The sequence below is a fragment of the Cohnella baijiui genome, assembly GCF_020731285.1.
Classification (GTDB): domain Bacteria; phylum Bacillota; class Bacilli; order Paenibacillales; family Paenibacillaceae; genus Cohnella.
Window position 1 is genome coordinate 1 of record NZ_JAJFOW010000019.1, and the last position, 55708, is coordinate 55708.

57 protein-coding genes, 1 riboswitch and 1 other annotated feature (1 of these 59 cut by a window edge) are annotated in these 55708 nt (G+C 64.4%); of the genes, 9 read left to right on the top strand and 48 right to left on the bottom strand.

All coding sequences use genetic code 11. The annotated features are described in order from the left end of the window. Positions 1 to 338 precede the first annotated feature (338 nt). From LKX83_RS17495 to LKX83_RS17550, 12 genes are all read right to left on the bottom strand, one after another. Positions 339 to 1325: an RluA family pseudouridine synthase gene (locus LKX83_RS17495; protein ID WP_227883582.1), complete on the bottom strand. Its 987-nt coding sequence runs from the start codon at positions 1323 to 1325 to the stop codon at positions 339 to 341. A 15-nt stretch (positions 1326 to 1340) separates the two neighbouring features. Beyond that, on the bottom strand, positions 1341 to 1946 hold the full coding sequence (locus LKX83_RS17500) for a cob(I)yrinic acid a,c-diamide adenosyltransferase (RefSeq protein ID WP_227883583.1): 606 nt from the start codon (positions 1944 to 1946) through the stop codon (positions 1341 to 1343). Continuing rightward, positions 1943 to 2611, bottom strand: coding sequence for a bifunctional adenosylcobinamide kinase/adenosylcobinamide-phosphate guanylyltransferase (locus LKX83_RS17505; RefSeq protein WP_227883584.1), 669 nt, complete (start codon positions 2609 to 2611; stop codon positions 1943 to 1945). The genes LKX83_RS17500 and LKX83_RS17505 overlap by 4 nt, the downstream gene beginning before the upstream one ends. 79 nt (positions 2612 to 2690) lie before the next feature. Beyond that, the gene (locus tag LKX83_RS17510) at positions 2691 to 2954 is read right to left on the bottom strand and encodes an aspartyl-phosphate phosphatase Spo0E family protein (RefSeq protein WP_227883585.1); all 264 of its coding nucleotides are present in this window, start codon (positions 2952 to 2954) and stop codon (positions 2691 to 2693) included. A gap of 125 nt (positions 2955 to 3079) precedes the next feature. Beyond that, complete coding sequence (locus LKX83_RS17515) at positions 3080 to 4294, bottom strand: aminotransferase class I/II-fold pyridoxal phosphate-dependent enzyme (RefSeq protein ID WP_304518335.1); 1215 nt, start codon at positions 4292 to 4294, stop codon at positions 3080 to 3082. 42 nt (positions 4295 to 4336) lie between these two features. Continuing rightward, on the bottom strand, positions 4337 to 4828 hold the full coding sequence (locus LKX83_RS17520; RefSeq protein ID WP_227883586.1) for an Lrp/AsnC family transcriptional regulator: 492 nt from the start codon (positions 4826 to 4828) through the stop codon (positions 4337 to 4339). Positions 4829 to 4958: 130 nt separating this feature from the next. Then, positions 4959 to 5318 (bottom strand): spore coat protein, encoded by a 360-nt coding sequence (locus tag LKX83_RS17525; RefSeq protein WP_227883587.1) that lies wholly within the window; start codon positions 5316 to 5318, stop codon positions 4959 to 4961. 14 nt (positions 5319 to 5332) lie between these two features. Further along, a complete protein-coding gene (locus LKX83_RS17530) occupies positions 5333 to 5563 on the bottom strand; it encodes a spore coat protein (RefSeq protein ID WP_227883588.1) in 231 nt (76 codons plus the stop codon). A 160-nt stretch (positions 5564 to 5723) separates the two neighbouring features. Beyond that, positions 5724 to 6644, bottom strand: a complete 921-nt coding sequence (cysK, locus tag LKX83_RS17535; RefSeq protein ID WP_227883589.1) for a cysteine synthase A — start codon at positions 6642 to 6644, stop codon at positions 5724 to 5726. A gap of 15 nt (positions 6645 to 6659) precedes the next feature. Further along, positions 6660 to 7202, bottom strand: a complete 543-nt coding sequence (locus tag LKX83_RS17540; protein ID WP_227883590.1) for a hypothetical protein — start codon at positions 7200 to 7202, stop codon at positions 6660 to 6662. Positions 7203 to 7313: 111 nt separating this feature from the next. Then, a complete protein-coding gene (locus LKX83_RS17545; RefSeq protein WP_227883591.1) occupies positions 7314 to 7745 on the bottom strand; it encodes a DUF350 domain-containing protein in 432 nt (143 codons plus the stop codon). A gap of 15 nt (positions 7746 to 7760) precedes the next feature. Beyond that, entirely contained in the window at positions 7761 to 10124 is a 2364-nt protein-coding gene (locus LKX83_RS17550; RefSeq protein WP_227883592.1) for an endonuclease MutS2, read from the bottom strand. A gap of 150 nt (positions 10125 to 10274) precedes the next feature. Between LKX83_RS17550 and LKX83_RS17555 the strand changes: the two genes are divergently transcribed. Both LKX83_RS17555 and LKX83_RS17560 read left to right on the top strand, forming a co-directional pair. Further along, on the top strand, positions 10275 to 10637 hold the full coding sequence (locus LKX83_RS17555; RefSeq protein ID WP_227883593.1) for a phage holin family protein: 363 nt from the start codon (positions 10275 to 10277) through the stop codon (positions 10635 to 10637). Positions 10638 to 10786: 149 nt separating this feature from the next. Further along, positions 10787 to 11161 carry a cupredoxin domain-containing protein gene (locus tag LKX83_RS17560; protein ID WP_227883594.1) on the top strand — a complete coding sequence of 125 codons (375 nt, stop codon included), beginning with the start codon at positions 10787 to 10789 and terminating at the stop codon, positions 11159 to 11161. 248 nt (positions 11162 to 11409) lie between these two features. Here LKX83_RS17560 and zapA read toward each other — a convergent pair whose 3' ends face one another. The 19 genes from zapA to pxpB all read right to left on the bottom strand — a co-directional run bounded on the left by zapA (position 11410) and on the right by pxpB (position 34596). After that, a complete protein-coding gene (zapA, locus tag LKX83_RS17565; RefSeq protein WP_227883595.1) occupies positions 11410 to 14220 on the bottom strand; it encodes a cell division protein ZapA in 2811 nt (936 codons plus the stop codon). A gap of 105 nt (positions 14221 to 14325) precedes the next feature. Beyond that, complete coding sequence (pheT, locus tag LKX83_RS17570; protein ID WP_227883596.1) at positions 14326 to 16779, bottom strand: phenylalanine--tRNA ligase subunit beta; 2454 nt, start codon at positions 16777 to 16779, stop codon at positions 14326 to 14328. Positions 16780 to 16803: 24 nt separating this feature from the next. After that, entirely contained in the window at positions 16804 to 17838 is a 1035-nt protein-coding gene (gene pheS / locus LKX83_RS17575; protein ID WP_227883597.1) for a phenylalanine--tRNA ligase subunit alpha, read from the bottom strand. A 115-nt stretch (positions 17839 to 17953) separates the two neighbouring features. Next, positions 17954 to 18207: a binding site (T-box leader), on the bottom strand. Positions 18208 to 18249: 42 nt separating this feature from the next. Continuing rightward, positions 18250 to 19122: a bifunctional hydroxymethylpyrimidine kinase/phosphomethylpyrimidine kinase gene (gene thiD, locus LKX83_RS17580; RefSeq protein ID WP_255654651.1), complete on the bottom strand. Its 873-nt coding sequence runs from the start codon at positions 19120 to 19122 to the stop codon at positions 18250 to 18252. 59 nt (positions 19123 to 19181) lie between these two features. Further along, on the bottom strand, positions 19182 to 20336 hold the full coding sequence (thiO, locus tag LKX83_RS17585; protein WP_227883598.1) for a glycine oxidase ThiO: 1155 nt from the start codon (positions 20334 to 20336) through the stop codon (positions 19182 to 19184). Then, the gene (locus LKX83_RS17590; RefSeq protein ID WP_227883599.1) at positions 20333 to 21175 is read right to left on the bottom strand and encodes a thiazole synthase; all 843 of its coding nucleotides are present in this window, start codon (positions 21173 to 21175) and stop codon (positions 20333 to 20335) included. The genes thiO and LKX83_RS17590 overlap by 4 nt, the downstream gene beginning before the upstream one ends. Before the next feature lie 5 nt (positions 21176 to 21180). Further along, the gene (gene thiE, locus LKX83_RS17595; RefSeq protein ID WP_227883600.1) at positions 21181 to 22044 is read right to left on the bottom strand and encodes a thiamine phosphate synthase; all 864 of its coding nucleotides are present in this window, start codon (positions 22042 to 22044) and stop codon (positions 21181 to 21183) included. Next, positions 22037 to 23194: a ThiF family adenylyltransferase gene (locus tag LKX83_RS17600; RefSeq protein WP_227883601.1), complete on the bottom strand. Its 1158-nt coding sequence runs from the start codon at positions 23192 to 23194 to the stop codon at positions 22037 to 22039. Before LKX83_RS17600 ends, thiE begins: the two co-directional genes overlap by 8 nt. After that, complete coding sequence (gene thiC / locus LKX83_RS17605) at positions 23187 to 24950, bottom strand: phosphomethylpyrimidine synthase ThiC (RefSeq protein ID WP_227883602.1); 1764 nt, start codon at positions 24948 to 24950, stop codon at positions 23187 to 23189. The genes LKX83_RS17600 and thiC overlap by 8 nt, the downstream gene beginning before the upstream one ends. 105 nt (positions 24951 to 25055) lie before the next feature. Beyond that, positions 25056 to 25259 carry a hypothetical protein gene (locus LKX83_RS17610; protein ID WP_227883603.1) on the bottom strand — a complete coding sequence of 68 codons (204 nt, stop codon included), beginning with the start codon at positions 25257 to 25259 and terminating at the stop codon, positions 25056 to 25058. Between the two features lie 153 nt (positions 25260 to 25412). Further along, positions 25413 to 25518: riboswitch (TPP riboswitch) on the bottom strand. Between the two features lie 45 nt (positions 25519 to 25563). Next, on the bottom strand, positions 25564 to 26178 hold the full coding sequence (locus tag LKX83_RS17615) for a YcnI family copper-binding membrane protein (RefSeq protein ID WP_227883604.1): 615 nt from the start codon (positions 26176 to 26178) through the stop codon (positions 25564 to 25566). A 121-nt stretch (positions 26179 to 26299) separates the two neighbouring features. Beyond that, positions 26300 to 26764, bottom strand: coding sequence for a DUF2269 family protein (locus tag LKX83_RS17620; RefSeq protein ID WP_227883605.1), 465 nt, complete (start codon positions 26762 to 26764; stop codon positions 26300 to 26302). A gap of 2 nt (positions 26765 to 26766) precedes the next feature. Continuing rightward, a complete protein-coding gene (locus LKX83_RS17625) occupies positions 26767 to 27315 on the bottom strand; it encodes a PadR family transcriptional regulator (protein WP_227883606.1) in 549 nt (182 codons plus the stop codon). A gap of 768 nt (positions 27316 to 28083) precedes the next feature. Continuing rightward, positions 28084 to 28761: a response regulator gene (locus LKX83_RS17630; RefSeq protein WP_227883607.1), complete on the bottom strand. Its 678-nt coding sequence runs from the start codon at positions 28759 to 28761 to the stop codon at positions 28084 to 28086. Further along, entirely contained in the window at positions 28758 to 29603 is an 846-nt protein-coding gene (locus LKX83_RS17635; RefSeq protein ID WP_227883608.1) for a sensor histidine kinase, read from the bottom strand. Before LKX83_RS17635 ends, LKX83_RS17630 begins: the two co-directional genes overlap by 4 nt. A 64-nt stretch (positions 29604 to 29667) precedes the next feature. After that, positions 29668 to 31341, bottom strand: a complete 1674-nt coding sequence (locus LKX83_RS17640; RefSeq protein ID WP_227883609.1) for a copper resistance CopC/CopD family protein — start codon at positions 31339 to 31341, stop codon at positions 29668 to 29670. A 159-nt stretch (positions 31342 to 31500) separates the two neighbouring features. After that, the gene (locus tag LKX83_RS17645) at positions 31501 to 31932 is read right to left on the bottom strand and encodes a gamma-glutamylcyclotransferase family protein (RefSeq protein ID WP_227883610.1); all 432 of its coding nucleotides are present in this window, start codon (positions 31930 to 31932) and stop codon (positions 31501 to 31503) included. Next, the gene (locus LKX83_RS17650) at positions 31929 to 32687 is read right to left on the bottom strand and encodes a 5-oxoprolinase subunit PxpA (protein WP_227883611.1); all 759 of its coding nucleotides are present in this window, start codon (positions 32685 to 32687) and stop codon (positions 31929 to 31931) included. The genes LKX83_RS17645 and LKX83_RS17650 overlap by 4 nt, the downstream gene beginning before the upstream one ends. Before the next feature lie 49 nt (positions 32688 to 32736). Then, a complete protein-coding gene (gene pxpB / locus LKX83_RS17655; RefSeq protein ID WP_227883612.1) occupies positions 32737 to 34596 on the bottom strand; it encodes a 5-oxoprolinase subunit PxpB in 1860 nt (619 codons plus the stop codon). A gap of 126 nt (positions 34597 to 34722) precedes the next feature. On the opposite strand from pxpB, the gene LKX83_RS17660 reads away from it, so the two are divergent. Next, positions 34723 to 35046: a hypothetical protein gene (locus LKX83_RS17660; RefSeq protein WP_227883613.1), complete on the top strand. Its 324-nt coding sequence runs from the start codon at positions 34723 to 34725 to the stop codon at positions 35044 to 35046. Between the two features lie 70 nt (positions 35047 to 35116). On the opposite strand, the gene LKX83_RS17665 is transcribed toward LKX83_RS17660, so the two are convergent. The 6 genes from LKX83_RS17665 to ssuE form a co-directional block, all read right to left on the bottom strand. Beyond that, positions 35117 to 36085 (bottom strand): aldolase catalytic domain-containing protein, encoded by a 969-nt coding sequence (locus tag LKX83_RS17665; protein WP_227883614.1) that lies wholly within the window; start codon positions 36083 to 36085, stop codon positions 35117 to 35119. A gap of 169 nt (positions 36086 to 36254) precedes the next feature. Continuing rightward, entirely contained in the window at positions 36255 to 36617 is a 363-nt protein-coding gene (locus LKX83_RS17670) for a LytTR family transcriptional regulator DNA-binding domain-containing protein (RefSeq protein WP_227883615.1), read from the bottom strand. A 21-nt stretch (positions 36618 to 36638) separates the two neighbouring features. Beyond that, positions 36639 to 36779, bottom strand: coding sequence for a cyclic lactone autoinducer peptide (locus tag LKX83_RS17675; protein ID WP_227883616.1), 141 nt, complete (start codon positions 36777 to 36779; stop codon positions 36639 to 36641). 5 nt (positions 36780 to 36784) lie between these two features. Further along, positions 36785 to 37300, bottom strand: coding sequence for an accessory gene regulator ArgB-like protein (locus LKX83_RS17680; RefSeq protein WP_227883617.1), 516 nt, complete (start codon positions 37298 to 37300; stop codon positions 36785 to 36787). After that, positions 37297 to 37926 carry a hypothetical protein gene (locus tag LKX83_RS17685; RefSeq protein ID WP_227883618.1) on the bottom strand — a complete coding sequence of 210 codons (630 nt, stop codon included), beginning with the start codon at positions 37924 to 37926 and terminating at the stop codon, positions 37297 to 37299. The genes LKX83_RS17680 and LKX83_RS17685 overlap by 4 nt, the downstream gene beginning before the upstream one ends. Positions 37927 to 38319: 393 nt before the next feature. Next, complete coding sequence (gene ssuE / locus LKX83_RS17690) at positions 38320 to 38877, bottom strand: NADPH-dependent FMN reductase (RefSeq protein ID WP_227883619.1); 558 nt, start codon at positions 38875 to 38877, stop codon at positions 38320 to 38322. A 280-nt stretch (positions 38878 to 39157) separates the two neighbouring features. Here ssuE and LKX83_RS17695 point away from each other — a divergent pair, with 280 nt between their 5' ends. Further along, positions 39158 to 39898, top strand: a complete 741-nt coding sequence (locus LKX83_RS17695) for a FadR/GntR family transcriptional regulator (protein WP_227883620.1) — start codon at positions 39158 to 39160, stop codon at positions 39896 to 39898. A 74-nt stretch (positions 39899 to 39972) separates the two neighbouring features. Here the strand turns inward: LKX83_RS17695 and pruA are convergent, their stop codons facing one another. Next, complete coding sequence (gene pruA / locus LKX83_RS17700) at positions 39973 to 41520, bottom strand: L-glutamate gamma-semialdehyde dehydrogenase (RefSeq protein ID WP_227883621.1); 1548 nt, start codon at positions 41518 to 41520, stop codon at positions 39973 to 39975. A gap of 97 nt (positions 41521 to 41617) precedes the next feature. Here pruA and LKX83_RS17705 point away from each other — a divergent pair, with 97 nt between their 5' ends. The 3 genes from LKX83_RS17705 to rocD are packed head-to-tail and all read left to right on the top strand — an operon-like array spanning position 41618 to position 44791. Further along, a complete protein-coding gene (locus LKX83_RS17705; RefSeq protein WP_227883622.1) occupies positions 41618 to 42547 on the top strand; it encodes a proline dehydrogenase family protein in 930 nt (309 codons plus the stop codon). Between the two features lie 55 nt (positions 42548 to 42602). Next, the gene (rocF, locus tag LKX83_RS17710) at positions 42603 to 43544 is read left to right on the top strand and encodes an arginase (RefSeq protein WP_227883623.1); all 942 of its coding nucleotides are present in this window, start codon (positions 42603 to 42605) and stop codon (positions 43542 to 43544) included. A 23-nt stretch (positions 43545 to 43567) separates the two neighbouring features. After that, positions 43568 to 44791, top strand: coding sequence for an ornithine--oxo-acid transaminase (gene rocD, locus LKX83_RS17715; protein ID WP_227883624.1), 1224 nt, complete (start codon positions 43568 to 43570; stop codon positions 44789 to 44791). A 106-nt stretch (positions 44792 to 44897) separates the two neighbouring features. Here rocD and LKX83_RS17720 read toward each other — a convergent pair whose 3' ends face one another. Continuing rightward, a complete protein-coding gene (locus LKX83_RS17720) occupies positions 44898 to 45251 on the bottom strand; it encodes a winged helix-turn-helix transcriptional regulator (protein ID WP_227883625.1) in 354 nt (117 codons plus the stop codon). Positions 45252 to 45406: 155 nt separating this feature from the next. Between LKX83_RS17720 and hxlA the strand changes: the two genes are divergently transcribed. Next, a complete protein-coding gene (gene hxlA / locus LKX83_RS17725; RefSeq protein ID WP_227883684.1) occupies positions 45407 to 46039 on the top strand; it encodes a 3-hexulose-6-phosphate synthase in 633 nt (210 codons plus the stop codon). Positions 46040 to 46046: 7 nt separating this feature from the next. Continuing rightward, entirely contained in the window at positions 46047 to 46607 is a 561-nt protein-coding gene (gene hxlB, locus LKX83_RS17730) for a 6-phospho-3-hexuloisomerase (RefSeq protein ID WP_227883626.1), read from the top strand. Positions 46608 to 46730: 123 nt separating this feature from the next. Here hxlB and LKX83_RS17735 read toward each other — a convergent pair whose 3' ends face one another. The 9 genes from LKX83_RS17735 to LKX83_RS17775 all read right to left on the bottom strand — a co-directional run. Further along, positions 46731 to 47315 carry a hypothetical protein gene (locus tag LKX83_RS17735; protein ID WP_227883627.1) on the bottom strand — a complete coding sequence of 195 codons (585 nt, stop codon included), beginning with the start codon at positions 47313 to 47315 and terminating at the stop codon, positions 46731 to 46733. Then, entirely contained in the window at positions 47312 to 48502 is a 1191-nt protein-coding gene (locus LKX83_RS17740) for an MFS transporter (protein ID WP_227883628.1), read from the bottom strand. Before LKX83_RS17740 ends, LKX83_RS17735 begins: the two co-directional genes overlap by 4 nt. 94 nt (positions 48503 to 48596) lie before the next feature. Then, positions 48597 to 49340, bottom strand: coding sequence for an oxygen-insensitive NADPH nitroreductase (nfsA, locus tag LKX83_RS17745; protein ID WP_227883629.1), 744 nt, complete (start codon positions 49338 to 49340; stop codon positions 48597 to 48599). Positions 49341 to 49632: 292 nt separating this feature from the next. Next, entirely contained in the window at positions 49633 to 50196 is a 564-nt protein-coding gene (locus LKX83_RS17750; RefSeq protein ID WP_227883630.1) for a peroxiredoxin, read from the bottom strand. Between the two features lie 97 nt (positions 50197 to 50293). Then, positions 50294 to 51238 carry a thioredoxin-disulfide reductase gene (gene trxB, locus LKX83_RS17755; RefSeq protein WP_227883631.1) on the bottom strand — a complete coding sequence of 315 codons (945 nt, stop codon included), beginning with the start codon at positions 51236 to 51238 and terminating at the stop codon, positions 50294 to 50296. A gap of 450 nt (positions 51239 to 51688) precedes the next feature. Further along, positions 51689 to 52393, bottom strand: a complete 705-nt coding sequence (locus tag LKX83_RS17760) for a winged helix-turn-helix domain-containing protein (RefSeq protein WP_227883632.1) — start codon at positions 52391 to 52393, stop codon at positions 51689 to 51691. Continuing rightward, a complete protein-coding gene (locus LKX83_RS17765) occupies positions 52372 to 52764 on the bottom strand; it encodes a Fur family transcriptional regulator (protein ID WP_227883633.1) in 393 nt (130 codons plus the stop codon). Before LKX83_RS17765 ends, LKX83_RS17760 begins: the two co-directional genes overlap by 22 nt. 297 nt (positions 52765 to 53061) lie before the next feature. Continuing rightward, the gene (locus LKX83_RS17770) at positions 53062 to 55131 is read right to left on the bottom strand and encodes a molybdopterin-containing oxidoreductase family protein (protein ID WP_227883634.1); all 2070 of its coding nucleotides are present in this window, start codon (positions 55129 to 55131) and stop codon (positions 53062 to 53064) included. 314 nt (positions 55132 to 55445) lie between these two features. Further along, positions 55446 to 55708 carry the 3' portion of a histidine kinase gene (locus LKX83_RS17775; protein ID WP_227883635.1) on the bottom strand. The gene runs 2077 nt beyond the window's last position, so the window shows 263 of its 2340 coding nt (coding positions 2078–2340); the start codon falls outside the window, past its right edge; its stop codon occupies positions 55446 to 55448.

The window sequence follows — 55708 nt, forward strand, 5'->3', positions numbered from 1 at the left end:
CTCGCGCCAAAGTGCCATCCTCGAGATCGAGTTAATCGGTTTTTCCGATTATCTCGCGCCAAAGTGCCATCCTCGAGACCGAGTTAATCGGTTTTTCCGATTATCTCGCGCCAAAGTGCCATCCTCGAGATCGAGTTAATCGGTTTTTCCGATTATCTCTCGCCCAAGCGCCATCCTCGAGACCGAGTTAATCGGATTTTCCGATTATCTCGCGCTTCGTCGCCCCCTACACCCGCCAGCAAAAGGGGTTCAGCCTCGGCGAAACGCCGCAGCCAACTTCCGCCCGCACCGGCATTCGAAGCCACGCTCCGTCGCCGTCCGGCGCTCGCCGCTGCTGCCTACCGCTCGCCGAGAACGCCGAGGCCGGCCGGCAGCTCCGTTAGCGCCGCCTCCAGCGCGCGCAAGTCGTCCGGCAGCGATGCGACGAGCGTCAACGGCTCGTCCGTCACCGGGTGCCGGAACGCCAGCAGCGCGGCATGGAGCGCCTGGCGCCCGACGACGCCGGACAGCCGGTCCGAAAGCTCCGTCGACGACCACGCGGGGTCGGCGTAATAATCGTCGCCGATTAGCGGGCAGCCGACGGAGCCGAGGTGCACGCGGATCTGGTGCGTTCGGCCGGTGCCGAGGCGGACGTCCAGGGCGCTCGCGCCGCAGGCGTACGTCCGCGCGACTTCGTAGTACGTCAGCGACGGCTGCCCGTCCGCCAGAACGGCGCGCCGGTGCGGGTCTTCGGGCACGCGCCCGATCGGCGCGTTTACCTCGCCGCGCGATGCAGGCGGCTCCCCGTATACGTAAGCCCGGTATTTCTTTTCCACGGTGCCCGCCATCATCTGCACCGAAAGCTGCTGATGCGCGTAGGGATGCTTGGCCACGACGACGAGCCCCGACGTGTCCTCGTCCAGCCGATGCACCGGCCGGAACCGGCAGCGTTCGCCCCGCTCGCGCCAGTAGTGGACGACGCCGTTGGCGAGCGTATTCGCGTAATGGCCCGTCGTCGGATGCACGATGAGACCGGCAGGCTTGTTCAGGACAAGCAAGTGCTCATCCTCGAATACGATATCGAGCGCCATCGGTTGCGGCAGGATGTCGTCCGACTCCTCCTCCGACATGCGCAGCTCAATCCGATCGCCGATCGAAAGGCGCGCGCTGGAGTACGCTTTCTCCCCGTTTATAGTGACACCAGCTTCGGTCGTCTTCAGGCGCACCCAGAGCCGTCTGGACACGCCCAGCCGAGACCGCAGCACATCCCGCAGCATCCGTCCTTCGTCTTGCGCGTCGGCGATGTGCACCAACGGCGCGTAGTATCCGTTCATCCGTTCCGTCATGCTGTCGATAACTCCTTACGTCTTGCCGGATCTGAATACGTGCGCCCCGCGCTCGTACTCGACGTCGCCGACGCCGAGGCGCGCGTTCGCAGCCCGCGCGGCCGCGAAAAAGTAGTCCGACAGCCGGTTCAGGTACGCCCTCACCTCGGCCGGACAGGACTGCCCGGTCGCCGCGAGCGTCACGACGCGCCGCTCCGCCCGCCGGCACACGGTGCGGCAGACGTGGAGCAGCGCCGCCGGCTCGCTGCCGCCCGGCAAAATAAAGCGCCGGATCGGCGGCGCCTCCGCCTCGTAGCGGTCGATCCAGCTCTCGACGCGCGCCGTCATCTCCGCCGACACTTTGAGCTGCGCCGGATCCGGCTCCGCGTACGACAGATCGGAGCCGCAGTCGAACAGCTCGTGCTGAAGGACCGTCAGCTCGCCCAGCAGATCGTCCCAGGACGGCCCTCCGGCCTCTCCGGCCGCCGCTCCCGCGCGCGCGAGCGCGACCGCTGTTTGTCCGACGAACGCGTTCAGCTCGTCGATGGCGCCGTACGCCTCTACGCGCGCATCGTCCTTCGCCACCCGGCCGCCGATGACGGACGTCCGTCCTTCGTCGCCCGTCCTTGTATATAGTTTCACGATCGATACCTCCGTTTCACCCGTTCGCCCCGCACCTCGGCGGCAAGCCCCGAGGTCATCCGATAAATCGCATGCGCTTGCTCCGACAGCCGGAGATTCGCCTCGCACAGCAGGCTGATGTACAACCGTTCCCAGGGGTCCGCCGCCAAACCGGCGAGCGTGTCCTCGGTGACGATAATCCGGGTGCCCTGAAAGGCGAACACCGCCCGGAGCACTTCCCGGAACGCGGACTCTACTAGCGAACGCTTGACTTCCGCTCTCTGTCCGATCCGCTCCGCCTGTCCGATGTCTGCCGATCCGCCGACCCGCTCCCGGCCGCCTTCGCTCCGGGACGCCTCGGCCACGGCTTGTCGCAGCCACCCGGACAGGCTGTCCACAAGCACCACCCGACGCTCCGCACGGAACGGATTCGAGTCCCGGTTGATGCGGTCGAGACGCGAGGCGAGTCCGCCGTCCGCGGGGTATCTCGACCAGAGGAAGCCCCTTTCTCCCCGCTCCTCCAGCGAGTGAAAGGACGCGGGTTCGCCCGAAGGAGGCCTGTCTTGCGCGTCGGACGGCCAAGCGGGACAAGCCAGCCTGATCGCCTCCCGGCCGAGGTCCTCGGCCAGGGAGTCCGCGTACGCCGACTTGCCGCAGCCGATCCCTCCGGTGACCATCAAGAGCATTCCGTTCCCTCCTGCTCGCTTTCCTACCCACCACTATAGCACAAAAGAAAAAGGCCGGTAACGGATGACCGGCCGGGCCTTAACGAAAGACGCAAATTTGTCGCATATATTCATTAATCTTCAAATCCAGCAGGCGACTGATCTCCATCACGGGCTCCGATGTAAAGGAGGCCTCGCGGATAAACGTCTCGGTCATTCTGCGCCTGAGGGTGTTGATTTCTTCTTCCAAACTTTTATCGATCAGCGGGGATGATCCGCCGGCTTCTCCGGTGTGATCCGGGGCGGATAAGATCATACGAGCCGAGGCCTTTGCCAGATCGTTATGCGGTTCTGCCGTCGCCATGCTCCTCCCCCTTTCGCCCGTCTCGATCCGCTCGTCTCGATCCATTGTCATAGCGGGTTGCAAAACAAGGGTTATTATAGCAGAACCTTTGGAAAAAGAACATCTTTTTCGTATATTTTACCGCATTATCTCAATTTATTCAAAAATCCGCCAATTCTCTCCAATGCCTCCGACAATTGTGCGACCGAAGTCGCATACGAGCAGCGGATGAAGCCTTCGCCGCCGCGGCCGAACACATGTCCGGGGACTGCCGCGACCTTCACTTCCTGCACCAAACGCTGGGAAAACTCCTCCGAGCTGAGGCCCGTCGATTGGATCGAAGGGAACGCGTAGAAGGCGCCCTGCGGCTCGTGGCACTCGAGACCGATTTCGCGGAAGCCCTGAACGACGAGACGGCGGCGCTGATTGTAGGATTCGATCATGCGGTGCATGTCTTCCATCCCGTTCTTCAGCGCTTCGAGCGCGGCCACCTGGCCCATGATCGGAGCGCACATGACCGTATACTGATGGATCTTCAGCATCGCTCCGATCAGATCCGAATGCCCGCATGCGTAGCCCATCCGCCAGCCGGTCATCGCGAACGCCTTGGAGAATCCGCTCACGACGATCGTCCGGTCCCGCATGCCCGGCAGGGAAGCGAAGCTGACGTGGCGAGAGCCGTAGGACAATTCCGCATAGATCTCATCGGAAACGACGATCAGATCGTGCTCTTCGACGACCTTGGCGATCGGCAGCAAGTCCTCGTACGTCATGACGGCGCCGGTCGGGTTGCTCGGGTAGCAGAGGATCAGCAGCTTGGATCGCGGCGTGATGGCGGCGCGGAGGCTCTCCTCGGTCAGCTTGAACTGATCCTTCGCGTACGTCTCGATGCCGACCGGAACGCCGCCGCCGAGCGTCGCGATGGGATTGTAGGGAATGTAGGTCGGCTCCGGGATCAGCAGTTCGTCCCCCGGCTCCAGCAACGCCCGGATCGCCAGATCGATCGCTTCGCTGCCGCCGACGGTGACGAGGATTTCGTCCGCCGGGTTGTAGGTCAGATGAAAGCGGTCGTGCAGGTATTCGCCGATCGCTTCCCGCAGTTCGGGCATGCCGGCGTTGGCGGTGTACTGCGTCTTGCCCTTCTCGAGCGAATAGACCGCCGCGTCGCGAAACCGCCAAGGCGTCACGAAATCGGGCTCCCCGACGCCCAGCGAAATGATGCTGCTGTCTTTGCTGGCGCTCACCAAGTCAAAAAAACGCCGGATCCCCGAAGGCGGGATGGCGCGAGCGCTGGCGGCGAGGTATTGCTGCATGCCGTCTTTGGGTTTCATCGTCTCGAGCTTTTCCTCGTTCGTAATCATGGGACATCGTTCCTTTGCGGTCGGTTTACTGGCGGGGCGCCGTCATGGCGAGACCAGCAGGCGGTGATCGTCCTCGAACTCCTCGAAGATGATGCCGTCTTGTTTATATTTTTTAAGGATAAAGAACGTCTTCGTTGCGATGACGGATTCGATGGTCGACAGCTTGTTGGAGACGAACGATGCGACTTCCTTCAAGTTCTTGCCTTCGATCTCCACCAGCAGGTCATAGGCACCGGACATCAAATAGACGGATTTCACTTCGGGATACAAGTAAATGCGCTCTGCGATGCTCTCGAATCCGCGCCCCCGCTCCGGTGTGCACTCGACCTCGATCAAGGCCGTCACTTTCTCGTCGTCGACCTTGCTCCAATTGACGACGGTCGCGTACTTGACGATGACGTGGTCCCGCTCCATCTCTTCGATGGCGGCAGATACCTCGGCCTCGCCGACCCCGAGCATCGTCGCGATCGTGGCGCCGGACAGCCGGGCGTCTTCCTTCAGCAGATCCAGAATTTTCAGCTTCAACTCGTTCATGGGGATCCCTCCTGAATACCTTTCATATTACATCAAATACAGGCTTTCTGGAAAGGAGCATTTCCGTTCGCTTGCCTCCTTGGCGATCCGACAAAAAACCTCCTCCGCAGCTCGGCGGAGGAGGTTTCGGTCAATGCGGCTGTTGCTGCTGAGCCGCCTGTGCTTGCTGCTGCTGCCAGGCGGGCATCGCTTGTTTCGTCTGCTGGACGAATTGGTTCGTTTGCTGCTGGGTGTTCTGGTAGCCCTTGAGCTGCTTGTCGATTTCCTGCTTCAGCGCGGGCGAGGCGGTGTTGTACATGTTCTGCGACTGCATCGCGTTAAACATTTCGCCCTGCATTTGCAGCGTCGTGTTGAGCAGCTGCGTGAACGACTGACGGACCGTCGGGCAGACCGATTCGGTCGCCGCCGTGGCGTATTCTCGGGTCACGCGCTTCAAATCCGACAGTACGGTATACGCGAGATCCCCGTCGGGCAAAAATGGCTGCGTCATCGTGTCGATCCTCCTTAAGATTGCGGTTGCGTCGGGGCGAGCGGCTGGTGCTGCTGCAGCATCGACAACAGCGTTTGGTAATGCTGGGTGTGAACCTGCGCCTGATGGTCCAACACTTGCTTCACCTGTGGATTCGTGCATTGCATGGCGGCCGCGGTGCACTGCTTGATCAGCAGGTCTTCGTTCGACATCGAGTCGGCAATATACTCGAGCTCTTTCGCCGTGATCGGTTGGAGCGTGGGCATGGGCGAATTTCCCTCCTTTTTCTGGCATCAAAGGATAGTCTGGTTAGGCGGCGCCCTTTCTATGCATCGTTCATCCGGTCCATTCCGGACGGCAAAAAGGCCGTCTCCGGAAAGCGGATGCTTCGGCCCGGAAACGGCTTTGAACGGAAATGATTCGGTTTTAAAAGAGATTCATGCTCAAATACCGCTCCCCGGTGTCGGGGGCGATGCACAAGACGCGCTTGCCTGCTCCGAGCTCCTTGGCGAGCTGCAGCGCGGCCCATACCGACGCGCCCGAGGAGGGTCCGACGAGCAGCCCTTCCATACGGGCAAGCCGCTTCATCGTTTCGATCGCGTCCGCGTCGGCGACCTGGACGATCTCGTCATAGACATCCGTGTTCAGAATCGCCGGTACAAAGCCCGGACTCGTCCCGACGAGCTTGTGCGGTCCCGGTTGGCCGCCCGAAAGCACGGGCGATCCCGCGGGCTCCACGACCGCGATCCGGATATCGGGCAGCTTCTCCCGCAGCGTCTCGCCGACGCCCGTAATCGTGCCGCCCGTTCCCGCCGTAGCCACAAATGCATCCAATCGCCCTTCGGTCTGTTCGAGAATCTCCAGCGCCGTCGTCGTACGATGGATGTTCGGGTTCGCGGGATTGGCGAACTGATTCGGCATGAAGCTGCCCGGGTGAGCCGCCACGATCCGCTCGGCCTCGGCGATCGCCCCGGGCATCCGCTCCGCGGCCGGCGTCAGTACAACTTCCGCGCCGTAGCCGCGCACCAGGGCGATTCGTTCCTTGGTCATATTGTCCGGCATGACCAAGATGAGCCGGTAGCCGCGGGCCGCCGCATTCATCGCGAGGCCGATGCCCGTATTGCCGCTCGTCGGCTCGACGATCAGAGAGCCCGGACGGATCAGTCCGCGCCCCTCCGCGTCGAGGATCAACCCGAAGGCGGCGCGGTCTTTGACGCTGCCGCTCGGATTCATTTTCTCCAGCTTCACGAGCACTTCGGCATCCGCCGGTCCGGCCAAACGCCGCAAGCGAACGGCTGGCGTGTCCCCAATCATGTCGGCGACCGACGAATAGACTCTGGCTGTCATGGCATCATCCCCTTACTAAACGTCCTCCACACCGTCTTCCCGGCTCAGCTTCTGCGCGACGCGGCTGCGGTCCGCATCGGAGAGCGTATGCAGCATCGTAAAGCAGGACGGACAGAGGTATACGTGCACGCCGAACGGCGCGGCGAGAACGGCTTTGCCGCCGATCCGTTCGGCCTTGCGCGGCTCGAACGCCTCCGCGGGGACGATCTGTCGGCCGGCCTCCACCATGTATTCGCGGCACTGCGGGCATTCGGGCACGAGGTCCTGCTCGTCGAGAAGCGCCTCGACCGTTTCCTCGTACCGGAGCAGCGCTTCGTTCTTCTCCGTCAGATCGCCTTCGCGTCCCCAGGCGAGCTCGTCTTCGTCGCCGTCCGCGCGATCGTAATCGTCCTCGTCTTCTTCGTCTACTTCCTCTTCTTCCTCATCCGCTCCCAGGCCGATCTGCAGGGTACGGTAGCCCTTCAGCTCGTTGTCGCAGACCGGGCAAAACTCGTCCGGCTCCTGCCCCTCTTCCTGGATCAGCTCGCTCTGGCACCACGGGCATATGATCACGGCCATGTTATCCCTCCTTTACCATATATACGATGCCGAAAATAAAAAACAGCGCGGCGAGCGCGAACAGCGTCCCCCACAAATACTTCATTTACCCAGCCTCCAACGGCAGTCCGCTCAACCGAGCGTAACGACCGCCCCGATAATGTAGGACAGCGACACGGACAGCAGCATCGCGATGAGCCCAACCGCCCGGTTGTCCTTGGCGATTTCGTCGTCGATCCGGAAGACCGGCGTTACGAATTCGAACAAAAAATACGCGGCGAGCAGCAGGAGAAATCCGCCGCCGGCCCAAAGCAGACTTTCGTAGATCGAATCGTTCGATTCGATGGAGAAACGGAAAATGTTGCAGATGCCGAATATTTTGCCGCCGGTGGCCATCGCCGCAGCCAGGTTGCCGTTCCGTATCTCCTTCCAGCAGTCGTACTTCGTCACCCATTCGAACAAGGCTAGACAAACGATCAGCATGAGGATGCCGACGGAGAAATACGCCAGCATCGCCACGATCGGATGCGACATCCAGGTGTCGACGGTACCCGTCTCTGGCATCGGACGCGCCCCCCTCTAGTTCAATTCGGCCACGGTGACGCCCGCGCCGCCTTCTCCGTAATTGCCTAGCCGATAGCTCTTCACGTGCTTGTGCCGGCGCAAAAACTCCTGGATGCCGCTGCGCAGCGCTCCCGTCCCTTTGCCGTGAATGAGATACACTTGGCCGAGGTTGGCCAGGAACGACTCGTCGAGGAAACGGTCGACCTCAATGATCGCTTCGTCCAGCGTCGTGCCGCGCAGATCGAGCTCCACGCGCACGTTTTCGTCGCGGGAACGCTTGACGGTCGCCGCCGGAACCGGCGTCTTTTTCGGCGCGGCTGCGGCCGTTTTGCGGACCGGCTCGAGATCGGCGACGGCGACCTTCATTTTCAAAATGCCCAACTGCACGAGCGCTTCCCCGCTGCCCGTCAGCTCTACGACATGGCCCTTTTGGCCGCCCAGGCTGAACACCTTGACCTCGTCGCCGGGCTCGATCTTCGCCGTCTTGCCGGCGGCGCGCGGCTTCTCTACCGGATCGGGGACGGCTTCCTCGAGGCGCCGTTTGGCCTCGATCAGGCGGTGCTCCTTGACCGAAGCGCCTTCCTCCATCGCAAGCTTCCTCAGATCCGAGATGATCTCCTCCGCCTCGCGCCGCGCCTTGGCGACCTGCTGGCGGGCCTGCTCGCGGGCTTCCTCGAGCAGCTTCGCCTTTTGCTCCTGCAGCTTGAAGCGCTCGTCCTCGATCTGCTGCCGGAGCGTCTCCGCTTCGCGGCGATCGCGCTCCGCCGTCTGGCGGTCGGATTCCGCGCGGCGTCGGTCCTGCTCGAGCGAGGCGATCATCGTATCCACCTTCAGCTCGTCTTCGCTCACTTCGCCTCTCGCGTGGTCGATGATCGCGCGGGGCAGTCCGAGCCGCTCGGCAATGGCGAACGCGTTGGAACGGCCCGGCACGCCGACGAGCAGCCGGTAAGTCGGCCGCAGCGTCGCGACGTCGAACTCCATGCTCGCGTTGATGATGCCGTCGCGATTGTAGGCGTACGCTTTCAATTCGCTGTAGTGAGTCGTCGCAATGATCCGACTGCCGATGCGGTGCAGATGCTCGAGGATCGCGATGGCGAGCGCGGAGCCTTCCGCCGGATCGGTGCCGGCGCCCAATTCGTCCAGCAGGACGAGGCTGCGGGACGTCACCTGCCCGAGCATGCCGATCAGATTCGTCATATGGCTCGAGAACGTGCTCAGATTTTGCTCGATGCTCTGCTCGTCGCCGATGTCGGCGAAAATGCCATCGAATACGCAGAGCGAGCTGCCGTCGTCCGCCGGCACGAAGAGGCCGGACATCGCCATCAGGCTGAGAAGCCCGACGGTTTTGAGCGAGACGGTCTTGCCGCCCGTATTCGGACCGGTGACGATGATGGCGGAATAGCCGCCTCCGAGCTCGAGATCGATCGGCACGACCTGCTTCGGATCGATGAGCGGATGGCGCGCGCGTTTGAGCCGCAGCTCGCCGCGGTCGTTCATCTCGGGGCGCGTGCCGAACATCGCCTCGGCAAGATGGGCCTTGGCGAAAATAAAGTCGATATAGCCGAGCGACTCGGCATCGGAGACGAGAAGCTCGGCCTTGTTGCCGGCCAGCTCGCTGAGATGACGCAGGATACGCTCGATTTCCTTCTGCTCGCGGGCTTTGAGCTCGCGAAGCTTGTTGTTGAGCTGCAGCACCGATTCCGGCTCGATGAACAGCGTCGCGCCGCTCCCCGACTGGTCGTGCACGATGCCGCCGAAGTGCGAGCGGTACTCCGCCTTGACGGGAATGACGTACCGGTCATTGCGCATCGTGATCAGCGCGTCCTGCAGCATTTTCTGCACGGAAGTCGACCGCACGAGGCTCTCGAGCTTCTCCCGCGCCCGGCCCTCCCCGATGCGGATCTCCCGTCGGATCGTGCCCAGATCGGCGCTGGCGGCGTCGAGAACGTCGCCCTGTTCGTCGATGCAGCGGCGGATCTCGTCTTCGAGCGGCTTGGCGTCGATCAACGGCTCGCACAGATCTTCGAGCAGCGGAATTTCCAGTTCGTCCGAGACGGACGCCACATATTTACGTATACGCCTGGAACCCATGATGAACTGCGCGATGTCCATCAGCTCGGACGGACCAAGGACGCCGCCGAGCTTGGCCCGGCCGAGCGCCGCCCGCACGTCGGTGACGCCTCCGAACGGCGGCGCACCCTTCAGAGATACGGCTCTCGCCGCCTCGTCGGTCGCGGCCAGCCGCCGCTGTACTTCGCGCAAGTCGGACGAAGGACGAAGCTTGGCGGCTTCTTCCTTGCCCAGGGACGTCGCCCCGAGATCCGTCAGGCGTTGGATGATTTTATGGTATTCTAACGTGATTAGCGCCTTGTCGTTCACGGCGAGGCCCAACTCCTCTCGCCTTTATTATATCCGATGGGGCGGGGCTTGCGAAACCTTCCACTCATACCTGCGGATGGACGGGACACACTAATGCCAATTCCGGTGCGAACCGGGAAACAAGATCATACAGTCTGGAGGGAACGGAGCATGCACTTTCTCGGCCATGTCGTCCGCTTTATCGTCTCGGCGATCGTCCTGATGATCGTCGGCTACTTGGTGCCGCAATTCACGATCGGCGGCTTCTGGAGCGCGTTGATGCTGGCGCTCGTCATCGCGGTGCTCGGATGGATTATCGAAGGGATCTTCGGCAAGCGGGTAACTCCCTTCGGCCGCGGCATCGTCGGATTCCTGAGCAGCGCGCTCGTCATCTGGCTCGCCCAGTTCGTCATCGGTCACATGTCCGTGACGATCCTCGGCGCGCTGCTCGCAGCGCTGGTCATCGGGATCATCGACCTGTTCATTCCGGTCGCGAGCCCTTTCCGCGCCGGCCGCGCCGGCGACCGGGCCTGATCCCGGCGCCCCCCCTGGCTCCCGCTACGCGGCGGGGGCCTTTTTACTTCGTCATCGATTGGACATATCTCGTCCACGGACGATGTGATATGATAATGCCGAATCGGCCGGCGGCCGGTTCGACGTTATCGATCGGAGGGGAACCGATTTTGCTACGGAACACATTCGCTAAGCTGCTCGCAGTGGGCGCCCTCGCCCTCGCGCTGTCGGCTTGCGGCGGCAAGGACAACAACGCGGACCAGGCGGACAACGACACGCCCGTCTCCCAGGAGATCGTCATTCGCGCGAGCAACTGGCAGTTCGATCAGGAAACGTATACGATTCCGAAGGATACGCCCGTCCGCATCAAGCTGGAGAACGAAGCCGGCGCCCACGGCGTGCAGATCGAAGGCGCAGGCGTCAAGCTGAACAACAGCAAGAAGTCCAAAGTCGTCACGCTCGCGGCCGGCACCTACGACATCAAGTGCAACATCGTGTGCGGCGACGGCCATCTGAAAATGAAGGCCAAGCTGGTTGTCTCTTGACCAAGCCGGCCGCGGCGACCGGGGGATGAACGGATGTCTTTCGTTTCGTCCCCGGCTCCGCCGCCTCTTCTTGCCGTCATGAACCTGAATCTGCGATCATCTCTCATTCCGCAGCCCATTTCACCCGCCGTTAACCCGATTTTGCGTTCATCACCCGGCCCATATGCCTATCCCTGCATCCAAAAAAAATGCCGACCTCCCGGACAGCCACTTTGGCCCGCCTGGAAGGACGGCATTCTCGATCGGGATCAGGTCTGCTCCTCGAGCATGTCGATCCATTCGTTGTATTCGTTTTGAAGCTTCGCGTACTCCACCTGCAGCCCCTCGTGCTCGCGGCGCAGCGTGAGCAGCTCCGTCTCGAGCCGCTCGATCTGCTCGCCGCCGCCGGCCTCCTCGCGGATCCGCTCCGCCAGCTCGGCCCGCTCCGCCTCCAGCGTCTCTGCCGCGGCCGCGCGCGCGCGCGCCGCTTCGAGCTCGGCTTCGCGGATGCGCTCGGCCAGCTCGACGCGCTCCGCCTCGAGCGCCTCCATCGCCGCCGCTTGGGCGCGCGCCGTCTCGATCTCGCGCTCCGCCGACCGCATCGCCTCGAGCTGCCGCTCGCCCGCGCGGCTCAGCTCGGCTACGCGCGCCTCGAGCGCGGCCGCGCGCCCGGCGGCCTCGCGTCCCGCCTGCTCGGCGCGCGCGATCTCCGCCTGGAGACGCTCCGCCGTCTCCCGCGATTCCCGCTCCCGAGCGGCCAGCGCCTCCAGCTCTCGCTTCAGCGCGTCGCGTTCCCGCTCCGCATCGGCGCGGGACGCCGCTTCCTCGCTCGCGCGCCGCTCGGCATCGCCGGCGAGCCGTTCGGCTTCGTCCGAGAGCGATGCTTGCTTGCGCTCCCGTTCCTCCTCGGCCCGGCGATACGCCGCGACCGCCTGCCTCAGCTCCTCTGCCTCCGCGTCGATCCGGTCCTTGTAGGCCGTCCATTCGGACAGCTGAACCTCGCGTTCGGCTTCGGCCGCCTCCCGCATCGCCCGCTCTCGCGCCGCCGCCTCCCGCTGGGCTTCCGCCGTCTGCAGCTTCGCCTCGTACGACGCATGTACGGCCGCCAGCTCCTTCTCGTAGAGCGCCTGCAGCTCCTTCAGCTTCGTTTCGTGTGCCGCTTGCGCCTCGGTCAACCCGCTAACCTGCGCCATCTGAACGGTGAGCAGCTCCGTTTCGAACGACTCCTGCATTTCCTTGAGCGCGGATTCGTAGGCCGACTTCGCGGCATCGCGCTCTTGCTCTCGCTCGGCCGCCACTGCTGCCAGCGCTTCCTGAGCTTGCGTCAATGCCGCTTGGCCTTCGGCCTGCTCGGCACGCGCCCGATCCAGCTGCGCGAGCGCTTCGGACAGCTCGGATTCGTGCTTCGCGCCGATCGCCCTCCGTTCGTCGTCGTGCCGCGCTTCGGCGGCCGCGACCGCATGGCGGGCGGCGGCCATCGCGTCGGTCAGCTGCGCGTTTGCCTGCTCCAGCTTCGACTCCGCCGCCGCAACCGCCTCGGACAGCTCCGCCTTCGACGCTTCGAGCGCATCCAGGCTTTCCGCCTGCAGCCGGTCGACTTCCTGGCGATGGCTCGCCCGCAGCTGCTCCAGCTCGGTCCGATCCTCCTTGATTCGGCGGTCGAGTTCCGCGGCATGCGCCTCGGACAGCTCGGCCAGCTCCGCTTCATGCGCCGCGCGCGCCTGCTCCAGCGCCGCCGCGAGTCCGTCTCGCTCCGTCCCGGAATCCCGGCGCAGCCGCTCGAGCTCCTGCAGCTGCTCCTCGAGCAAGCTCTCGACTTCCCGACGGCGGTCCTCCTCCGCTTCTCGGAGCTGCGTCTCTTGGGCGGCGCGTACGCGCTCGAGCTCCGCCTGCTGAGCCGTCCGTGCTTGCTCCAGCTCCTCGGCATGGGCGTCGCGGGCTGCCTTCAGCGCTTCCTCGCGCTCGCTTAGCGCCCCCTGCGCTGCGGCAGCCTTCGCCTCGGCCTGCTCCCGTTCCTGCTGCAGCCGCGTAAGCTCCGCCTCATACAGCTCCAGCGCCGCCTTCAGCTCCGCGTCGAAGCCGTCCTTCAGCTGCGCCAGCTCGACCCGGTGAGCGGCACGCTGCCGCTCCGCCTCCTCGGCGCGCCCGCCGCGCTCCGCTTCGAGCGCCTCCTCGAGCGAAGCCAGCGCGCGTGCGTGCTCCTCGGCCAGCTGAGCCAGATCGGCGCCCTGGACGCCGCGCAGCCGGTCGATCTCCGCTCGCTGCTCCGCGCCGCGCCGCTCCAGCGCTTCGCGAAACTCATTCCGAAGCCGCTCCGCTTCGCGCTCGCGCTCCGTCCGCGCGGCCTCAAGCTCTTCGTTCAGAAGCTCGACCTCGGTCCGGTAGTCCGACTCCAGCTTGGCATAGGCGGCCTCCCGCTCCTCCAGCAGCTTCGCGCTTTCCAGACGCTCGCTCTCCCGGGCTTCGCCAAGCGCGGCCTCGTGCTCGGACCGCAGCTTGGACAGCGCTTCCTCGTGCGCCTCCGTCAGCCGTTCGCGTTCCGCTTCCCGGCCGGCGCGCTCGGCGGACAGCTCGTCGTTCAGCAGCTCCAGCTCGAGCTGATGATTCTCCAGCATCTGCGCCAGGGCGCCGCGATGTTCGCTTAGCATCCGCTCCCGTTCGCCGTCCGCGTCCAGCCGGGATTGCGTCAGCTTCTCTTCGTAATCGTCCCGCAGCGTCTCCAGCTTCGCGGCGTGCACCTGCTCGGCTTGCTCCAGCGAAGCCGCGCTCTGCGCCTGCAGCGCGTCCCACTCGGCGAGCATCGACTCCAGCTCTCCGGCCAGCCGCTTGCGCTCGACTTCCTCATGAAGCAGCCGTTCGTTTTCCCTGCGGATCCGCATGAGCTCGTCCGCCATATTTACGGAAGCCAATACCGCAAGCTTCGCCAGGTCGAGCCTGGGCGACCCGCTCGCGATCTTGTGCATCTGTTCGTTCACAAGCGAGGCAACCCGCCGCATGTACTCGATGCTGGAATGTCCAGTAAGGGTATATTGCGTTCCGTATATGTCAACCGTTACGCGCGTCTTATCGTCAGCATTCACGGCGTGTCCCTCCCATTTCCCGATGAAGATAAAAATCGCAGCGAACCACATCAGGCCGCTCACCGCGTCCTGATCTAATTCGCTGCGCCGCGGGCCGTTTCCTGCTTATTTCCGCAGTTCCGCCCCGAAAGATTGTTCCAATTTCTGTATGGCCCGCTGTTGCGCCTCCGCCACTTCTTCGTCGGTCAGCGTGCGCTCCGCATGGCGGTAAACGAGCGCCAGCGCGACGCTCTTCTTGCCCGCCCCGAGCCGTTCGCCCGTGTATACGTCGAACACCCGCGCCGACTCGAGCAGTTCGCCCGCGGCGGAACGGATCGCCTTCACCAAATCGCCGCCGGCCGTGCCGGCGTCCACCACGACCGCGAGATCGCGCTCCGTCGCCGGGAACCTCGGCAGCGTCCGGTAGGCGATCTGCGCATCCGCCCGCGCATAGAGCGGCGCCAGATCCAGCTCCGCCACGTACGTGTCGCCCAGACCGTATTCGCGCTGCAGGTCGGGATGCAGCTGGCCGACGTAGCCGATCGTCTCGCCACCCTGCGCGCTCTGCAGCTTCAACGCGGCCGTGCGTCCCGGGTGGAAGCCTTCCGGCTGCGCGGCTTCGTAAGTCACGCTATCCGCGAGTCCGAGACGCGCGAACATCGCTTCGAGGACGCCCTTGGCGTCGAAGAAGTCGACCGGCTCCGCCGTGCGATTCCACGCCGCCGCGCGCCGATTGCCCGTCAGGAGGAAGGCTAGTCTCGGCTTCTCGTGCGGCAGCGTCGTCAGCGCCGCCTCCTCCGAGTGGAAGACGCCCGCGATTTCAAACAGCGCTACGTCGTGCGTGCGGCGGGCCTGATTGTAAACGGCGGCCTCCGCGAGATTCGGCAGCAAGGACGTGCGCAGCACGCTGCGTTCCTCGCTCATCGGCATCGCGAGCGGGATCGGCCGGACCGATTCGCCGCCGGACAGCTCCGGGAAAAGGGCCGCGTTCGCGGGCGACGTGACGGAGTAGCTGACCGCCTCGTACAGCCCCGCTTCGGCCAGCAGCCGGCGAAGCTCGCGACGGATCGCCTGGGACTTGGTCAGCGCGCCCGTCGTCGTGGGACCTTCGATCCGCGTCGTCGGAATCTCGTCATAGCCATGCAGCCGTGCGATTTCCTCGATCAGGTCGACGTCGCGCCGCATGTCGCCGCGACGGGTAGGCACCGTCACGCGCCAGGCGCCGTCCGCGACTTCCGCAGCCGGAAACTGCAGGCGGGAGAAGATCGTCTTCACCTCCAGCGTGGAAAGCGAAGTGCCGAGCAGCCCGTTCACCCGGTCCAGCGCTACCTCGACGACCGCCGGCTCCGGGGCGGACACGATCTCCTCCGCGACGCCTTCGGTCACGACGCCTCCCGCGTACCGGGCCATGAGCGCGGCCGCGCGATCCAGCGCCCCGCGCACCCGCGACGGGTCGACTTCCTTCTCGAAGCGGGCCGAAGCTTCGGAGCGAAGCCCGAGCTGACGCGAGGTCTTGCGGACGGAACCGCCGTCGAACCGCGCCGATTCGAGAACGATGTCTACCGTATCGTCGGACACTTCGGAATTCAGTCCGCCCATGACGCCGGCGAGCGCGATCGGTTTTTCGGCGTCGGTGATGAGCAGCATGTGCGGCTCCAGCTTGCGCGTCTGGCCGTCCAGCGTGACGAGCGTCTCGCCTTCGCGCGCCAGCCGGACGCCGATCCGTCCGCCCGCCACCTTGGCCGCGTCGAACGCATGCAGGGGCTGGCCGTACTCGAGCATGACGAAGTTCGTGATGTCGACGACGTTGCTGATCGGCCGGATGCCGGCCGCGATCAGGCGATTCTGAAGCCAGAGCGGCGAAGGGCCGATCTTCACGCCTTTGATGTAGCGCGCGGCGTAATGCGAGCACAGGTCCCGCGCTTCGACCGCGACGCCCACATGGTCTGTCGTCTTGTCGGCGGTCGCGTACAGCTCCTTCTCCGGCTCCGGCAGCGTCAACGGACGGCCCGTCAGCGCCGACGCCTCGTAGGCGACGCCGAGCAGGCTCAGGCAGTCCGAGCGGTTCGGCGTCAAGTCGAGCTCGAGCACCGCGTCGTCCAGGCCGAGCACTTCGAGGATATCGGTGCCGACCGGCGTATCGGCCGGCAGCACGAGGATGCCTTCCTGAAGCTCCTTCGGCAGCAGCTTGTCGTTGATGCCGAGTTCCCGCGCCGAGCAGATCATGCCTTGCGATTCGACGCCGCGCAGCTTCGTCTTTTTGATCGACAGATCGCCCGGCAGCTTGGCGCCGACGAGGGCGACCGGCACCTTTTGCCCCGCTGCCACGTTCGGCGCGCCGCATACGATCTGCAAGTCCTCTCCGAGACCGGCGTCGACGGTGCACACGTTCAATTTATCCGCGTCGGGGTGCTTTTCCTTATGCTTGACATAGCCGACGACCGTCTTGCTTACGCCTTGGTTGCGGGATTGGACCGCGTCGATCTCGATGCCTCCGCGCGTCAGCAGCTCCGCCAAACGCTGCGGCTCAATGCCGTTCAAATCGATATATTCGCTTAACCATCGGTACGATACGTTCATGGATTACACCGCTCCTTCCTTCGTTTACATGCGGGCGAACTGGCTCAGGAAGCGCAGGTCGTTGTTATAGAAATGACGAATGTCGTCGATGTCGTATTTGAGCAGCGCGATCCGCTCTACGCCCATGCCGAAGGCGAAGCCGCTCACTTCGCGCGGGTCGTAGCCGCCGTGCTCGAGCACCTTGGGGTGCACCATGCCGCAGCCGAGAATTTCGATCCAGCCGGTATGCTTGCACATCCGGCAGCCGTGGCCGCCGCACTGCGTGCAGGTCACATCGACTTCGGCGCTCGGCTCGGTGAAAGGGAAGAAGCTCGGACGCAGCCGGATCTGCACCTGCGGACCGTACATCTGCTGCACGAACTGGAGCAGGGTGCCCTTCAAATCGCTCATCCGGATGTTCGGGCCGACGACCAGCCCTTCGATTTGATGGAACATGAACGAATGCGTCGCGTCATCGTCGTCGCGGCGGTACACTTTCCCCGGGCAAATGACCTTCAGCGGCGTCTTGCCGCCTGCGCCCTGCATGGTGCGGATCTGAACCGGCGACGTATGCGTGCGGAGCAAAATCTCCTCCGTGAGATAGAACGAGTCCTGCATGTCGCGCGCGGGATGGTTTTTCGGGAGGTTGAGCGCTTCAAAGTTGAAATAGTCCGTCTCGACCTCCGGTCCTTCCGCCACCGTATAGCCCATGCCGAGGAAAATGTCCTCGATCTCCTGCGTCACCTTCGTGAGCGGATGGATGCCGCCCGGCGCGGGCGCCTTGCCCGGCAGCGAGACGTCGATCGTTTCCGCGGCGAGCCGGCGCGCCGTGTCGGCCCGTTCGAATTCCGCCTGCTTGCTTTGAATGACGATTTCGATCGCGGCACGCACCTCGTTGGCCACCTGGCCGATGACCGGGCGCTCCTCCGCGCTGAGTCCGCCCATGCCACGCAGCACTTCGGTCAGCTGTCCTTTTTTGCCCAGGTAATGCACCCGCAGATCATTCAACCGGCCGGGGTCTGCCACCTCTTGGAGCTGCGCCAACGCCTCGCTCCGCAACGCTTCCAAACGGTCCTTCATGCTCCACACTCCTTCGATTATGCTGCAATGTCGCGCCTTAGCTATCGTGCTCCCCAAAGCCCGCAACGCGTGCCGGAAAGCCCGAAAGCGACGAAAAAAGGCCCTTCCTCCCCGAAAAAGGGACGAAAGGACCGTGGTACCACCCTTATTGGAACGTCGGCATCGCGGCAAACCGCGGACGTTCCCACTCGTGCGGCGTAACGGGCCGCTGCCGGTGCTCCCTACTGTGCCGCGCCGGACAGGCGACGGGGTTCAGGAGACTGCTCCGGAGTGAAATTCGGCAGCCCTGTTCCTAGGAACGCTTGCAGTCGGCGGCGTCCCCTCCCTGCGAGGCAGGTGCTGCGTACTTGTCTCCATCGTTGCATTTAGAAGCAATAAGTACTTGTATTATAGGGGATTCCGAACGGGCAATCAAGTGCGTTTCCGCGCATCGCGGGCGCATGGATCGCGCCAGGCCGCTTGCCAGAGCGGGCCGTGCCCGCCCCCGAGCGGCGCCGCGCCGGCGATCGCGGCGGTGACGAACTGTTTGGCCGCCCGGCAGGCATCCCCCAGCGGGACGCCGCGCGCGAGCAAGGCGGCCACAGCGGCAGCCAGCGTGCAGCCGGTGCCGTGCGTGTTCCGCGTCGGCAGCCGGGGCGCCGCGAGCAACTGCGGGGCGGCCGGGTCCGCCGCGGTGATCAGAATGTCGATGCATTCGTCCCCTTCCGCGTGCCCGCCCTTGAGCAGCACCGCGCGCGGACCGTATGCGAGCAGCGCCCGCGCGGCGGAGATCCGTTCGTCCAGCGAGCGGATTTCCCCTTCCCGGACGCCGAGCAGCTCGCAAGCCTCCGGCAGATTCGGCGTGACGAGCGCCGCCAAAGGCAGCAGCAAGTCGCGCTGGGCGGCGTACGCCTCGCCGTCCGCGAGCGCGTCGCCGGAGGTCGCCGCCCGGACCGGATCGACGACGAGCCGGGCGACGCCGTACCGGCGGACCGCCGCCGCGATCGTTTCCACGATGTCCGCCGTCGGCAACATGCCGGTCTTGGCGGCGTCGGCGCCGATGTCGGTCAGCACGCTCTCGAGCTGCGCCGCCACGATGTCCGCCGGAGCGGGAAAGACGCGCTGGACGCCCAGCGTATTCTGGGCGGTCAAGGCCGTCACGACGGTCATGCCGTAAGCCTCCAGCTCCTGAAACGTCTTGAGGTCGGCTTGAATGCCGGCGCCGCCGCCCGAATCCGACCCGGCAATGGAAAGGACGCGCGGCACGGCGGCGGGCGGAGCGGCAGATCCAGCAGTGTTAGGCATGGCGGCCGTCATTGCTCTCGGTTGCTCCTGCGACCTCATGTCCGTCATATCGCGCGCGCTCATCCCGGCACCCCCTCCACCGTCGCCGTGAAGGACGCGAAGCGGTCCGGCGCGAAAGGCAAGAGCTCGCGCCCGCCCGGCCCGCCGCCCGCGGCGAGCCACCGCCCGACGAGCGCGGCGGTCGCCGGACTGAGCAGGATGCCGTTGCGGTAGTGCCCGGCGGCCAGAAACAGCCGGGGCGAGAGGGGCACCGGGCCGAGAAGCGGCCATCCGTCCAGCGTCGCCGGCCTCAGTCCGGCCCAGCTCCGCGTCGGCGCCGCGCCGTGCAGCATCGGCAGCACCCGCTCGCTCCAGCGGACGAGTCGGCCGATGCCCGCTTCGGTCACGGACCGGTCGAAGCCGGCGTCATCCTCCGAGGCGCCGCAGACGAGCGTGCCGTCCGCCTTGGCCGCCCAATAAGCCTGAGACGAGAAAAGGAGATGACGGGGCCGGACGGTCGGCGAGTCGTAAGCGCAAATCTGCCCCCGGATCGGATGGATCGGGATGCGGACCCCAAGACGCTCGGCCAAACCGCCGCTCCAGGCGCCGATGCAGATGACGGCCAGATCCCCCGTATACTCCCCGCCGGACAGGACGGCTCGCACGGCGCCGGTGCCCGGCTCGACGCTCAGCGACAGCAGCTCGCCCGCCCCGTCGACAAGACGAACGCCGGTGCGGCGGCAAGCCTTCTCCAGCGCGGCGACGAGCTTCGGCGCATGCACGTGCGCCTCGGCGGGGCTGTACAGGGCGCCAAGCGCTTCCGGCGCGACCGCGGGCTCCAGGGAGCGCAGCGCGGCGTCGTCCACCCACTCGCAGCCGCCGCCGAACGCGCGCTGCCAAGCCAGCCGTTCCAATAGCGGCTGCCGGTCCGCCCCGTGCATCGCCAGATGCAGACTCCCGGAGCGGACGAATTCCGCCCGCTCGCCGGACGCCTCCTCGATCTCGCGCACCCACTCGGGATACATCCCAAGGCTCTCCAAGCACAGCCGGAAAAAGTCGTCCGGCCCTTCCCCGTTCTCGGAGAACGGCGCGAGCATGCCAGCCGCAGCGCCGGACGCCTGGCCTCCGATCGCGCCTCGCTCCAGCAACGTGACGGCGAAGCCCCGCCGGGCGGCTTCCCAGGCGCATGACAGGCCGACGATCCCGCCGCCAACGATCAGCACGGCCATCTTCATCGTGCCCCTCCGCGGGAAGCGCCGGCTGGCGCGTTCCCGCTTCGGGGTTCCGCCGCCGCAAACAGTCTTCCCTCCGGCTCGCTGCTGGCGGTGGCATAACGCTTTTTCGGGATGCGGCCGGCAAGCCTGGACAGGCGCCCGGCTTCGATCGCGAGGCGCATCGCCTCCGCCATGGCGACCGGATCCCGGGCGCGGGCCACCGGCGTATTGACGAGAATGCCGTCCGCCCCGAGCTCCATCGCTTGGGCCGCGTCTGCGGCCGAGCCGAGTCCCGCGTCGACGATGACGGGCACCCGCGCTTCCTCCGCGATCCAGCCCAGGTTGTACGGATTCAGAATGCCGAGTCCCGTTCCGATCGGAGAGCCGCCGGGCATGACCGCCGCCGCACCTGCCTCCTCCAGGCGTTTGCACAGCATCGGATCGTCCGACGTATACGGCAGCACGACGAAGCCCTCGGCGGCGAGCCGCTCGGTCGCCCGAAGCGTCTCCAGGGGATCCGGCAGGAGCGAGCGGGGATGGGCGCTGATCTCCACCTTCACCCAGTCGCCGAGACCCGCCGCCCGCGCAAGCCGCGCGATGCGGACCGCTTCGTCCGCGTCGGCGGCGCCGGAAGTATTGGGCAAATAGACGAGTTCCCGGTCCGAGAAATGCTGCAATACGGTATCCTCTGCGACGCCGTCCAGATTCACCCGCCGAATGGCGAAGGTGACGACGTGCGCGCCGGACGCCGCCAGCGCCTGTCGCATCACGACCGGGCTCGGATACCTCCCCGTCCCGAGAAACAGCCGCGATCGCAGCGTCGTGCCGCCGATGACGAGCCCGTTCGTTGATCTGTCCATGCCGTTCAGCCTCCCCCCACGAAATGCACGAATTCGATGCGGTCATCTTCGCGGACCGGCACCTCGGACCAGCCTGCCCGCGGCACGACCTCTCCGTTGCGCTCGGCCACGACCCGCCGGTCGGCGAGCCGGTATTCGGCCGCCAGCTCGAGCAGCGTGCCGGCGTTCGTCACGCCTTCCCGGCCGTTGACGATCAGCCGGACGCCGCCGGAAGCCGGCATGCCGGAAGGCGATTCAAACTCCCAGCGCTCGATGTAGCCGCGCAGGCGCCGCGCCGCCTCCTCGGGATCCGGGCTTCCCACGATCGCCGATACGGCGCAAAGCCTCCTTGCTCCGGCGGCCAGCACATCCTCGGCGTTGCCGGGCTGGATGCCGCCGATGGCGAAAAACGGGATCCGGACCGCTCTCGCCGCTTCCGAAACATAGGATAGTGTCACGGCCGCGCGCTCCGGCTTCGTCCCTGTCGGATAGACCGGCCCCACGCCGATGTAGTCCGCGCCGGCGCGCTCCGCGGCGACCGCCTGCGGCAGCGCGTGCGTCGAAACGCCGACGATCCGGTCCGGTCCTAGCATCCGCCGGGCGGCTTCTACAGGCAGGTCTTCCTGCCCCAAATGCACGCCGTCGGCTTCCGCGGCCAACGCGATGTCGGGGTGATCGTTCACGATGAACAGCGCGCCGAGCCGCCTCGTGAGCTCGCGCAGCGCCTCGGCTTTGCGCAGCAGCTCCCGCTTCGGCGCCTCTTTGTCGCGCAGCTGCACGATGTCCGCCCCGCCGCGGATGGCGGCTTCCATCACCTCCAGCAGTCCCCGGCCGGGGTGGTATTGTTCCCCGGACACGACGTACAGTTTGCATTCGCGGATGTTACGCATCCCCATTCCCTCCTTCTGTCTTCCCGACGCCGGCACTTGTCTCCGCAGGGACAGGGCAGCCTTCTTCCGGGTCGGCCAAGTAGCGCCTGCACGCCTCGATCGCGCGGCCCGCGTCCGCTTCGGCGCCCTGCACCAGCACGCGGCCGTCGGCGAACGCCGTGAGCCGGATCTCCTCCGGCGCGAGCGCCCGCACGAGAAACGCGTTCGACGCCAGGATGCGACAGCCCCTGCGCCGCAGCGTCTCCCCCAGCTCGCCGGGCGAAAGCGGCCGCCCGGTCGTCACCTGGATCGTATCCCGTCCGCACAGGACGACGGCCTCCAGCGGCGCGATCCCGGCAGGATCGTCGCCGCACGCGCGCTCGCGTTCGACCGGGTCGGTGACAGCCCCCGCTTCCCGTCCGCAGAACGGACAGCCCGCGCGCCCCGCCGGCATGCGCGACTCCCGCACGGCGAACGTCCAAACGTCCGCCGTCAGCCAGGAGCGGCGCAGCGCTTCCCCGTTGCCGGACAGCCACTTGAGCGCCTCCGCGGCCTGCAGCGCCGCCACGAACGCGACCGCGGGATAGATCACGCCCGCCGTCTCGCAGTTTCGCTCGGACTCGGGCGCCTCTTCCCCGCCCAGCAGGCAGCGGAAGCATGCGGTCCGGCCCGGAACGAACGCCGCGCTGGCGCCTTCGGACCCGCTCACGCCGCCGTACAGGAGGGGCACGCCCTGCCGGAAGCAGGCGTCGCTCAGCGCCAGCCGGCACGCGGCATTGTCGGTGCCGTCAAGCGCGAGGTCCACCCCGGCGACGAGCGCGCCGGCGTTAAGCGCGGTGACGTCCGCCACGTGCGCCTCCACGCGGACGCTCCCGTTGATGCGCCGCAGCTTGGCGGCCGCGGCGACGGCTTTCGGTAGCGCCTGCCGGGCGTCCTCCTCGTCGAACAGCGCTTGCCGCTGCAGATTGCTCGGCTCGACGTAGTCGCGATCGACGAGGCGCACTTCGCCCGCGCCCGCGCGCACCATCTGCTCGGCGAGCGCGGCGCCGAGCGCGCCCACGCCGACGATCAGCACGCGTGAGGCCGCGAGTCGCGCCTGACCGGCAATCCCGATCGGCGCGAACCGCGTCTGCCGCGCGTAACGCGCAAGCCCCGGCGCCGCTTCAGACATAGATCCGGCTCCCTCCCGCCTTGAACGCTTCCGCCTGGTCCCGCATGCCGTCCTCGATCGCTTCCGCCGTTTCCAGCCCCCGTGCGGCCGCGTATTCGCGGATGTCCTGCGTAATCCGCATGCTGCAGAACTTGGGCCCGCACATCGAGCAAAAGTGGGCGGACTTGGCCGCGTCCGCCGGAAGCGTCTCGTCGTGGTAGCTCATCGCCCGCTCGGGGTCGAGCGACAGGCGGAACTGATCGCGCCAGCGGAACTCGAAGCGCGCCTTCGACAAGGCGTCGTCCCGCAAGCGGGCCCGCGGATGCCCTTTGGCCAGGTCGGCCGCGTGCGCCGCGATCTTGTAGGCGATGACGCCGTCCTTGACGTCCTCCTTGTTCGGCAAGCCAAGATGCTCCTTCGGCGTGACGTAGCAGAGCATCGCCGTTCCGAACCAGCCGATCATCGCCGCCCCGATTGCGGACGTGATGTGGTCGTAGCCGGGCGCGATGTCCGTCGTCAGCGGACCTAGCGTGTAAAACGGCGCCTCCTTGCAAACTTCCGCCTGACGATCGACGTTTTCCTTGATCAGATGCATCGGGACGTGGCCCGGACCTTCGATCATCACCTGAACGTCGTGCCGCCAGGCGATCTCCGTCAGCTCGCCGAGCGTCTCGAGCTCCGCGAACTGAGCGGCGTCGTTGGCGTCGGCGATCGAGCCGGGACGCAGTCCGTCTCCCAGGGAGAACGTCACGTCGTAGGCTTTCATGATCTCGCAGATTTCCTCGAAGTGCGTATACAGGAAATTCTCCCGGTGATGCGCGAGGCACCAGGCCGCCATGATCGACCCGCCGCGGGAAACGATCCCGGTGACGCGGCTTGCGGTGAGCGGGATATAGCGCAAAAGGACGCCCGCATGGATCGTAAAGTAGTCGACGCCCTGTTCGGCCTGTTCGATCAGCGTGTCGCGGAACAGCTCCCAGGTCAGGTCCTCCGCCCGGCCGCCCGCCTTTTCGAGCGCTTGGTAGATCGGCACCGTGCCGACGGGCACCGGCGCGTTGCGGACGATCCACTCCCGCGTCGTATGGATGTTTTTCCCGGTCGACAGGTCCATGATGGTGTCCGCGCCCCAACGCGTCGCCCACGTCATCTTCTCGACCTCCTCCTCGATCGAGGAGGCGACGGCGGAGTTGCCGATGTTCGCGTTGATCTTCACGTGAAAGGCGCGGCCGATGATCATCGGCTCGCTCTCCGGGTGGTTGACGTTGGCGGGAATGACGGCCCTTCCTGCGGCCACCTCGTCGCGGACGAATTCGGGCCGCATCCCTTCCCGCGCCGCGATAAAGTCCATCTCGGGCGTCACGAGACCTTGGCGCGCATAGTGAAGCTGCGTCACGTTGCGGCCGGCGCCCGCCCGCAGCGGCGCGCGCAGCAGTCCCGGATAGCGCTCCTCGCCGCGGCGGGCCTCGCTCTCCTCGGTCGCAAAGCCGTTGTCCTCGGGTTTGACGCGCCGGCCGTCGTACCGCTCCGTGTCGCCCCGCGCCTCGATCCATTCGGCCCGCAGCGCCGGCAAGCCCCGGCGGACGTCGGCCTCGTAGCTTTCGTCCGTGTAAGGACCGCTCGAATCGTATACCCGCACCGGCTCGTTCGGCGACGGCGTCCCGTCCCGCCCGCGGCTGTCCGCGAGCGCGATTTCCCGCATCGGCACCCTTACGCCCGGCTGCGTCCCGGGGACGTACACTTTCCGGCTCCCCGGCAGCGGATGAGTCCAGATCGACATGAAAAAAACCTCCTTGGAATTCGACTCGAATTCCGCTAGGAGGCCGGATGAGAGAGATGCCGATTGGGAGAAAGAGGTCCGCCGGAGGCGGCTTCGCGCGCGGCGTCAAGGCCGGGCGAAGACGGTCCGAACGGCGGCGGCGACCATCGGGGAGGCGGCGAGACGCCGGTCTTCCGAGAGATTGCCTGACCGTGCGATGACGACGAACGACTGCGCGGGACGGCCCGTTTCGGCTCCCCCGCCGCCCGAAAGGCGCGGAAGAGCTTCGCCGTCTTTGTTCGCATGCGCGGCGGCGCCGCGCAAAGCCAAAAAAGCCGCCCCGTCAAGGAGCGGCCCAACGCGTGTCGTCGATGGGCGCCGCGGCATGGAGTCCGTGCGGGACGCACTCTGCGAGAGAGATGCCGTCCGCACGCGAACGTCGGACGCCCGAAGGCGTACCGCAGCCGCTAGCGCCGCCAATGGCGCACATGTGGTCCACTTTCCTACGCTGGCATGACCCAGATCAGGTTCAAAGGGACCAAGGCGGTACGCCTTATCTCAGCCCTCACGGGCGCCCCTAGTGGAATTCTTGGTTACAATGTACACGCTTCGCCGTGCCGTGTCAATCCCGAACTTACGCCCGCTTTTTGCGGAGAAGCGCAACGACCAGTGCGAGCAGGCCGGCGGCGAGGCCCGCGATCGCGAGGCCGAGCGTAAGCGGATCCCGTTCTTCCTTGCCTTCGTCTGCCGCGGCGGAGGTACCGTGCCCGTGCCCATCGCCCGCGACGGCCGGCGTCACCTTCGTGACGGATGCCGGCTTATCGGAAGACGCGTCGCCGGTCCAATCGACGACCGTGCCGTCGGAGTAGGTTTGGTGGGCTTTCCATGCCAGGTCGGAGGCGCCTTCCGCTACTTTGCCCTGGAACGAGAATTGGCCGAATTCGGTCGGAGATAAACCTTTGCCGGTCGCTTTCCAAGTCACGGAAACGATCTTGCCGTCATTGTTCCGCTCCAGCTCATATGTCCAATCCGGGAACGGCTGAAACCGCGACACCTCGACGCCTTCCGGCACTTCCAGCTTGACCTGCGTCGTCGAGGCGCTCTCGCTTTCGGTCGGGATGCGGATGGTGAATACTTGATAGGAGTTCTGCGGCGCCTCCGACGGAGAGACGACGACGTGGGCGCTGGCCGCGCTTGCGAAACCTAGCGCCAGGAAAAGCGCGAATAGGACGGTAATGCTTTTTTTCATGGGGGTTGCTCCAACCTTTCGTCGCATTGATCGAATACCCACCATTATAAGCTCGTCTTTCGCTCTGCGCATGACTACAAAGGGCTATAGCCTAACGTTTCCCATCGCGGCGCCGGCCCCGTCAAAACGGCTTGTTCAGCATGAGGTACAGGACGACCAGCGGGAGAAGGATGACGAACGTGCCGAACACGTCCCAACGGCGGGAGGCTTGCCGGTAGCGGGCCGAAAGCGGAATTCGCCCGTGCGCCGCCGCGGCGCTCTCCTGCATCATGCACCGCTGCGCGGGGATGAGGACGGCGCCCCAGACGACGCCGCTCAGGGCGAACAAGGCGAGGGACGCCGTCATCCAGTTCCACTCGTGCAGCGGATAGCCCGCTTTCGCCGCCATGGCGAAGCCGGTCGCGATCAGCAGCACGATGCCGGGCAGCGTAAAGGCGTAATCCGCCAGCATGACGTTGCGGGCCGTGCGGCTCAGGTGCGGAAGGTCTCCGGACCGCTCCGCGATGATTTTCCAAAATGCGGCCGTGATGATATTTCCCAGAAACAAAACCGCGCCAACGACGTGCAGCATCAAGAGAACGGCCATCGTTATTCCTCCTTCGGGCTCGCTTCGCCCTTCAACGTTTGATCGAGCAGCCGCAATCCTTCTTCGATCGCGTTCAGATGCGACTCGTGGTAGCGGATGCCGATCAGCAGCGACAGCTTCATCGACAACGGCAGCTTGGCGTCGTGCTCTTCGCGGATGCTCCGCAGCGCCGCAAGGCTCGCCCGGTGATCTTCCGCGCCGTTCGCGAGCCATCCGGCCATGTCTTCCGCTTCGGTCTCTCCGGCGAAGTAAAGCCTCATGCAAAGGTCCGAGCGGATGCTGTCGGGGAGAAGCGGACTTTTCAGGTATTCCTCCAGCGCGGCCGTGCCGGCTTCGGTGATCGCGAATTCGTGCTTGTTCGGCCGATCCTCCTGCACGATCGTTCGCTTCGCGATCAGCCCCTCCTTCTCCAGCTTGGCGAGCGCCGGATAGACGCTTCCGTAGCTGCCTTCGAAGAAATACGCGATATTGCCCTCGAATTCCTTTTTGATCTCGTAGCCGCTTCTCGGCTGCGAGCGGAGCAGCGCCAGCGCGACATACTTGGCTTGCATCTGCATCCGATCCACCTCGCTAATCTACATTGTTTATATTCATATTGTTAATATAAAAGAGACCGGCGGAAAAGTAAACCATTTTGTTTTCGTGCCTGGCATCGGGTTAGAAGGGCCGCTCGCCGTCTTCGGTCCCTTTGCCGCGGGAGTTATGCGGTTTTTCCGATTATCTCCGCCGTCTACGGTCCTTTTGCGCGGGAGTTATGCGGTTTTTCCGATTATCTCGCCGTCTTCGGCCCCTTTGCCGCGGGAGTTATGCGGTTTTTCCGATTATCTCCTCCGTCTTCGGCCCCTTTGCCGCGGGAGTTATGCGGTTTTTCCGAGTATCTCGCCGTCTACGGTCCTTTTGCGCGAGAGTTATGCGGTTTTTCCGATTATCTCCGCCGTCTTCGGTGACTTTGCGCGAGAGTTATGCGGTTTTTCCGATTATCTCCGCCGTCTTCGGTGACTTTGCGTGGGAGTTATGCGGTTTTTCCGGTTATCTCCGCCGTCTTCGGCGCCATTGCACGAGAGTTATGCGGGTTTTCCGCATATCTCGCCGCCCCCAGCACCTTTGCACCGGAGTTATGCGGTTTTTCCAATTATCTCCGCCGACTTCGGCGCCATTGCTCGAGAGTAATGCGGTTTTTCCGGTCATCTCCGCCGTCTTCTGTGCCTTTGCACGAAATGCTCTTTCGGTCCCTCTCGAAACCATCAAAAAAACCGTGTCCCTCACGGCGGCCAGCCGGCGAGGAACACGGTTGCGAGAAGCATTTGTACATCGTCGCGTCAAACCGGATCGACCCAACCTCGCTCGTACGCGTAGCGGGTCAATTGGACGCGATTGTCCAGGTGAAGCTTTTGCAAAATGTTTTTGAGGTGGTTTTTGACCGTATGCTCGGAGAGGCCGAGGGCGGCGGCCACGTCGCGGTTCGTCTGCCCGCGGGCGACCTCCTGCAAAATCTCCTTTTCGCGCGCCGTCAGCCCTTCGCGGAAGATGCCGTCGTCCCGGGCCGCGTCGGTCGCGACCGACGGCCGGCGGTTTGCGAACTCCCGCAAGATCGAAAGCGCGAGCTCGGGATTGAGCGGCGCCTCGTCCGACGCGACGGCGAGCAGATATTCGCGCCAGGCGGAAGGATTCAGGTTTTTCAGCAGAAAGCCCTGCGCCCCTTTTTTGAGCGCTTCGAACAGGTAAGCCGGATCGTCGGATACCGTCACCATGACGATTTTGACGTCGGGATAAGCCGACTTGATGGCTTTGGCCGCGTCCAATCCTCCCATGCCGGGCATCGAAATGTCCATCAGAATCAAATCCGGGCGCGCATCGGCCATCCGCGCGAGCGCCTCTTCTCCGCTAGCAGCCTCACCCGCGATGATAAAGCTCGGATCGCCCGCCAAAATCTCCCGCATGCCCTGACGGGCATGCTTGTGATCGTCCACGATCAAAATGCGCCACGGTTTCGTCATCGGTCTCCCCCTTTCTTCGCCAATTCGACGACCGTCCGGCCGTCTCTTCGTTCGATCGCGAACGTCCAGCCCATGCGGCTCGCCCGGTCGCGGACCATGCGAAGGCCGAACCTCCCCGCCGCCCGCAACGGATCGCCCTCGAAGCCGACCCCGTCGTCCTCGACGGTACAGCGGAAGCCGTCGCCTCCGACCGGCTCTCCGACGACGAGCACCGACTGGGCGCGCGCATGCTTGCGCACGTTCAGGAGCGCTTCGCGGAGACAGGCGTGCAGCTCGACCTTTTCCTTGTCGGTCAAGCTGTCCTCCGGGATCGTCCAGCGGAATTCCGCCCGCGCCTCGAGGATGGCCGACGTCTCGCCGAGCAGCTCGCGCAGCGGCACGACCCAGGCGTCGTGCTCCGCCGACGGCGGCAATCTGAGGTTGGCGATCGCCTGCCGCACGTCCTCGTGCACGACACGCACCGTTTCCCGCAGCTGCGACGCGAGCTCCCGGACCGCCGGCTCCCCGCTCGCCGCGCGGTCGAGCTGATCGAGCTTGACCGCGAGCAAAAACAGCGACTGCGCGATGCCGTCGTGCAGCTCGGCCGCGAGGCGCTCGCGCTCCTCCAGCGCGGCGCTGACCGAGCGTTCGCGCTGAAGCGAGGCCTGAGAGCTCTCCAGCCGCCGGAACAAGCCCCGGACGAGCGTCATCGTGACGACCAGCACGATAAACGGCGCGAGCAGATTGCCCAGCTCCATGGACATATAAGGGAGCAGGAACGCATGGCGCACATATTCCCAGAGGCCGATCGTGATCGTTGGAATCCATAGGATGAGCCATTTGATCCGCCGATTGCTGCGCATGTTCCGCCCTCCTGACGGCCGACCTTCCCGAGCTGTTTCCTTCGTCCGAATGCGATCCGTCACGTCAGTAGATGCGGAAGGACGTCGACCGCGGCTTCAGCTCTTCGCCCTTGGCGTCGACGACCCGGACTTCCGCTTCCCATTTGCCGCGGAAGGCCAGGTACGGCCCCTTTGCTTCGAAAGCGTACTTCGTGTACTCGGGGAAGTCGTCCAAGCCCTTGTCTTCGACGGGCACGATCGGCACCTCGATCGCGCCGACATCCTTGCGATCCAGCGGGCGAAGCCGCAGCTCGATCGACTTGGGCGCCCCGGACGCCTCGGGCAGCCATACTTTCAGCGTAAAGTTGTTGTCCCCCGGGGCGTTCGGCGAAATGCGCAGCGTCACGTGCATATCCGTCCCCATCTCGTGGTACGAAAGGGGCTCGTTCGCGGGCAGCGGATTCTGGTACGTCAGGATGCCGACGCAGAACACGATGCCGGCGAGCAGACCGAAATCGGTTTTCAGCAGGAAGCCCCGAGGCAGGTCGCCCCGGCGCAGGCGCAGCCGGATGAGGAACGCCGCGGCGACGACGAGCAGCGACAGCCCTGCCTTGACCAGCAGCCATTTGCCCCAAGGCGTGTACCACAAATAATCGAGCGTCGGCAGGAAGACGAGCGTCGACAGCGTCCCGGTCACCCAGAGCAGAAGGAAGGAGACCAGCGCCCACTTGGAAAAGACGAGCGCGAACCGGCCGGCTTCCGGCCGCTCCTTACGCCAAACGAGGAGGAGCAGCGCGAGACCGCCGCCCCACGCCGAAGCGGCGAGCAGATGGACGAAGTCGAGTCCGACCGTATAGGCAATCGGCGAAAATGCCGCCGCGTGGCCGCTCCAGGCTTCGATGAACAGCGCCACTGCCGCCCAGAACAGCCGTCCCGCGAGGCCGAGGCCGCTGAGCAGCGGCGCGGCCAGGGCGAGCAGCAGCTCGGCGGCGTACAGCCGGCCGATCGTCGTATCCGTAAGGATGCGTCCCCATTCGGAGAAGGGTTCGCCCTGGGTCAGGTTGGCCATCTGGAACACGACGTAGGCGATGATCGCGAGCGTCGTATACTTCGAAAAGGTGCGGATCGCTCCTTCCCGTACTTCCCGCACGATCGGTGAAGTCCCCCTTTGCGCGCTCCAAAGCAGCAAACCCGACAGCGCGAGCAAGCCGGCGTAATAAGCGATCCGGGAAGCGTACAGCAGAAACGTCTGCGTCGTCAAATCCTGACCGCCGCCATGGTTGTGCCCGCCGTGCCCGATCTGGGCGTGCGGATCGAGCTGGCTCGCGTCCGGCAGCGGCGGCGGGTTGCCGACCGTGAAGACGTACGCGCCCGAGACGGGGTGCCCGTCGGCGGAGATGACGTCGTACGTTACCGTATAGTGGCCTTCTCCCAGTTTGGGCAGTGCCATGCGCAAGCCTTTGCCTTGATCGAACCGCTCGGGCTTGGCCGAAGCGACCGACTTGGACTGGTCGTCCAAAACGCGCAGCCTCGCCTCCGCCGAATCCAGCCGCTCGCTGAAGCGCAGCTCGACCGCCGCCGGCCCTTCCGCCAGCTTCGCGTCCTGTTGCGGAGTCGCCTCGACCAGCGACGCGTGGGCCGACACCGTCCGCGCGGCGAACGCGCAGGCGGCCAGGACGAGGACGAGCAGCAAAAGAAGCGCCCGGCCCGTCGTCCGGCGGTGGGCGCGATTGGTAGAGGAGAATATGGAATGTGTCATTGAGGTGTAGCCTGCCTTCCCAAGTCCGCTTGCGTTCTCGGACCTCGTCTTTTCCTTGAGTCGCCGGGATCCCGCGCGAATAAGGCCGTATCTAATCCATTATAAACCGAATGAACGGCGATCGCATGACTCCAACGGGCTAATCGTCGCCCTAACCGGCTAAATGTTCCCCTGTCCGCGCCGGCGGCGGATCGCGTCGGGCCACCAGCCGGACGCCGCGAACGGGCAACCCCGGTCCGATTCCCAGACATAGGCCCAGCCCGAGACATCGCCGTCGTCCGCGTCGCGCACCCATACCCGGTCGTAATCGTTCGGCTCCTCGGCCCCGACGAAGCCTTCGAAGGCGTCAAGCGTCGGCCAGGCGGCGGGCGTAACCTCCACCCACAGCCCCCGAACAAGGGGCTCCCTCCCGTCCTCCGCTTCAGCGCCCCCGAGCCAGAGCGCCGGATAAGGTCCCGCGTCGATCAAGCGGCCGCGGACGCGGCCCGGGCGCGCCTCTCCCGAGAGAAAAGGCGCGAGGACGCCGTGATTCGCCATCCCGGGGAGCAAGGAGCCATAGACGAACAGCCGGCCGTAGCGCCCGCCGCTCACGGAGCGCGCACCACGTAGCCGTTGACCTCCAACCCGCGCCGCAGCGCAGCGGCGAACGCCGCCGCCCCGGGTGTATCCCCGTGGATGCAGATCGTTTCGGCACGCACGAGAGCCGTCTGGCCGTCCGCGGTCTTCACCCGCCCTTGCTCCAGTAGGTCCAACGCCTGCCGCAAGGCGCGAGCGGGATCGTCCAGCACCGCGCCTGGCATCGCTCTCGGCGCCAAGCTGCCGTCCGCGAGGTACGCGCGGTCGGCGAAACCTTCGACGATCGCGCGCAGGCCGTACGCTTCGGCGGACCGAAGCAGCGCGCTGCCGCCGGGGCCGACGACGGCGAGCCGCGGGTCGAGCGCTTTCGCCGCGCGGACGACGGCTTCGGCCAGATCATCTCGCCGCGCGGCCATATGGTACAGCGCGCCGTGCGGCTTCACGTGCGCGACGCGACCGCCGGCGATTCGAGCAAACGCCTGCAAGGCGCCGACTTGGTGGAGCATGTAGTCCTCGACCTCGCGCGCGGTCGCCTGCATCTCGCGCCGGCCGAAGCCGAGCGGATCCGGGAGCCCGGGATGCGCGCCGATCGCCACGCCTTTCTCGACGCAGGCGAACACGGCGGCGCGCATCGTGTGCGCGTCCCCGGCATGATAGCCGCAGGCGATATTGGCGGAGGAGACGAGGGCGATCAGCGCGGCGTCGTCCCCGCTCCGATACGTTCCGTACCCTTCTCCCAGATCGCAGTTCAGATCCACATTACGTCCCATGCGGGCACCGCCTTTTCTTGTAATCGCAAGGAGCCGCCTCCAGACGGCATCATGCCCGATCCGCGTACCAGGCCAGCCGGATGCCCGCCTCGCGCCGCGCCCGCTCTTTCTCCTGCCGGGCCAGCGCCGCATGTGCCGCCGCCAGGCCGACCGGTTCGAACGAGACGGACTGTCCGGGCCGCAGCTGTCCAAGCAGCGGCAGGTCGGCGGAGATCACGTGCGCGAGAATCGGGTACCCGCCGGTCGGCTGACAGCCGGAGGCGAGCAGAATTGGCTGGCCGTCCGGAGGCACCTGCACGGTCCCCGGCGTCACGCCGTGCGAGACGGGCTCGATCGGCGAGGAGAGCCGGAGCGGTGCGCCCTCGAGGCGGATGCCCATTCGGTCGGAAGCCGGCTGCACCCGGTACGCGGTCACGAGTAGGCGAGCCCGCGCGGCCGGATCGAACCAATCCCAGCCGCGGCCGCGAAGAACGCGCAGCACGACAGGCGGGCCGTCCGGCGGCAGGCCCGCCGCCGCCGCATAGCCGCCCGGAGCCGGCGCCCAGAGCCGCCCCGACCGCTCAGCTGCGGCTGCGAGCCGGGCTGCCAGCCGCGCCGCTGCGGGCGAAGGCGCGCCGAAGGCCAGCGCGTCCCCAGCGGCTAGCGGCCTGCCTGCGAGCCCGCCGATGCCGGCGCGCGGGTCGGTGCTGCGACTTCCGAGCGAAAGCGGCACGTCAATGCCGCCGGCGAAAGCGAGGTAAGCGCGGCTGCCCCGCTCCATCCGGCCGACCGCCAGCTCCGTACCTGCCCGCAGCAGCACCGGACGGCCCGCTGGCATCGGCTCGCCGTCCGCCTCCGCGGGCGCAGCCGCCCCCGTCAAGGCGACCAGCGCGTCCCGCAGCATGCGATATCGCCCGCCCTGCATCGTCAGCTCCAACACGGCCGCGTCCGCTTCGTTGCCGACGAGCGCATTTGCCGTGCGGCAAGCCTCGCGGTCCATCGCCCCGCCCCGCGAGACGCCGAACGCTTGCCAGCCGAGCCGTCCGAGGTCCTGTACCGTCGCGTGCAGTCCGGGCGCGAGCACGGCGACGCCCGGCGGAGCCTCCTCCGCGGAATCGGTTTGCGGCCCCCGCCGCCCGCCCGCGGACTCACCATCCGCGTCTTCCGCCTCCCCGGCCGCAACGGGCGCAAACCGCACCCGGTCTCCGGGACGAATCGGGAACGGATCCGCCTGCTCCGGCCGGAACAGACGCAGCGGCGTCCGGCCGACGATTTGCCAGCCGCCCGGCGAGTCCACGGGATAGATTCCCGTCTGGCGGCCCGCGATGCCGACGGAACCCGCGGGCACCCGCAGGCGCGGCGAGTCGTGACGCGGCTGGGCGAGAGCCTCCGGCAGTCCGGCCAAATAAGGAAACCCGGGCGCGAAGCCGATCATGGCGACTTCGTAATCCGCCTCGCTGTGGCGCCGGACGAACGCCTCTTCGCCCAATCCGCTCCGCGCTGCCGCGGCGGCGAGATCCGGCCCGTCTTCTCCGCCGTAGCGGACGGGCACGACCACGGTGCGTCCGCTCGGGGCGTCTCGATCATCGGCCGTCTCCGCGTCGCCTGGCGCATCGCCGCCATGGCGGACGCTTGCTTCCTGCCCTCCGCTCTTCTTCTCCGGCTTAACCAGAAGGTTTGCGATCGTCACCGCGATCGCCTCCCCGTCCCATTCGCCGGACGCGTCCGTAAATGCCGCGGGCAGCCGCAACGCGTCCACGTGCAGCGTCAGCGTATCGTACGCAGGCACGATTTCGCGGAGCCAATCCCCGGCAAGACTGCGCAGCCGCTCCGCCGCCAGCGCCAACTCGGAAGGACGCGGCGCCGCTTCGCCTTTCCATTGCAGGAGAAAAGCTTCGTCCCCTAGCGTTTCAACGCGCCATTGTGCCATTTCTCGCCCTCCCCCCTTCTTTTCCGCCTTGCCGCGCATTGCATCCGCCTTCGAATTCCCGCTACAATGAATGGGTCGTCTTTGGACCGATACGATATTTCCATCTTAAACCTGGAGGTTTCCCGCATGGAAACTTACGATTTGGCGCAGCTCACGATCGCCCAGCCGGCCAGAAGCTGGCAAGTTCTCTTCGAACGGGCCAAGCTTTACGTCATCCACGAATACGGTACTTTCTCCTGGTATGTCGACATCGACGGTATCGAGGAGGCGGCGCTGCTGTCCCACTTCGCCTCCACCGAGGACATCGGCGTCGCGATGCAGGCGACGACGATCGGGGGCCGCCTTTTGGGCGGCAGCGCCTATTTCCATCCGAACCCGATGAACAAAGCGGCGGCGCTGCGCGGCCAGGGCGAACTCGAAGGCTACGGGCCCGGCATCGCCGCCCGTTAGCCCGCCGTCTGTCCGCTCGGCCCGCCTCAACGACAAAGGCGCTCCTGCGGGAGCGCCTCTTCGTTGTGCCTTATTTGCTCGAATACACTTCCGGCGTCGTCATCTTGTCGTAAAACTCGGTGAACTTGTCCCGGTCTGCCGACGCGCGCCAGCCCATCGCCGAACGCGGATGCTCGTCCAGCGTACCCGTGATCATGTCGGGAATCAGGTAGCCCCATTCTTCCTTCTCTCGCAGCTTCAGCATGTGCTTCTCGATCATGCCGAGCACCGGACGCAAGCTGTAGCCCGGGTTCGTTAGCTTGGCCAGGAGGAGCTCGGTCGGCGTGTTGCCGGCGGCGCGGCCCATGCCGTAGACGGATGCGTCCAGCAGCTCGACCCCCATGTCGGCGGCCGCGAGCGTGTTGGCGAACGCCAGCTGCATGTTGTTGTGGGTATGAACGCCCAGGCGCTTGTTCTTCAGGGAGCGGCGGAACTTCTCGACCAGGTAGCGGATATCGTCGGGGTCGAGACTGCCGTAGGAGTCGACGATATACACGACGTCGATCGGGCTGTCGCTGATCATGGCGAGCGATTCGTTCAGCTCGTTGTCCATGACGTTGGAGAGAGCCATAATGTTGATCGTCGTCTCGTAGCCCCGCTCATGAAACAGCGTGCCGAGCTCGATCGCCTTCTCGGTATCGCGCGCGTAGCTCGCCACGCGGATCAGGTCGAGCATGGATTCGTTGCGCGGCAGAACGTCGTTCTCGTCCACCCGGCCCACGTCGACAAGCGCGGACAGCTTCGTGTTCAGTTTGTTCGGGATGACCTTCCGGAGAAAATCGTCGTCCAGAAACCGCCAGGGGCCCGCGCCATCCGAGCCTTTCAGCAGGCGGGGAGAGTTTTTGTAGCCGACTTCCATATATTCGACGCCCGCTTCGTTCAGGCTGTTATACAGATCCTGCACGAATTCGACGCTAAAATCCCAATTGTTGACAAGGCCGCCGTCGCGCACCGTGCAATCCACGATTTTGCAATGGCTTGTTTTGCTGTGAATGGTCATGTACCCGGTCTCCTTTTGTTGACATGCCGAAACGATTCGATAACACGCATATGGTACTTAGTGTATAAGAAACAGCTGCGATTAACAAGCGCTCGGACGTATTTTTACAGTTTCGGCAAGCCCCTTCGGATCCCTTTTGCCCAGAAAAATAGACTGCCTCGCGGCAGCCTCAAGCCAGTCCCTTATGCGTCTCTAAAAACTTCAACACTTTGGTGACGTTGTTGATCGAGATGGTGCATTTTTTGGCGTCTTTCCCTTCGGAGAAATACGCGATCCGAAACCGCTGATCGACGTGTTTGACCTTGGTCAGATGAACCGCGTTGTTCCGGTCGATGATTTCGAAGTCTTCCCCGGATGCCCGCAGCGCCTCGGTCCAGTACTTGAGCGTGCCCGGGATGAAGTACTGCTCGTCCTGCGTATGAAGCACGATCATGTCTTTGTTCCGGTGGGTTTCGAAGAATAAGACATCCTTCACTTGTAATGCGATCAGACCCGCTTTCCCCTCAGGATCCCTGGAGACAGAAAGCTGCATAAGGATTATCCTCCAAACCTCTTACTTGCTGAGCAGCTCTTCCGGAACTTCCGGTTGGTTGAAGTACCAGAGGCAGGCCATCGTGACGGTCATTACCGTACTGAGCGCGGTCAGCATCACGGCGAGACGGAACGCCACGGAACCTTTCACTTTTTTCAACATCAGCTTCACCTCCTTCCGCGGATCAATGTCAGGCATTGAAGCAGAAAGGCCGATGCGAGCGCCGAGGAGCCAATTAGCAGATTCGCTCCTACGAGCAGCACCGAGCCGAGCTTCAGCAGTGGAAAAAACCGCGGCGGAATTCGCGTCTGCCGCTCGATGCGGGAGGGCGCGAATACGGCGGCCAGCGCCATCCCGATCACGGTCATCGCCACGAGGGTCGGGCGGTTAAAATCCGAAAACGAGAACAGAGTAAACACAGCCGGCGTGACGATGACGCACACCATGCCCGACTTCAGATGGATGCCGCCGGACAGCTGACGAAGAACCCCAAAGCCGAGCAGGACTAAGGCAACCTGTCCAACTTTGCCAGTGAAAAGGGCGATGCCGAGCGTCAGAACGAAGATAAAAAAAGCGTTCAGGATCGCCTCGAGCGAGTACCGGATGACCTCCACGCTGGACGGATGGTGCGGAGCGGCCTTCTTGATGCCGACGGCGAACCGATGGGCGAGGGCATGGATCATCGATTGTTCGTCTCCTTTCGAAATGCGAAATAAGCGAGGCAAAGCAAGGCGAGAAACAGGAAGCTGAAATCGACGATGACCACGCGATAATAAAGCAGAATGCCAAGCGCCACCATCGTAAGGATGATAAGCGAGAGAATCAGCGCTTGCTCCCATTTGAAGCGGAGTTTCTCGAACTGGAAGGCAAAGCCGATGCCGAATTTGTAGAGAATATAGGATAGCGCCAACACGATGAGACCTGTCGCCGCTTGAATGACATGTCCCTTGATGGGATGCAGGTCTGTTGCGGTTACGTAAGCTACGCTGCCGGATATAAAGACGATGACACTCTGGATGACGACAGTGAATACATAGCCGAACAGGCTCATGATAAACGTCCAAATGATGGGAACTCTCGCGACTGCAAAAATAAAAATGCTGAGAAGGATGACGTTGATGACGGGAACGAGCTCGGATAACGTAAATTGTTCGCGAAGAAAATAGCTCTGGATGTTCATGACGACGTTGATGAGAAGAGCTTGCCAAAAGTAATCCATGAATTTGAATCGAAACAGGGTTAAGGTGATCGAAGTTAGGGCGATGGTCTCGATGCAGGAAAAAAGCATGAACTCGAGAAAGTCCTTCATTGCGTCATAACCCCTTAGTGGCGTTGTCGACTTCTGCGTTCTCGGCTACCGGTAAATTCATAGACTTCGCAATCTACTTCATTTCCTGCGCGTTCGAGAAAATGGTCGGGGCAATCTCTGTTGAAAGCTGGAGGGCTGTTCCAAAAGATGCAGGAAAGACCAATCCTATTACCTATTTTAGCAGATTTCCGAGAGAAATCACTATAATCTTGATTCTCTAGCATCATTTTCCCGGACCGGAGAATCTGATTGCGTTAGCAGCAGCCACAAGCGCCCCCGATCCGTCCCGCTTCGACAGCGCTGTTCGGTCCTTCCCCGCAATGGGTCACGGCAAAAAGCCAACCGGGTAGCCGGTTGGCCTTGCGCCCGCCGCCGACGGACGGCGGCATGCGTCTATTGTCCTGCGCTCTTTTTGGAAGTTTGCCAGTCGGCTTCCTGGACGAGCAGGTGGACTGCGGCGTCGAGACGCGCGGCGGCTTCTTCGGCGATGTCGGCTTGGCCGTTGTCCTTCCAAACGACCTGCGTATCGAGCACGAATACGCCCGTCAGGATGTTGCGGGCGCCCATGACGGACAGAATCGGCTTCATCGCAAAATCGATGGAAAGCAAATGGGCGATCGTGCCGCCGACGACGATCGGGAGGACGATCTTGTCTTCCAGCCCCTTTTGCGGGAGAAGATCAAGGAACGCCTTCAGAATGCCGGGAAAGGACGCTTTGTACACCGGCGAGGCGACGATGACCGCGTCGGCTTCGGCTACCTGCTTGCCGGCGGCGACGATGGCTTCGCTGTCGAAACGGGCATGAAGCAGGTCTTCGGCGGGCAGGTCGCGCACGTTGACAACCGACAGCTCGTGGCCGGATTCGGCGATCCGGCCGCTCACGCGATCCAGCACGGCGTGCAGTCTCGACTTCGGCGTCGGGCTGCCTAAGAGAATGACGATTTTGGCCATAGGATCCCATTCCTTTTCGTATTCATTTCCGACACGATCACTCGGATTTTATTATCCCAAATTATACCGTTCGCCCCCTGCAGCGTCAAGGACAATCCCTGTCAGAAATCTCTACGCCATGCGAGGTATGGACGTGAGACAACATCTCCATCGATTTCCGCCCGTCCGGACAGCGAAAGTCATCCGGTCCTATGATGACTTTCGGAGACAATCCGTATACACTAGAACCAAATAGACGTCGGCCGCGCGCCGGCGCCGCGCAAGGAAAGGAACATGCGGCATGACTTCGGCTGGCAACCGCCCGCTCAAAAGCTCCGAGTGGGTGAGAAACGACATACGGGAGAAGATCGAAAACGGCGACCTGATGCCGGGCGCCCGCCTGCCCTCGGTGGTTGAGCTGTCCGCACAATACCAGGTCGGGCGGTCCACCGTCCGCGAGGCGCTGAGCGCGCTCAAGGCGATGGGGTTGTTGACGATCCGGCAAGGGGGCGGTACGTTCGTGCGCGCGGAGACGGAAGGCGGCCCTGCCCATCCCGGCCAGCTGCAGCCCGATTCGTGGGTGGGGCGGGCCGGCACGATCCGGCACATTCTCGACGTCCGCCGCGTCTTGGAAACCGGTTGCGCGCTGCTCGCGGCCAAGCACCGCACGGCGGACGACCTGACCGCGCTCTCCGGCACGCTCGGCGAGATGGAGCGCGCGCTCGGAGACGAAGCGGAGAGCGAGCAGGCGGACGTGCGGTTCCATCAGCAGATCGCGGCCGCGGCGCACAATCCCGTGCTGCGGGATTGGATGGACTCCCTCTCGCGCGAGCTGCACGAGAGCATGAAGGATACCCGCGCGCTCTGGTTTTACGCCGAGCGCGCGAACGCCGAGCGCCTGTTGGCGGAGCACAAGGCGATCTACGAAGCGATCGCCGGCCGGGAGCCGAGGCTCGCCTCGGAGCGGATGGCCGCCCATATCGACAAGGTCGAGCAGGTGCTCGAGGCGCATCGCTCCGACCTGGGCCCGTCCGTCTTGTAAAGTGCGTCCGATCGCCCCCCGACATACGCAAGCCGCCCCGAAGGTCTCTTGGCCTTCGGGGCGGTTTTGTTTAGTCAAAGACGCTCGGAGACGACCTTCGCCTGCGAGAAAAGAAGCAGATAGTCGCGCCCGCCGGCCTTGGAATCGGTCCCCGACAGATTGAATCCGCCGAAGGGATGAACCCCGACCAACGCGCCGGTGCACTTGCGGTTCAAATAGAGATTGCCTGCGTGAAACTGCTCCCGCGCTTGCTCCAGACGGGCGCGGCTGCGGCTGAATACCGCCCCCGTCAAGCCGTAGTCCGTGTCGTTCGCGATGTCCAATGCTTCGTCGAACGTGGACGCCCTAAGGAACGCGAGCACCGGCCCGAAAATTTCCTCCCGCGCCAGCCGGGCGTCCCTCCCCACGTCAGCGAAGATCGTCGGCAGCAAATAGAAGCCGCGAGGATCGCCCGCGCTCCCGCCCGCGACGAGACGTCCTTCCCCCTTGCCGATCTCGATATACTCCGCGATCTTGGCGAACGCTTTGTCGTCGATGACCGGCCCGACGTCCGTATGGACGTCGGCCGGATCGCCGAGCGTAAGCCCGGCCGTGATCGCGGCCACCTTGCCCAACACCTCCTCGTAGACGTCCGCGAGCACGATCGCGCGGGAGCATGCCGAGCACTTTTGCCCGGCAAAGCCGAACGCGCTCGCCGCGATCGCCGCCGCGGCCGCGTCCAGGTCGCTGTCCGCGTCCACAACGATGGCGTCCTTGCCCCCCATTTCCGCCACGACGCGCTTGATCCACTTCTGCCCCGGTCGATGAACGGCGGCGCGTTCGTTGATCCGCAGCCCCACCTCCCGAGAGCCGGTAAAGCTGACGAACCGGGTCAGCGGGTGATCCACGAGATAATCCCCGATCTGGCTGCCCGGCCCCGGCAAATAGTTTACGACACCGGCAGGCACGCCGGCCTCCTCGAGCAGCGCGCAAAAGCGGGCCGCGACCACCTGCGTCGGCGTCGCCGGCTTGACCACGACCGTATTGCCGCAAACGATCGCCGCGGTCGTCATGCCCGCCAGAATCGCCAGGGGAAAGTTCCAGGGCGGGATGACGACGCCTACGCCGAGCGGAATGTACGTCAGCTCGTTGTCCTCGCCCGGAATGCGGGCAAGCGGCTGTCGCTCGGCCAGCCGTTCGGCCTCGCGGCCGTAGAACTCCATAAAGTCGATCGCTTCGGCCGTGTCGGCATCGGCCTCCGCCCACGTTTTGCCCGCCTCGAGCACCATCCAGGCGGAAAATTCGTGCTTGCGCCGACGCAGGATGGCGGCCGCCTTGTACAGGCTGCGGGCGCGCGCCGCCGGCGAGTAATCGCGCCAAGCGCCGAACGCTTCGGCCGCGGTCCGGATGGCCCGCTCCGCGAGCGCCAAATCCGCTTGATGCACCTGCCCGACGATCTGTCCGCGGTCCGCCGGGTTGACGGACGCCGCAAAACGTCCCGTCTCGATCCTCTCGCCCCCCACGACCGGCGCATACGTCGCGCCGAACGCCGCTCTCGCCTGGCGCAGCGCCGCGCGGAACGCCTCTTGCTCCGTCTCCCCCGCAAACGAGGTGAACGGTTCGTTGCGGAACGTCATTGGCATAGGTCTCCCTCCAAGGTCTTGGTGAATATCCTGTACGGAACGGTAAATGCGCCCCACGCTTCAATCGGTGGCCGACAGGCCGAAGGAGATGCACGCGATGGCGATCGGAACCCGGCTGTTCCGCGCGGCGCTGCTGGCCGTGGCCGGCAACCGTGCGGCCAAGGCGTTCGCGAGCCGATACGGCTTGCGGCTCGGCGCACGGCAATTCGTCGCCGGCGAGACGCTGGACGAAGCGCTCGATCAGGTTCGCGCCTTGAACGCCAAAGGCATCGAAGCGACGCTGGACCACCTCGGCGAGGGCATCCGCCGCATGGGCGAAGCGGAGGCTTTTAAACAAGAATATGTGCGGCTGCTGGATGGCATTCGCGCGGCCGGGGTCCGGTCAAACGTTTCGCTGAAGCCGACGCAGATGGGAATTGCGCTCGACCCCGAGGCGTGCTACGACAACATTCGCCGCATCGTGGCCGCCGCCGCCCGGCACGGCAATTTCGTCCGGCTCGATATGGAGGATTCGCCGCACACCGACGCGACGATCGGGATCGCGCGGCGGCTGCAGGGGGAAGGCTGGACCAACGTCGGTACGGTCATCCAGGCGTATCTCTACCGCTCCGACGACGATATCCGCCGCCTGACGGACGATCCGATGAACCTACGGCTCGTCAAGGGAGCGTACAAGGAGCCGAAATCGCGCGCCTATCCCCGCAAGGCGGACGTCGATGCGAATTTCCGACGCCTCATCGAAGCCCGGCTCCGCAGCGGCGTCTATACGGCGATCGCCACGCACGACGAATCCGTCATCCGCGATGTTCAGGCGTTCGTCCAGCGAGAAGGCATCGACCGCGCCAAGTACGAATTCCAGATGCTCTACGGCATCCGCGGCGCCCTGCAGGAACGGCTGGCCGCGGAGGGCTTCCGGGTGCGCTGCTATGTACCCTACGGGAAAATGTGGTATCCGTACTTCGTCAGGCGGCTCGCCGAACGCCCTGCGAACGTGCTGTTCGTGCTGCGGAACCGAACCAAGAACTGAGCCCCGAACGAATCGTCTGACAGCTAGCAATCGAACTGGGAGAGGAGCTTCTCAGATGAAAGTGCCCCCTATGATCGACCTCATCCCCGCCCCCTTCGACCTCGGCGCGAGCCGCCGGGGCGCCGCCGACGGACCCCGCGCGCTGCTCGATGCCGGTCTGGAGGCGAAGCTTGCACAGCTGCATCTGCCCTATCGGCTCCAGGCCGCGTGTACACCGGCCGCGGGCACCCCCCGGACGGCCGAAGGGAGCGAGGAAGCGCCTGCCCCGTCGGCGGGCGGTCGCCCGGCGATGCGGCATCTCGCCGCCGCGATCGCGTGGAACGAAGCGCTCGCCGCCCGCGTCGCGGCTTCGGTCGCGGACGGCGGGTGGCCGCTCGTGCTCGGCGGGGATCACAGCATCGCCATCGGGACGATCGCCGGCCTTGCGGAGCGGTACCGCCGCCTCGGCGTCCTGTGGATCGACGCACACTCCGATCTGAATACCGATCTGACGACGCCTTCGGGCAACATCCACGGCATGTCCCTCGCCGCCGGCCTCGGTCTCGGCTCGAAGTCGCTGACTTCGATCGGCGGACAGACCGGCAAGATTCGCCCCGAACGCGTCGCGATCGTCGGCGCGCGGTCGCTCGATCCCGAGGAAAAGCGGCTGATCCGCGCGCTTGGCGTCAACTGCTACACGATGCACGACATCGACCGGCGCGGCATCGCGAACGTCATGGAGGAGGCGCTGCGGATCATCTCCGCGGACGCGGACGGCGTCCACGTCAGCTTCGACATCGACAGCCTCGATCCTCGCGAGGCGCCGGGCACGGGCACGCCGGTCGGCGGCGGCTTGAGCGACCGGGAAGCGTTTCTCGCGATGGAGATGATCGCCGAGGCCGGCGTCGCCACATCCGCCGAGTTCGTCGAGGTCAATCCGGACGCCGATCCGCTCGGACGCACGGCCGAGCTGGCCGTCGAGCTGATCGGCTCGCTGCTGGGCGAACGCATCTTATAGCCATACGGAAGGAGGAGACGACCATGGCCGAGCCCACTTCTGCCGAACGCATCTCCCAAGCCGAGCGGCACGGCGCGCGCAATTATCTCCCGCTGCCCGTCGTCGTCGCCCGGGCCGAGGGCGTATGGGTCTACGATCCCGAGGGACGGCGCTATCTCGACATGCTGAGCGCTTACTCGGCGTTGAATCATGGGCATCGCCACCCGGCGATCGTCGCCGCCCTGCGGGCGCAGGCCGACCGGGTGACGCTGACATCGAGGGCGTTTCATCACGACCGGCTGGGCGACTTTTACGAAGCGCTGGCCGCCTATACCAACCAGCCGGCCATCCTGCCGATGAATACCGGCGCGGAGGCGGTGGAGACGGCGCTGAAAGCCGCCCGCCGCTGGGCGTACGAAGTCAAAGGGGTGCCCGACGGCCTGGCGGAGGTGATCGTCTGCGAGGACAACTTTCACGGACGCACGATCGCGGCGACCTCGATGTCCTCCGCACCGGTGTACAAGCGGGGCTTCGGGCCGTTCACGCCGGGCTTTCGCCTTGTGCCGTACGGCGACCTCGACGCGCTCGCCCGGGCGATCGGGCCGCATACCGCCGCCTTCCTCGTCGAGCCGATCCAGGGAGAAGCGGGCGTCCGCATCCCGCCGGACGGCTATTTGAAAGGCGCCGCCGCGCTCTGCAAGGCGAACCGGGTCCTCTTCGTCGCCGACGAAATCCAGACCGGCTTCGGGCGCACGGGACGCCCATTCGCCTGCGACTGGGAGGACGTCAAGCCGGATATGTATGTGCTCGGCAAGGCGCTAGGCGGCGGCATCCTGCCCGTCTCGGCCGTCGCCGCCGGCTGGGACGTCCTGGGCGTCTTCGAGCCCGGCTCGCACGGCTCGACGTTCGGCGGCAACCCGCTCGCCTGCGCGGTGGCGATCGCCGCGCTGCAGGTCGTTCGGGACGAGCGCCTGACCGAGCGCGCGGAGGTGCGTGGCGCGTACCTATTGCGCCGGCTTCGTACCCTGCGCGATCCCGTCATCGCCGAGATCCGGGGCCGCGGCCTGCTGATCGGAATCGAGCTCGCCGTCCCCGCCCGCCCCTACTGCGAGCGTCTGCTGGCGCACGGCGTGCTCTGCAAGGAGACGCACGGCAACGTCATCCGCCTCGCCCCGCCGCTCGTCATCGAGGAGGCGGAGCTCGATTTCGCCTTCGAGGCGATCCGCCGGACGTTCGAGGAGCTATCCCCGCCGTCCGCCGGCGCCTGAAGCGCCCCATCCGCAGTCTCCTTTTGACGTACGGACAAAAGGCAGCCTTTCGCTCGGGAGGAGCGAAGGCTGCCTTTTTTAGGGAATACGTATCTCCGGCATGCCATTATTTCCACACGAATTCTTCGCCGTAGTCTTTGCCCCAGCGGTACATCAGCTGCAAAATCGGCATCAGGCTCCTGCCGTATTCGGTGAGCGAATATTCGACGCGCGGCGGCACCTCCGCGTACACCTGCCGGCTGACGAGCCGGTCCTCTTCCAGCTCCCGAAGCTGGTTCGTCAGCATCTTCTGGGTGATGGACGGGATCATCTTCCTCAGCTCGCCGAACCGCTTCGTCCCCTCCAGTCCCAAATGCCACAAGATGATGAGCTTCCACTTGCCTCCGATGACGGCCAGCGTCAGTTCTTTCTCGCAATTGATCTCTTTCAGGTTGATTCTCTCTTTCAATTCCGCGGCCATGTTCCCGCCCCCTCTGCCGTCGTCGTTTTGTCGTCAATCGTATCCTGCAGGTAACTATGCCACTTGCAAGTGCGTACTTTCGCGATCGATTCGGTAGAACTAGAATAACGCTTGTGCACGCCAATCTCAACGATACGAACGGAGGAAAAAAGATGATCGAACTGCAATTGGCGCTGGATCTGGTCGATATTCCCGGCGCGAAGGAAGTGGTGCGCGAGGTTGGCGAGTACGTCGACATCGTGGAGATCGGCACGCCGGTCGTCATTAACGAAGGGCTGCGCGCCGTCCGGGAGATCAAGGCGGAATTCCCGCACCTGAAGGTGCTCGCCGATTTGAAAATCATGGACGCGGGCGGCTACGAGGTCATGAAAGCGTCCGAGGCCGGCGCGGACCTCATTACGGTGCTCGGCGTATCGGACGACGCGACGATTCGCGGCGCCGTGGCGGAAGCCCGCAAGCAGGGCCGCCAGATCATGGTCGACATGATCAACGTCAAAGACCTGGAAACGCGCGCCCAAGAGATCGACGCCCTAGGCGCGGATTACATTTGCGTACACTCCGGTTACGATCATCAAGCGAACGGCTTGAACGCGTTCGCCGATCTCGCGGTGATCAAACGCGTCGTGAAGCGCGCCAAAACCGCCATCGCCGGCGGCATCAAGCTCGACACGCTGGCGCAAGCGATCGCGGCCGCGCCGGATCTCATCATCGTGGGCGGGGGCATCACCGGAAGCCCGGACCGGCCGTCCGTCGCCTCCGAGATGCAAAAGCTCGTAAAAGCGGGCTGAGGGCGGCATGACGACCATCGCCGCCTACCATTCCCTCGTGCTTCGGGAGCTCGCGAGCGTCGCCGAGTCGATCTCGGAGGACGACGCCGCGGCGCTCGCCGGCCGGATCCGGCGGGCGGAGCGGATCTTCGTCGCAGGGGCCGGAAGGTCCGGTCTGATGATGCGGGCTTTCGCCATGCGGCTCATGCATCTGGGGTTCCGGACCCACGTCGTCGGGGAGACGACGACGCCGGGTTTCGGAGCCCGCGACCTGTTGATCGTGGGCTCCGGCTCCGGCGAGACGCGGAGCCTCGCCGCGATGGCGGAGCGGGCGAGCGCGGCTGGCGGTACCGTTGCGCTGGCGACCGTGCAGCCCGACTCTACGATCGGCCGCCTCGCCGCGTGCGTCGTCGCCATCCCCGCTTCCGTCAAAGAGGCGTCGGGCCCGAGCCGACCGTCCGTTCAGCCGATGGGCTCCCTCTTCGAGCAGAGCTTGCTGCTCCTGCTGGACGCGCTCGTCCTCCGCTTGATGGAGGAGAGCGATATCGCCGCGGCCGCCATGTTCGGCCGCCACGCGAATCTGGAATAACCCGTTTGAGGACGGGTCTTGGACGGTCCGGCAAAGGGACCGCTAGGCAAAAAAAGCGACGCCGGGCGTCGCCTTTTTGCCTTTGAACGTTTTTCATTACGCGATCGATGCACGGATTGCTGCTTACCGAAAGACCAGCTTGCCGATCTCCTCCGCCCGTTCCGCCATCGCGGGGCTATCGCCGAAGACGACGAATTGTTTGCCCGCCGGCAGTCTCAGTTCCAGCTGATAGGCGTCCGGCAGGAGCCGAAAGTCGAGCGCGAACGACGTCAGCTGCTTGCCGGTCGTGGTCGCCTGGAGCGTTCCGTGAACGAACGCGGTCTCTCCGTCCAGCGTATCTTCCCTCACGACGGACGTCTGATCGAGCTTGAACGGCAAGCTCCGCGTGCCGGTCCAAAGCACCCCTTCGCCTTCCGCGAGCAGAAAGTCTCCTTTGCGCGCCAGATCGAACGTCAGCGTCGCGACGGCTTCGAGATCGGTCGGCGATACGCCGAGCGCGTTGTTCGGACCCGCCCCGCCCGCGCCGTCCGGCATCGGCTCCGCGCGCGTCGACTTTAGATCAAAGCGGTACGTCCTTTCTGCCGCGGTAGGTTTGGGAGATGCCGCGTCGTTCCGCTTTGCCCCGCCGGAAGCGCAAGCCGCCGTCAGGAGAACGAGAACCGCCGCGATCAAGAGACTGGCGATTCTCTTGCTCTTGTTTCTGTTCATGGTGCGCTCACGCCCCTTTCGATCAAACTCCGATGGCGTACCCGATGATGCAGCGCATAATAAATCGCGGCCGACAGGATGACGACCAGCGCGGCGATCAAGTACATCGTGTGGTAGTGGGTGCGTTCGGCGACGACACCCAGCACGTAGGACCCGATGCCGTAGCCGAGGTCGAACATCAGGAAAAACGTGGCGGTCGCCAGTCCGCTGCGCTCCGGCGCGGAACGGACGGCCAACGTCTGGAAGCAGGGAATCAGCGCGCCGTGCCCGAGACCGATGATCGCGCCCGACAGCAAAAAGACCGCTTCTGTATGGGCTTGGCTCAGCATAATCATCCCGATGACGAACAGGAGAACGCCCGGATACGCCAGCACGTTTTCCCCGTGTTTGTCGAAGATGCGCCCGATGAGCGGGCGAGGCAGCATGATCATGACCGCGAAGCAGACGAAAAAGTAGCTTGCGGCGCGGGTAAGGTCGATCTCCTGCGCATAGACGGATATGAACGAGGTAAGCGAGCTGTACGAAAAAGCCAGTACGAAGCCCGCCAGCGAAACCGGAAGCGCCTTGATTTCGATCAGCTTGCGCCAGTGCAGGGAAAACTTCGGCTGCGTCTCCCGCGCGGCCCGCGCCGCCGGACGGACGGCCATGCCGAAGAGCAAGCTGAACGTCGTCGTCACGATGCAGACGATGAAGAGCGTGCGGTAGCCGAAATGGCTCGTAAGCGTTAGCCCGACGAACGGGCCGATGACCATCGCGAGGCTCATGAACATGCTGAAGTAGCCGATGCCCTCGCCTTTGCGGTTGGCCGGCACGAGATCCGAAGCGATCGCCCCGGTCGAGGTGGAGGCGGCGCCGTAGCCGGCCCCGTGTACGAAGCGGAGGACGAGCAGCGCCCCGATCGCGCCGACGCCCAGGTAGAGGATCGTACACGCCAAGAAGACGGCCAACGAGAGGATGACGACGGTTTTGCCGTAACGATCCACCCACTGTCCCGCGAGCGGGCGCAGCAGCACTGCGGCAATAACGTAGACAGTAATGACGAGGCCGATCATCTGCTGGCTGCCGTGGAGGCGCTCCGTCACAAACAGCGGCAGCGTCGTCGCCAGCAAGTAAAAGTTCAGAAAGAGGAAAAAGCTGCTGAGGCAAACCGCCACGAAATCTTTGGTCCATAGCGAAAGTCTTTCCAAGATGCAAGTCTCCTTATGCCGGAAGATCCGTCCTATACGCTCCTCCCATCATAATCTTAGCGGTAAGGCAAAGTATAGGCGCGAATAGCGGCATTTAGCGCCGCAATAGCCCTCTAGCCTCCAAAAAAGCGCGCACATGCAGCCGATTCGGCCGCGCAAGCCACTCCGCCATGATTTTCGACCATGGCGTCGACTTGCGGCCCTCCGTCCGTTCCCGCAAATAACGCACCATCTTCACGTCATACCCCTTGACGGCTTCGACGCTCGTCTCCGGATCGTAGCCGTTGCGGTGCAGCACCGCCTCGACCGGGAGCCGCGGACGCTGCCCCGACTGGCGCGCCGGAACGCCGACGCACATGCCGAATACCGGATAGGCCAGTTCCGGGATGCGCAGCAGCTCCGCCACTTCGGCGATCCGGTTGCGGATGCCGCCGATGTAGCAAATGCCGAGACCCATCGACTCGGCCGCCACCGCCGCATTCTGGGCCGCCAGCGCCGCGTCGATCGTGGCGACCATGAAGCTTTCGGTCGAGTCCTCGTACGTCGTTTCCTCGCCCAAATACATCTCCGAGGCGCGGCAGGTCCGGTAAAAGTCCGCGCACCAGACGAGAAACAGCGGGCACTGCTCGACATAAGCCTGGTCGCCCGAGAGGACGGCCAGCTGCCGCTTCAGCGAAGGCTCCGTGACGGCGATGACGCTGTACGCCTGCACGTTGCTCGAAGTCGAAGCCATCTGTCCCGCCGCTACGATCGTCTGCAGCTGCTCCTCGGTAACCGGGGTGTCCCGAAACGCCCGCACCGACCGATGCGCCATCAGGGAGGCAATCGTATCGTTCATGATTCATTCTCCTTCCAAAGCCGCGGCAGCCGGGCCGCCGCGGATCCTGCTCCATGTTGCCGATGATACAATTTTCCCCAAGGGGATGCAAAATGACGCGAAACGGGCGGATAACAAGTAAAAACGGCTTTGCCGTCTTCCTAGACGGCGACACGTTTTTATCGTCGGTCATACAGAAATGGATAGACGTGAAAACTTATACATTCTGTATGACGCGCAAAACACCCTTGCCTCAGGCAAGGGTGTCGAATGGGAAGGCCAGGGGGGGCCGGATCATTCAGGGTGCGCCGGATCAGCCCAGCGTTTTTTGTCCCGGCTTCCAGTTGACCGGGCATAGGCCGCCGGATTGCAGCGCTTGGAGAATGCGGAGCGTCTCGTCGACGCTGCGGCCGACGTTCATGTCCGTCACAACCTGGTAGCGCAGAATGCCCTCCGGATCGATGATGAACAGGCCGCGGTGGGCGGCGCCGGTCGCGTCGTCGAGAATGCCGTACGCGTGGGCCGTCTCCTTCGTAAAGTCGGACGCGATCGGGAACTGGATGTCGCCGATGCCGTTTTGGTCGACAGGCGTTTCGATCCACGCTTTGTGCGTATAGACGCTGTCGACGGAAGCGCCGACGATTTCGCAGTTCAAGTTTTTGAACTCGACATAGCTGTCGCTGAAGCCGCGGATCTCCGTCGGACATACGAACGTGAAGTCGAACGGCCAGAAGAAAAAGACGAGCCATTTGCCGCGATAGTCGGCCAGGGATACCTTTTCTTCGAGGGAGTCGAGATTTTTGGTGGAGAGCAGATTGAAGTCAGGAGCAGGCAGGCCGACTTTGGCAAACGGATATGGGGTCGCGAGATTCGTCATTAGATTCGATTTCCTCCTAGAAATGTGATTGGGTTGGGTTGAGTGAGTTAGTTGGTGCAAACTTGGGCTTCGACTTGGCGCGACTCGGCCGTCTGTCTTAGGAGACGGAAACCGGGACGGTCTCGTTCGCTTCGAGGAACCGCTCGCAGTCGAGGGCCGCCATGCAGCCGGTGCCGGCCGCGCTGATCGCCTGGCGATACTTGTTGTCTTGGACGTCGCCGCAGGCGAAGACGCCAGGGACGTTGGTCTCCGTCGTGCCCGGACGGACGATCAGGTAACCCGTCTCGTCGGTCTCGAGCTGACCGTTCAGGAACTTCGTGTTCGGCGTGTGACCGATGGCGACGAAGATGCCTTCGGCTTCGATGAACTCTTCTTCGCCGGTGGCGTTGTTGCGGACTTTCAGCCCCCGGACGCCGAGATCGCCGGCGACGACTTCGAGCGGCGTGCGGTTCAGGCTCCAGCTGATCTTCGCGTTGGCGCGGGCGCGCTCTTGCATGATCTTGGAGGCGCGCAGCTCGGTACGGCGGTTCACCAGCACGACCTCGGACGCGAAGCGGGTCAGGAAGTTCGCTTCCTCCATCGCTGAATCCCCGCCGCCGATGACGATGATCTTTTTGCCGCGGAAGAAAAAGCCGTCGCAGGTCGCGCAGGTGCTGACGCCGCGGCCGACGTTCTCGCGCTCGCCGGGAATGCCGAGATACTTGGCCGAGGCGCCGGTCGAGACGATAAGCGTCTCCGCCTTCAGTTCGCCATAACCGTCGACGGTGACGGTAAAGGGCCGCTGCGAGAGGTCCGTCTTCGTGACCCAGCCGGTCATGAACTCGGCGCCGAAGCGCTGGGCTTGCTTGCGCATATTGTCCATCAGCTCTGGGCCCATGATGCCGTCCGGGAAGCCGGGAAAATTCTCGACCTCCGTCGTCGTCGTGAGCTGGCCGCCCGGCTCCGGTCCTTCGATCACGAGCGGATTCAGTCCCGCCCGCGCCAGGTAGATGGCCGAAGTCAGGCCGGCGGGGCCGGTGCCGATGATGATCGTATGTCTCATCGCGATCACTCCTTTTCGTCTATCATTGTATTTAGATTAAGTTTAAATATTGCTCGCAAAACCATCATACCACCCGAGTCGCGGGGCTGCATGAAGGAATGATGAAGGGAACATGAAGGTTTCATGAAGAGGCGGATCACGGGGAGATGTGCGGTTTTTCCGATTAACTCGGGCCTAGGCACTTGGTTTCGCGGGGAGATGTGCGGTTTTTCCGATTAACTCAGGTCAACGCACTCGGTTTCGCGAGGAGATGTGCGGTTTTTCCGATTAACTCTGGTCTAGGCACTCAGTTTCGCGTGGAGATGTGCGGTTTTTCCGATTAACTCGGGCCTAGGCACTCGATTTCGCGAGGAGATGTATGTTTTCCCAAAGAACACTCCCCTGCCGCGCGTGCCCTCCCCTCCCCAACCGAAAAGAGCCCGCATCCATCGATGCGGGCTCTTCTGCGCGTCAGTCGGCCGTCCGGTAGCCGACGCCGCGGACGGTGACGATGTATTGGGGGTTTTTCGGATCGTCGCCGAGCTTGCGGCGCAAGCTCTTGATGTGGACGTCGATCGAGTTGCTGCCGCCGAAGTAGTCGTCCCCCCAGAGCTTCTCCATAAGCTCCTGCCGGGAGAGCACGCCGCCCTGGGACATCAGAAGCGCGCGCAGCAGGTCGAACTCCGTCTTGGTCAGGTCGATGCGCTTGCCGTCCTTGATGACGGTCATTCGCTTCAGGTCGACGCGGATATCCTTGAGCAGCAGCTCGTCCGGGGTCGACGGAAGCACGCTTTTGCCCGCCAGCTCCTCGATCGTCGTCACGATCGCCGGCAGCTCGCCCGGCCAAGCGGCCCGGTGGCTGTCCGCAGGAAGATCGGCGGGCGCCTCCTCGCCGACCAGGTACAGTACCGGCGCCTGCAGCGCGCCGAAGCCTCCGGGAGCCGTCGTCTCCGGCTCGAACGGCGCGATCGTCCGATCGGCGATGAGCAGGTCGATCGGCAGCGCCGACAGCACGGACTCCTGCGCCTGGTGGAACACCAGCACGTCATAGCAGCGCATCGTCATCTCCGCGATGAGCGGCTGCAGGCGCGCCGGATACGGACTGACGACGACGACGCGGCGCGTCGTGTCGCAGTAGGCGCCGATCATTTCGCTTATTTGCCCGATGCTCTGCATTCGGCGCACACCCCCTTGAACAGCAGCTGCTCGTCCGTGATTCGGTAACCGGTCTCGGCCGCGATCCGGTCCAGCCAATCTTTCGGAGACGCGGTCATCACCTCGTCGACTTTGCCGCAGGAAACGCACACGATGTGCTGGTGATCCTCCACGCGCCCGTCGTAGCGGCTCGCATTTCCCTCTAGCTTCAGCTCGTGAATCAGGCCTTCGTCGGTCAAATACCGCAGCGAATTGTAGACCGTGGCGTATGCGACCGAGCTGCCGCTCGACTTGAGCCGGTCGATGATGTCGGCGGCGGTCGGGTGATCCTCCGAGGCCATGACGATGTCGTAGACCATCCTGCGGGGCGCGGTTAATCCTTTGCGCGTCATCGTGTGCCCTCCTCTTTTTTAGATTTAGTTTAAGTTTACTCTTTCTCCCGGCAACCGTCAACCGGCGAACGCCCACGCACGACAAACAGAGGGTGCCCCCGACCGCCATCAGACAGTCGTGGACACCCTCTTCGCAGAGCCGCCAGTACGAGAAAAGCCTCCCGCGCTTGATGCTAGATGCCGGGAAGCTTTTCCGTATCCATTTCGATCCGATTTTCGTTTTCTATTGCGCGGCATCGATGCGATCCGATTTCGCTTTTTATTGCGCGGCATCGATGCAATCCGATTTTCGCTTTCTTATGGTGCGGCTTCCGCAACCGCCTCGCCGGCGCGAGCCACCTGGACGCGTCCGGAGAAGAAGACGGCGCCTCCGCCCATGTCGGCCAACCGATCCGGCGTCAAAGCGTTGACCGTGTGTTTCTTGCCCGGCGCGTCGGCCCATAGCCCCTGGCTGACGACGACGCCCGGGAGGACGTCTTCGCCGATCGCCGCGGTCAACTCCGCTTCGCCCCGGTCGTTCCACACGCGGACCCTCTCGCCGTCTCCGATCCCGAGCGCCGCCGCGTCGGCCGCGTTCATGTGAAGCTTGGGCGCCTTTTCGAGCTTCGCGTGCTTCTCGTTCAGCGAAAAGGTCGAATTCAGGAAGTTGTGGTTCGGTCCCGGGATAAATCGGAACGGCCACCGCTCCTCGTCCTGCTCCAGCAGCGGCGTGTATGTCGGCAGCGGCGGATAGCCCTTGCGCCCCATCGCGGCCGAATACAGCTCGATCTTGCCGCTCGGCGTCGGGAGCCGGCCGGGGAACAGCGGCTTCACGTCGGCTTTAACGTACTGGCGTTCGACGAGCGCTTCATAGGTGATGCCGTCGTATGCGGGATTCCGCGGGTAGTCCACCGCCTGCCTGATGAGATCCGCTTCGCTGTCCTGCAGCGCGGGATCGTCGTAGCCCATCCCCCGGGCCAGCAGGCGGAACACCTCGACGTTCGATTTGCTTTCGCCGTACGGCGCCACGACCGGCTGCTGGATCTGAACGTAATGATGCCAATAGGAATGATACAAATCGGTATTCTCGAACGCCGAAGTCGCCGGCAGCACGATGTCCGCGTACTTGGCGGTTTCGGTCGGGAACAGGTCGTGGACGACCGTGAACAGATCCTCGCGCGACAGCCCCTCCCGGACTTTGTTCGCTTCCGGCGCGACGACGGCGGGATTCGTGTTGTACACGTAAAGGGATCGGATCGGCGGATCAAGCTCCAGCAGCGCGCTGCCCAGGCGGTTCATGTTCACGGAGCGCGCCTTGCCTTTCCGCAGATCGGGGCGCTGCAGCGCTCGCGAATTATGCTGCACGTAGCCGCCGTTCGCCTTGATCGCGCCGCCTCCCCGGTGAAGCCACTGCCCGGTCAGCGCCGGCAGGCAGGCGATCGTGCGGACGCACATCCCGCCGTTGTCGTGATGCTGGATGCCGTTGCCGATGCGGATAAAGGACGGCGTCGTCTCGCTGTACATGCGCGCGAGACGAACGATGTCGCCCGCCGGGACGCCCGTGATATCCGCAACCGTGTCGGGATCGTAGGCCTTCACGTGGGCCCTCAGCTCCTCATGGCCGACCGTGTATTCCCGCAGAAACGCTTCGTCGGTCCGACCTTCCGCGAACAGGACGTGCATGAGGCCGAGCGCCAGCGCCGCGTCGGTGCCCGGCTTCAACGGGATGAACCAGTCCGCCCATTTGCCCGTCCGGTTGCGGTGGACGTCGATGACGACGATCTTCGCGCCGTTTTTGCGCGCTTTTTCCGCGATCGTCACCTGGTGCATGTTCGTGCTGACGGCGTTGATTCCCCAGAAGACGAACAGCTTGGCGTGCTCGGTATCCTCGGGAGACGTGCCGATGCTGTCGCCCATTGTATAGCGATAGCCTTCGGAGCCGGCGGCCTCGCAGATCGTCTGATCCAGCTCGCTGGCGCTCATCCGGTTGAAAAATCGCCGGTCCATCCCTTCGGTGCCGATGCGTCCCATGTTGCCGTAAAAACTGTAGGGGAGAATCGACTCGGGACCTTCGGACGCGATCAGCTCCCGCCATCGGCCGGTGATCGTCCCGATCGCCTCCTCCCACGTGATCGGCTCGAAGGCGCCTTCGCCCTTCGGCCCCACGCGTCTGAGCGGCGTCGTCAGCCGTTTCGGATCGTAGATGCGCTCCGCCATGTGGCGGACCTTGTTGCAAATCGCGCCCTGGGTGACGGGGTGATCAGGGTCGCCTTCGATCTTGACGATGCGCCCGTCACGCTTGTGGACGAGGAGCCCGCATTGGTCCGGACAGTCGAGCGAGCAGACGGAGGGAAATACGCCGGTAGGTTCGTTTAGAAAGTCTTTCATTTCCGCAGCTCCTTTCGAGTTGCGTCCATTTTATCATATGGGCGAGCGCTGCGGCGACCGCGGGTTCGGATTCGGCGGCAACGCCAAAGCGCCGCCTCCGCCATGCGGCGGGACGGCGCTTTCGAGGACCATCTTGGTTACAAGCCGTCCATCAGCCGATGCCAGCCCCACAGCAGCAGCAGCGGCACGCCGCAGGCGATCGACAAGCCGATCACGAACGCTTTGTCCCGGAACGTCTTTTTCATTGCGTCTCCCTCCCGTGTACGTCCGCCTTTTCAAAGATTAGACGCCGCTGCCCGGCGCGGGGTTGCGGCTTAGAACCGGGAAGGCTCCAACCGGCGATCGGCGACGACGAGCACGTCCATGCGCCGGCCTTTCCGCAGGATCGTCCGTACGACGGAGCGCCGAAACGGCCCAAGCGGACCGCCTTCGCGGACGGGCTGGCCGAGGATGATCTGCGTGCTGCGGCAGGCGTCCGCCCGCGCCAGCAGCGCTTCCGGAATCCGCCGAGCCGACGGCGCGCGGAGCGTCTCGAACTGTCCGCCTAGCCGTTCCGCCAGCTCCGAGAGCGCTTCGA

Bases quoted from the DNA above. Each gene is read 5' to 3' on its own strand.
- LKX83_RS17495 (WP_227883582.1), bottom strand. From the start codon at position 1,325: ATGACGGAACGGATGAACGGATACTACGCGCCGTTGGTGCACATCGCC.
- LKX83_RS17505 (WP_227883584.1), bottom strand. From the start codon at position 2,611: ATGCTCTTGATGGTCACCGGAGGGATCGGCTGCGGCAAGTCGGCGTAC.
- LKX83_RS17510 (WP_227883585.1), bottom strand. From the start codon at position 2,954: ATGGCGACGGCAGAACCGCATAACGATCTGGCAAAGGCCTCGGCTCGT.
- LKX83_RS17515 (WP_304518335.1), bottom strand. From the start codon at position 4,294: ATGATTACGAACGAGGAAAAGCTCGAGACGATGAAACCCAAAGACGGC.
- LKX83_RS17520 (WP_227883586.1), bottom strand. From the start codon at position 4,828: ATGAACGAGTTGAAGCTGAAAATTCTGGATCTGCTGAAGGAAGACGCC.
- LKX83_RS17525 (WP_227883587.1), bottom strand. From the start codon at position 5,318: ATGACGCAGCCATTTTTGCCCGACGGGGATCTCGCGTATACCGTACTG.
- LKX83_RS17530 (WP_227883588.1), bottom strand. From the start codon at position 5,563: ATGCCCACGCTCCAACCGATCACGGCGAAAGAGCTCGAGTATATTGCC.
- cysK (WP_227883589.1), bottom strand. From the start codon at position 6,644: ATGACAGCCAGAGTCTATTCGTCGGTCGCCGACATGATTGGGGACACG.
- LKX83_RS17540 (WP_227883590.1), bottom strand. From the start codon at position 7,202: ATGGCCGTGATCATATGCCCGTGGTGCCAGAGCGAGCTGATCCAGGAA.
- LKX83_RS17545 (WP_227883591.1), bottom strand. From the start codon at position 7,745: ATGCCAGAGACGGGTACCGTCGACACCTGGATGTCGCATCCGATCGTG.
- LKX83_RS17555 (WP_227883593.1), top strand. From the start codon at position 10,275: ATGCACTTTCTCGGCCATGTCGTCCGCTTTATCGTCTCGGCGATCGTC.
- pheT (WP_227883596.1), bottom strand. From the start codon at position 16,779: ATGAACGTATCGTACCGATGGTTAAGCGAATATATCGATTTGAACGGC.
- pheS (WP_227883597.1), bottom strand. From the start codon at position 17,838: ATGAAGGACCGTTTGGAAGCGTTGCGGAGCGAGGCGTTGGCGCAGCTC.
- thiD (WP_255654651.1), bottom strand. From the start codon at position 19,122: ATGCCTAACACTGCTGGATCTGCCGCTCCGCCCGCCGCCGTGCCGCGC.
- thiO (WP_227883598.1), bottom strand. From the start codon at position 20,336: ATGAAGATGGCCGTGCTGATCGTTGGCGGCGGGATCGTCGGCCTGTCA.
- LKX83_RS17590 (WP_227883599.1), bottom strand. From the start codon at position 21,175: ATGGACAGATCAACGAACGGGCTCGTCATCGGCGGCACGACGCTGCGA.
- thiE (WP_227883600.1), bottom strand. From the start codon at position 22,044: ATGCGTAACATCCGCGAATGCAAACTGTACGTCGTGTCCGGGGAACAA.
- LKX83_RS17600 (WP_227883601.1), bottom strand. From the start codon at position 23,194: ATGTCTGAAGCGGCGCCGGGGCTTGCGCGTTACGCGCGGCAGACGCGG.
- thiC (WP_227883602.1), bottom strand. From the start codon at position 24,950: ATGTCGATCTGGACTCATCCGCTGCCGGGGAGCCGGAAAGTGTACGTC.
- LKX83_RS17615 (WP_227883604.1), bottom strand. From the start codon at position 26,178: ATGAAAAAAAGCATTACCGTCCTATTCGCGCTTTTCCTGGCGCTAGGT.
- LKX83_RS17620 (WP_227883605.1), bottom strand. From the start codon at position 26,764: ATGGCCGTTCTCTTGATGCTGCACGTCGTTGGCGCGGTTTTGTTTCTG.
- LKX83_RS17625 (WP_227883606.1), bottom strand. From the start codon at position 27,315: ATGCAAGCCAAGTATGTCGCGCTGGCGCTGCTCCGCTCGCAGCCGAGA.
- LKX83_RS17630 (WP_227883607.1), bottom strand. From the start codon at position 28,761: ATGACGAAACCGTGGCGCATTTTGATCGTGGACGATCACAAGCATGCC.
- LKX83_RS17635 (WP_227883608.1), bottom strand. From the start codon at position 29,603: ATGCGCAGCAATCGGCGGATCAAATGGCTCATCCTATGGATTCCAACG.
- LKX83_RS17640 (WP_227883609.1), bottom strand. From the start codon at position 31,341: ATGACACATTCCATATTCTCCTCTACCAATCGCGCCCACCGCCGGACG.
- LKX83_RS17650 (WP_227883611.1), bottom strand. From the start codon at position 32,687: ATGGGACGTAATGTGGATCTGAACTGCGATCTGGGAGAAGGGTACGGA.
- pxpB (WP_227883612.1), bottom strand. From the start codon at position 34,596: ATGGCACAATGGCGCGTTGAAACGCTAGGGGACGAAGCTTTTCTCCTG.
- LKX83_RS17660 (WP_227883613.1), top strand. From the start codon at position 34,723: ATGGAAACTTACGATTTGGCGCAGCTCACGATCGCCCAGCCGGCCAGA.
- LKX83_RS17665 (WP_227883614.1), bottom strand. From the start codon at position 36,085: ATGACCATTCACAGCAAAACAAGCCATTGCAAAATCGTGGATTGCACG.
- LKX83_RS17670 (WP_227883615.1), bottom strand. From the start codon at position 36,617: ATGCAGCTTTCTGTCTCCAGGGATCCTGAGGGGAAAGCGGGTCTGATC.
- LKX83_RS17675 (WP_227883616.1), bottom strand. From the start codon at position 36,779: ATGTTGAAAAAAGTGAAAGGTTCCGTGGCGTTCCGTCTCGCCGTGATG.
- LKX83_RS17680 (WP_227883617.1), bottom strand. From the start codon at position 37,300: ATGATCCATGCCCTCGCCCATCGGTTCGCCGTCGGCATCAAGAAGGCC.
- LKX83_RS17685 (WP_227883618.1), bottom strand. From the start codon at position 37,926: ATGAAGGACTTTCTCGAGTTCATGCTTTTTTCCTGCATCGAGACCATC.
- ssuE (WP_227883619.1), bottom strand. From the start codon at position 38,877: ATGGCCAAAATCGTCATTCTCTTAGGCAGCCCGACGCCGAAGTCGAGA.
- LKX83_RS17695 (WP_227883620.1), top strand. From the start codon at position 39,158: ATGACTTCGGCTGGCAACCGCCCGCTCAAAAGCTCCGAGTGGGTGAGA.
- pruA (WP_227883621.1), bottom strand. From the start codon at position 41,520: ATGCCAATGACGTTCCGCAACGAACCGTTCACCTCGTTTGCGGGGGAG.
- LKX83_RS17705 (WP_227883622.1), top strand. From the start codon at position 41,618: ATGGCGATCGGAACCCGGCTGTTCCGCGCGGCGCTGCTGGCCGTGGCC.
- rocF (WP_227883623.1), top strand. From the start codon at position 42,603: ATGAAAGTGCCCCCTATGATCGACCTCATCCCCGCCCCCTTCGACCTC.
- rocD (WP_227883624.1), top strand. From the start codon at position 43,568: ATGGCCGAGCCCACTTCTGCCGAACGCATCTCCCAAGCCGAGCGGCAC.
- LKX83_RS17720 (WP_227883625.1), bottom strand. From the start codon at position 45,251: ATGGCCGCGGAATTGAAAGAGAGAATCAACCTGAAAGAGATCAATTGC.
- hxlB (WP_227883626.1), top strand. From the start codon at position 46,047: ATGACGACCATCGCCGCCTACCATTCCCTCGTGCTTCGGGAGCTCGCG.
- LKX83_RS17735 (WP_227883627.1), bottom strand. From the start codon at position 47,315: ATGAACAGAAACAAGAGCAAGAGAATCGCCAGTCTCTTGATCGCGGCG.
- nfsA (WP_227883629.1), bottom strand. From the start codon at position 49,340: ATGAACGATACGATTGCCTCCCTGATGGCGCATCGGTCGGTGCGGGCG.
- LKX83_RS17750 (WP_227883630.1), bottom strand. From the start codon at position 50,196: ATGACGAATCTCGCGACCCCATATCCGTTTGCCAAAGTCGGCCTGCCT.
- trxB (WP_227883631.1), bottom strand. From the start codon at position 51,238: ATGAGACATACGATCATCATCGGCACCGGCCCCGCCGGCCTGACTTCG.
- LKX83_RS17760 (WP_227883632.1), bottom strand. From the start codon at position 52,393: ATGCAGAGCATCGGGCAAATAAGCGAAATGATCGGCGCCTACTGCGAC.
- LKX83_RS17765 (WP_227883633.1), bottom strand. From the start codon at position 52,764: ATGACGCGCAAAGGATTAACCGCGCCCCGCAGGATGGTCTACGACATC.
- LKX83_RS17770 (WP_227883634.1), bottom strand. From the start codon at position 55,131: ATGAAAGACTTTCTAAACGAACCTACCGGCGTATTTCCCTCCGTCTGC.